This is a genomic window from Arthrobacter wenxiniae (genome assembly GCF_013376105.1).
In the GTDB taxonomy this organism is placed as follows: Bacteria; Actinomycetota; Actinomycetes; order Actinomycetales; family Micrococcaceae; genus Specibacter; species Specibacter wenxiniae.
This window is the reverse complement of sequence record NZ_JAAMFM010000004.1, coordinates 54,673-110,771: the sequence shown is the minus strand read 5'-3', so window position 1 is coordinate 110,771 and position 56,099 is coordinate 54,673. Positions and strand designations below refer to the sequence as shown.

At 66.4% G+C, this 56,099-nt stretch carries 55 protein-coding genes and 2 pseudogenes (2 of these 57 only partly in view); 32 read left to right on the top strand and 25 right to left on the bottom strand.

The window, feature by feature from the left end:
* From G6034_RS04795 to G6034_RS20405, 4 genes and pseudogenes are all read left to right on the top strand, one after another.
* On the top strand, window positions 1-89 hold the end of the coding sequence (locus tag G6034_RS04795; protein ID WP_176633960.1) for a hypothetical protein. 439 nt of this gene lie to the left of the window's left edge; only the last 89 of its 528 coding nucleotides appear in the window; its start codon lies beyond the left edge, outside the window; it ends in the stop codon at window positions 87-89.
* 8 nt (window positions 90-97) lie between these two features.
* Window positions 98-631, top strand: a complete 534-nt coding sequence (locus G6034_RS04790; RefSeq protein ID WP_176633959.1) for a flavodoxin family protein — start codon at window positions 98-100, stop codon at window positions 629-631.
* A 149-nt stretch (window positions 632-780) separates the two neighbouring features.
* Window positions 781-1,182 carry an NAD(P)-dependent oxidoreductase gene (locus G6034_RS04785; protein ID WP_246295310.1) on the top strand — a complete coding sequence of 134 codons (402 nt, stop codon included), beginning with the start codon at window positions 781-783 and terminating at the stop codon, window positions 1,180-1,182.
* Window positions 1,118-1,306, top strand: a pseudogene (locus tag G6034_RS20405) (hypothetical protein); the annotation flags it as partial. The gene G6034_RS04785 and the pseudogene G6034_RS20405, both read left to right, overlap by 65 nt.
* Before the next feature lie 286 nt (window positions 1,307-1,592).
* On the opposite strand, the gene G6034_RS04780 reads toward G6034_RS20405, so the two are convergent.
* Complete coding sequence (locus G6034_RS04780) at window positions 1,593-3,116, bottom strand: DUF4389 domain-containing protein (RefSeq protein WP_176633957.1); 1,524 nt, start codon at window positions 3,114-3,116, stop codon at window positions 1,593-1,595.
* Between the two features lie 102 nt (window positions 3,117-3,218).
* The gene (locus G6034_RS20400; RefSeq protein WP_176633956.1) at window positions 3,219-3,506 is read right to left on the bottom strand and encodes an SRPBCC family protein; all 288 of its coding nucleotides are present in this window, start codon (window positions 3,504-3,506) and stop codon (window positions 3,219-3,221) included.
* A gap of 933 nt (window positions 3,507-4,439) precedes the next feature.
* Here G6034_RS20400 and G6034_RS04770 point away from each other — a divergent pair.
* The 10 genes from G6034_RS04770 to G6034_RS04725 all read left to right on the top strand — a co-directional run bounded on the left by G6034_RS04770 (window position 4,440) and on the right by G6034_RS04725 (window position 12,830).
* On the top strand, window positions 4,440-4,943 hold the full coding sequence (locus G6034_RS04770; RefSeq protein WP_176633955.1) for a universal stress protein: 504 nt from the start codon (window positions 4,440-4,442) through the stop codon (window positions 4,941-4,943).
* A gap of 216 nt (window positions 4,944-5,159) precedes the next feature.
* A complete protein-coding gene (locus tag G6034_RS04765; protein ID WP_176633954.1) occupies window positions 5,160-5,525 on the top strand; it encodes a hypothetical protein in 366 nt (121 codons plus the stop codon).
* A gap of 11 nt (window positions 5,526-5,536) precedes the next feature.
* On the top strand, window positions 5,537-6,463 hold the full coding sequence (locus G6034_RS04760) for a hypothetical protein (protein ID WP_218063573.1): 927 nt from the start codon (window positions 5,537-5,539) through the stop codon (window positions 6,461-6,463).
* On the top strand, window positions 6,450-7,784 hold the full coding sequence (locus G6034_RS04755) for a V-type ATPase 116kDa subunit family protein (RefSeq protein ID WP_176633952.1): 1,335 nt from the start codon (window positions 6,450-6,452) through the stop codon (window positions 7,782-7,784). The genes G6034_RS04760 and G6034_RS04755 overlap by 14 nt, the downstream gene beginning before the upstream one ends.
* Window positions 7,781-8,209 carry an ATP synthase subunit C gene (locus tag G6034_RS04750; protein WP_176633951.1) on the top strand — a complete coding sequence of 143 codons (429 nt, stop codon included), beginning with the start codon at window positions 7,781-7,783 and terminating at the stop codon, window positions 8,207-8,209. The genes G6034_RS04755 and G6034_RS04750 overlap by 4 nt, the downstream gene beginning before the upstream one ends.
* Window positions 8,206-8,481: a V-type ATP synthase subunit F gene (locus G6034_RS04745; protein ID WP_218063572.1), complete on the top strand. Its 276-nt coding sequence runs from the start codon at window positions 8,206-8,208 to the stop codon at window positions 8,479-8,481. The genes G6034_RS04750 and G6034_RS04745 overlap by 4 nt, the downstream gene beginning before the upstream one ends.
* Window positions 8,478-8,999 carry a hypothetical protein gene (locus G6034_RS04740; RefSeq protein ID WP_176633872.1) on the top strand — a complete coding sequence of 174 codons (522 nt, stop codon included), beginning with the start codon at window positions 8,478-8,480 and terminating at the stop codon, window positions 8,997-8,999. Before G6034_RS04745 ends, G6034_RS04740 begins: the two co-directional genes overlap by 4 nt.
* Window positions 8,987-10,735: a V-type ATP synthase subunit A gene (locus G6034_RS04735; RefSeq protein ID WP_176633950.1), complete on the top strand. Its 1,749-nt coding sequence runs from the start codon at window positions 8,987-8,989 to the stop codon at window positions 10,733-10,735. The genes G6034_RS04740 and G6034_RS04735 overlap by 13 nt, the downstream gene beginning before the upstream one ends.
* A gap of 14 nt (window positions 10,736-10,749) precedes the next feature.
* Window positions 10,750-12,189, top strand: a complete 1,440-nt coding sequence (locus tag G6034_RS04730; protein ID WP_343037935.1) for a V-type ATP synthase subunit B — start codon at window positions 10,750-10,752, stop codon at window positions 12,187-12,189.
* The gene (locus G6034_RS04725; protein ID WP_176633949.1) at window positions 12,186-12,830 is read left to right on the top strand and encodes a V-type ATP synthase subunit D; all 645 of its coding nucleotides are present in this window, start codon (window positions 12,186-12,188) and stop codon (window positions 12,828-12,830) included. Before G6034_RS04730 ends, G6034_RS04725 begins: the two co-directional genes overlap by 4 nt.
* 51 nt (window positions 12,831-12,881) lie before the next feature.
* Here the strand turns inward: G6034_RS04725 and G6034_RS04720 are convergent, their stop codons facing one another.
* From G6034_RS04720 to G6034_RS04715, 3 genes are all read right to left on the bottom strand, one after another.
* A complete protein-coding gene (locus G6034_RS04720) occupies window positions 12,882-13,025 on the bottom strand; it encodes an ATP-binding protein (RefSeq protein ID WP_176633948.1) in 144 nt (47 codons plus the stop codon).
* A 56-nt stretch (window positions 13,026-13,081) separates the two neighbouring features.
* On the bottom strand, window positions 13,082-13,240 hold the full coding sequence (locus G6034_RS19475; protein ID WP_218063570.1) for a hypothetical protein: 159 nt from the start codon (window positions 13,238-13,240) through the stop codon (window positions 13,082-13,084).
* A 946-nt stretch (window positions 13,241-14,186) separates the two neighbouring features.
* Window positions 14,187-15,200, bottom strand: a complete 1,014-nt coding sequence (locus tag G6034_RS04715) for a zinc-dependent alcohol dehydrogenase family protein (RefSeq protein ID WP_176633947.1) — start codon at window positions 15,198-15,200, stop codon at window positions 14,187-14,189.
* Between the two features lie 240 nt (window positions 15,201-15,440).
* Between G6034_RS04715 and ppsA the strand changes: the two genes are divergently transcribed.
* On the top strand, window positions 15,441-17,882 hold the full coding sequence (gene ppsA, locus G6034_RS04710; RefSeq protein ID WP_176633946.1) for a phosphoenolpyruvate synthase: 2,442 nt from the start codon (window positions 15,441-15,443) through the stop codon (window positions 17,880-17,882).
* Window positions 17,883-18,066: 184 nt separating this feature from the next.
* Here the strand turns inward: ppsA and G6034_RS04705 are convergent, their stop codons facing one another.
* The 3 genes from G6034_RS04705 to G6034_RS04695 form a co-directional block, all read right to left on the bottom strand.
* Entirely contained in the window at window positions 18,067-18,537 is a 471-nt protein-coding gene (locus G6034_RS04705) for a pyridoxamine 5'-phosphate oxidase family protein (RefSeq protein ID WP_176633945.1), read from the bottom strand.
* Window positions 18,538-18,697: 160 nt separating this feature from the next.
* Window positions 18,698-19,363, bottom strand: a complete 666-nt coding sequence (locus tag G6034_RS04700; RefSeq protein ID WP_176633944.1) for a BON domain-containing protein — start codon at window positions 19,361-19,363, stop codon at window positions 18,698-18,700.
* A gap of 68 nt (window positions 19,364-19,431) precedes the next feature.
* Window positions 19,432-19,899, bottom strand: coding sequence for an Hsp20/alpha crystallin family protein (locus G6034_RS04695; protein WP_176633943.1), 468 nt, complete (start codon window positions 19,897-19,899; stop codon window positions 19,432-19,434).
* Window positions 19,900-20,067: 168 nt separating this feature from the next.
* On the opposite strand from G6034_RS04695, the gene G6034_RS04690 reads away from it, so the two are divergent.
* Both G6034_RS04690 and G6034_RS04685 read left to right on the top strand, forming a co-directional pair.
* Window positions 20,068-22,857, top strand: coding sequence for a cation-translocating P-type ATPase (locus G6034_RS04690; protein ID WP_176633942.1), 2,790 nt, complete (start codon window positions 20,068-20,070; stop codon window positions 22,855-22,857).
* A gap of 38 nt (window positions 22,858-22,895) precedes the next feature.
* Window positions 22,896-23,153 (top strand): SHOCT domain-containing protein, encoded by a 258-nt coding sequence (locus G6034_RS04685; protein ID WP_176633941.1) that lies wholly within the window; start codon window positions 22,896-22,898, stop codon window positions 23,151-23,153.
* Window positions 23,154-23,267: 114 nt separating this feature from the next.
* On the opposite strand, the pseudogene G6034_RS04680 reads toward G6034_RS04685, so the two are convergent.
* The 6 genes and pseudogenes from G6034_RS04680 to G6034_RS04655 all read right to left on the bottom strand — a co-directional run.
* Window positions 23,268-23,798, bottom strand: a pseudogene (locus G6034_RS04680) (VIT1/CCC1 transporter family protein); the annotation flags it as partial.
* A 37-nt stretch (window positions 23,799-23,835) separates the two neighbouring features.
* The gene (locus G6034_RS04675) at window positions 23,836-24,789 is read right to left on the bottom strand and encodes a hypothetical protein (RefSeq protein WP_246295301.1); all 954 of its coding nucleotides are present in this window, start codon (window positions 24,787-24,789) and stop codon (window positions 23,836-23,838) included.
* A complete protein-coding gene (locus G6034_RS04670; RefSeq protein WP_176633940.1) occupies window positions 24,786-25,493 on the bottom strand; it encodes a cytochrome b N-terminal domain-containing protein in 708 nt (235 codons plus the stop codon). The genes G6034_RS04675 and G6034_RS04670 overlap by 4 nt, the downstream gene beginning before the upstream one ends.
* On the bottom strand, window positions 25,490-25,657 hold the full coding sequence (locus tag G6034_RS04665) for a hypothetical protein (protein WP_176633939.1): 168 nt from the start codon (window positions 25,655-25,657) through the stop codon (window positions 25,490-25,492). Before G6034_RS04665 ends, G6034_RS04670 begins: the two co-directional genes overlap by 4 nt.
* Before the next feature lie 17 nt (window positions 25,658-25,674).
* Window positions 25,675-26,124, bottom strand: a complete 450-nt coding sequence (locus tag G6034_RS04660) for a universal stress protein (RefSeq protein WP_176633938.1) — start codon at window positions 26,122-26,124, stop codon at window positions 25,675-25,677.
* Window positions 26,117-28,585 (bottom strand): phosphoketolase family protein, encoded by a 2,469-nt coding sequence (locus G6034_RS04655; RefSeq protein WP_176634044.1) that lies wholly within the window; start codon window positions 28,583-28,585, stop codon window positions 26,117-26,119. Before G6034_RS04655 ends, G6034_RS04660 begins: the two co-directional genes overlap by 8 nt.
* Window positions 28,586-28,838: 253 nt before the next feature.
* On the opposite strand from G6034_RS04655, the gene G6034_RS04650 reads away from it, so the two are divergent.
* The 4 genes from G6034_RS04650 to G6034_RS04635 all read left to right on the top strand — a co-directional run bounded on the left by G6034_RS04650 (window position 28,839) and on the right by G6034_RS04635 (window position 34,653).
* Window positions 28,839-29,348 (top strand): universal stress protein, encoded by a 510-nt coding sequence (locus tag G6034_RS04650; RefSeq protein WP_176633937.1) that lies wholly within the window; start codon window positions 28,839-28,841, stop codon window positions 29,346-29,348.
* Window positions 29,326-31,977 carry a magnesium-translocating P-type ATPase gene (gene mgtA, locus G6034_RS04645; RefSeq protein ID WP_176633936.1) on the top strand — a complete coding sequence of 884 codons (2,652 nt, stop codon included), beginning with the start codon at window positions 29,326-29,328 and terminating at the stop codon, window positions 31,975-31,977. Before G6034_RS04650 ends, mgtA begins: the two co-directional genes overlap by 23 nt.
* A gap of 368 nt (window positions 31,978-32,345) precedes the next feature.
* Window positions 32,346-33,734, top strand: coding sequence for an MBL fold metallo-hydrolase RNA specificity domain-containing protein (locus G6034_RS04640; protein ID WP_176633935.1), 1,389 nt, complete (start codon window positions 32,346-32,348; stop codon window positions 33,732-33,734).
* Window positions 33,735-33,783: 49 nt separating this feature from the next.
* On the top strand, window positions 33,784-34,653 hold the full coding sequence (locus tag G6034_RS04635) for a universal stress protein (protein ID WP_176633934.1): 870 nt from the start codon (window positions 33,784-33,786) through the stop codon (window positions 34,651-34,653).
* Here G6034_RS04635 and G6034_RS19695 read toward each other — a convergent pair.
* From G6034_RS19695 to G6034_RS04610, 6 genes are all read right to left on the bottom strand, one after another.
* Complete coding sequence (locus G6034_RS19695; RefSeq protein WP_246295300.1) at window positions 34,650-34,823, bottom strand: hypothetical protein; 174 nt, start codon at window positions 34,821-34,823, stop codon at window positions 34,650-34,652. The genes G6034_RS04635 and G6034_RS19695 overlap by 4 nt on opposite strands.
* Before the next feature lie 5 nt (window positions 34,824-34,828).
* Entirely contained in the window at window positions 34,829-35,011 is a 183-nt protein-coding gene (locus tag G6034_RS19690) for a hypothetical protein (RefSeq protein WP_246295313.1), read from the bottom strand.
* A 687-nt stretch (window positions 35,012-35,698) separates the two neighbouring features.
* Window positions 35,699-36,154, bottom strand: a complete 456-nt coding sequence (locus tag G6034_RS04625; RefSeq protein ID WP_176633933.1) for a universal stress protein — start codon at window positions 36,152-36,154, stop codon at window positions 35,699-35,701.
* A gap of 7 nt (window positions 36,155-36,161) precedes the next feature.
* Window positions 36,162-36,803 carry an NADPH-dependent F420 reductase gene (locus G6034_RS04620; protein ID WP_176633932.1) on the bottom strand — a complete coding sequence of 214 codons (642 nt, stop codon included), beginning with the start codon at window positions 36,801-36,803 and terminating at the stop codon, window positions 36,162-36,164.
* Between the two features lie 11 nt (window positions 36,804-36,814).
* Window positions 36,815-37,885: a zinc-dependent alcohol dehydrogenase family protein gene (locus tag G6034_RS04615; protein ID WP_176633931.1), complete on the bottom strand. Its 1,071-nt coding sequence runs from the start codon at window positions 37,883-37,885 to the stop codon at window positions 36,815-36,817.
* Window positions 37,886-37,995: 110 nt separating this feature from the next.
* Window positions 37,996-38,466 (bottom strand): pyridoxamine 5'-phosphate oxidase family protein, encoded by a 471-nt coding sequence (locus tag G6034_RS04610; protein WP_176633930.1) that lies wholly within the window; start codon window positions 38,464-38,466, stop codon window positions 37,996-37,998.
* 261 nt (window positions 38,467-38,727) lie between these two features.
* On the opposite strand from G6034_RS04610, the gene G6034_RS04605 reads away from it, so the two are divergent.
* Window positions 38,728-40,341 (top strand): GAF domain-containing sensor histidine kinase, encoded by a 1,614-nt coding sequence (locus G6034_RS04605; protein WP_246295298.1) that lies wholly within the window; start codon window positions 38,728-38,730, stop codon window positions 40,339-40,341.
* A gap of 30 nt (window positions 40,342-40,371) precedes the next feature.
* Here the strand turns inward: G6034_RS04605 and G6034_RS04600 are convergent, their stop codons facing one another.
* The 3 genes from G6034_RS04600 to G6034_RS04590 form a co-directional block, all read right to left on the bottom strand.
* The gene (locus tag G6034_RS04600; protein ID WP_176633928.1) at window positions 40,372-41,025 is read right to left on the bottom strand and encodes a response regulator; all 654 of its coding nucleotides are present in this window, start codon (window positions 41,023-41,025) and stop codon (window positions 40,372-40,374) included.
* A gap of 144 nt (window positions 41,026-41,169) precedes the next feature.
* A complete protein-coding gene (locus G6034_RS04595; protein ID WP_176633927.1) occupies window positions 41,170-41,496 on the bottom strand; it encodes a DUF3040 domain-containing protein in 327 nt (108 codons plus the stop codon).
* Window positions 41,497-41,590: 94 nt separating this feature from the next.
* Window positions 41,591-41,947: an SPW repeat domain-containing protein gene (locus tag G6034_RS04590; protein ID WP_176633926.1), complete on the bottom strand. Its 357-nt coding sequence runs from the start codon at window positions 41,945-41,947 to the stop codon at window positions 41,591-41,593.
* A 198-nt stretch (window positions 41,948-42,145) separates the two neighbouring features.
* On the opposite strand from G6034_RS04590, the gene G6034_RS04585 reads away from it, so the two are divergent.
* Window positions 42,146-42,568 (top strand): pyridoxamine 5'-phosphate oxidase family protein, encoded by a 423-nt coding sequence (locus G6034_RS04585; protein ID WP_176633925.1) that lies wholly within the window; start codon window positions 42,146-42,148, stop codon window positions 42,566-42,568.
* Here G6034_RS04585 and G6034_RS04580 read toward each other — a convergent pair.
* Entirely contained in the window at window positions 42,565-44,223 is a 1,659-nt protein-coding gene (locus tag G6034_RS04580; RefSeq protein ID WP_176633924.1) for an ABC1 kinase family protein, read from the bottom strand. The two genes, G6034_RS04585 and G6034_RS04580, sit on opposite strands and share 4 nt — an antisense overlap.
* A gap of 244 nt (window positions 44,224-44,467) precedes the next feature.
* On the opposite strand from G6034_RS04580, the gene G6034_RS04575 reads away from it, so the two are divergent.
* The 8 genes from G6034_RS04575 (at window position 44,468) to G6034_RS04540 (ending at window position 55,372) form a co-directional block, all read left to right on the top strand.
* Window positions 44,468-44,938 (top strand): universal stress protein, encoded by a 471-nt coding sequence (locus tag G6034_RS04575; RefSeq protein ID WP_343037934.1) that lies wholly within the window; start codon window positions 44,468-44,470, stop codon window positions 44,936-44,938.
* Window positions 44,935-45,822: a non-homologous end-joining DNA ligase gene (gene ligD / locus G6034_RS04570; protein ID WP_176633922.1), complete on the top strand. Its 888-nt coding sequence runs from the start codon at window positions 44,935-44,937 to the stop codon at window positions 45,820-45,822. Before G6034_RS04575 ends, ligD begins: the two co-directional genes overlap by 4 nt.
* Before the next feature lie 93 nt (window positions 45,823-45,915).
* Window positions 45,916-49,629: a nitrate reductase subunit alpha gene (locus G6034_RS04565; RefSeq protein ID WP_218063567.1), complete on the top strand. Its 3,714-nt coding sequence runs from the start codon at window positions 45,916-45,918 to the stop codon at window positions 49,627-49,629.
* On the top strand, window positions 49,629-51,341 hold the full coding sequence (gene narH / locus G6034_RS04560; RefSeq protein ID WP_176633921.1) for a nitrate reductase subunit beta: 1,713 nt from the start codon (window positions 49,629-49,631) through the stop codon (window positions 51,339-51,341). Before G6034_RS04565 ends, narH begins: the two co-directional genes overlap by 1 nt.
* Window positions 51,338-51,958: a nitrate reductase molybdenum cofactor assembly chaperone gene (gene narJ, locus G6034_RS04555; protein WP_176633920.1), complete on the top strand. Its 621-nt coding sequence runs from the start codon at window positions 51,338-51,340 to the stop codon at window positions 51,956-51,958. Before narH ends, narJ begins: the two co-directional genes overlap by 4 nt.
* Window positions 51,959-51,960: 2 nt before the next feature.
* Complete coding sequence (narI, locus tag G6034_RS04550; protein ID WP_176633919.1) at window positions 51,961-52,707, top strand: respiratory nitrate reductase subunit gamma; 747 nt, start codon at window positions 51,961-51,963, stop codon at window positions 52,705-52,707.
* A 43-nt stretch (window positions 52,708-52,750) separates the two neighbouring features.
* The gene (locus G6034_RS04545; protein ID WP_281375397.1) at window positions 52,751-53,989 is read left to right on the top strand and encodes an MFS transporter; all 1,239 of its coding nucleotides are present in this window, start codon (window positions 52,751-52,753) and stop codon (window positions 53,987-53,989) included.
* Between the two features lie 387 nt (window positions 53,990-54,376).
* Window positions 54,377-55,372, top strand: coding sequence for a patatin-like phospholipase family protein (locus G6034_RS04540; RefSeq protein ID WP_246295297.1), 996 nt, complete (start codon window positions 54,377-54,379; stop codon window positions 55,370-55,372).
* Window positions 55,373-55,500: 128 nt separating this feature from the next.
* Here G6034_RS04540 and arfB read toward each other — a convergent pair whose 3' ends face one another.
* Window positions 55,501-55,926: an alternative ribosome rescue aminoacyl-tRNA hydrolase ArfB gene (gene arfB, locus G6034_RS04535; protein WP_176633918.1), complete on the bottom strand. Its 426-nt coding sequence runs from the start codon at window positions 55,924-55,926 to the stop codon at window positions 55,501-55,503.
* A gap of 132 nt (window positions 55,927-56,058) precedes the next feature.
* Here arfB and G6034_RS04530 point away from each other — a divergent pair, with 132 nt between their 5' ends.
* On the top strand, window positions 56,059-56,099 hold the 5' end (the start) of the coding sequence (locus tag G6034_RS04530; RefSeq protein ID WP_176633917.1) for an MFS transporter. It continues 628 nt past the right edge of the window; the window shows 41 of its 669 coding nt (coding positions 1-41); its start codon is at window positions 56,059-56,061; its stop codon lies off the right edge, out of view.

Below are 56,099 nucleotides of genomic sequence, written 5' to 3'. Positions count from 1 at the left end.
CCCGATTGGCCCTGGGCAGCCCACCGCGACGCCACCAGGGGCAGTCACCACACCGTGCCGGCCACTATCGCGGCAGTACACCCGAGTAGGAGCCCAAATGCGTGCAATCGTCGTTTATGAGTCCATGTACGGCAACACCCGTCACGTTGCGGAAGCGGTGGCCCGCGGCCTGGGCAATGGCGAGGAGGTCCAGGTCCTCCCGGTCCTGGACGCGGCAGCGGTTGATCCAGGGGACTACGACCTGGTGGTTGTCGGCGGGCCGACGCACATGCACGGCATGAGTCGCGAGTCCACGCGGCATGCGGCGGCAGAAGCCGCGGACTCGTCCGCGGGTCATTTGGTCATGGAGCCCGACGCCGCGAGCGAAGGCGTGCGTGAATGGATCAACGCGCTCGCCGGCATTCCGGGCCGGGCTGCGGCCTTTGATACCAGGATTGACGCGGCTGCCCTGCTGACCGGCCGCGCGTCCCGGGGCATCGACAGGCACCTGCGGAGCGCGGGGTTCACCATGCTGGCGCCACCGGAAAGCTTCCTGGTTGGCAGCAAGGACACACACTTGCTCCCAGGTGAAGAGACGCGTGCCCGGGCCTGGGGCGAGAGCCTTGCCGCAATGGTCCGGACGGCCACCTAAAGGGACCGGCCCGACGTGCCAGCCGGGGAGCGGCGGCCCGGACCCAGGGGTGCCGGGCGAAAGGGCGGCCGGTGCACTGCCCGCCCCTGGAACGCGGTGTCCCCTGCCGGGCGTCTGCAATTCCATCGAGATGAGGTGTCAGGGTGAAAATGGCCGTCTTCCGGGCGACAGGAAAAACCGGCAGGTTGCCTGTGGCGCAGGCGCTTCAAGCGGGCGAGACCGTCAGGGTCCTCGCCAGAAACCCCGCGAAGCTCGGAATGACTGATGAACGCCTGGCTGTGGTCACCGGTGAACTGTCGGATGTGGACGCGATCGAAAAAGTTGTTGCCGGCGCGGACGGGGTTGTCAGCCTGCCGGGTCAGGGGCTGCCTGTCAAAGGCCGGCCAATTGCCCACGGGACCCAAAACATCCTGGCGGCCATGCGGAAGTTCGGCGTCGGGCGGATCGTTGCCATCGCAACGGCGTGCCGCCGCGGACCCAAAGGACGTGCCGACCCTGCGGTCCAGGCTGGCCATTGCCTTTGCCCGGGTGTTCCCGCGCGCAGCCTATGAAGACGTAACTGCCACCGCGGAGGCCATCCGCGAAACCGACCGTGAGTGGCCCATTGTTCGCCCGCCCCTGCTCAATGATGGGCCCAAGACCGGCCGGGTCGTGGCCGGGTACCTGGGTAACGGGCTCGTTGGCGGCCGCCTTGCGCGGGCGAATGCAGCTGACTTCATGCTCCGGCAGCTCCAGGGCGCCTCCCTGGTGCGTCAGGCCCCCCTTGGTGAGCAACGCCTGAGGAACGCCCGGGCCAGGCGCCTGGGCACGTCTGCAGCGCGCGGGCACGCCCCGACGAGGGCCTTCCGGCCCGGGTTCCGTCCACAGCCGTGGCATCTGCCCTGGAACGCCGCGACTGCCTTCCTGCCGCCTTTCGTGCGCCGTCTCCTTGCGGCAGTGGGATGCGCCCTGCGGCTGCCGGCTATTGGGGTGGCAGGCCGGGGTTCGCGGTTGGCGGGCCGTCGGGCGCGCCGGATGACGGGGAAGCCGACGTGGCGCCGGGCGCGCCGGTCATGGCTGGTTCATCCGATCCCTGATCCAGGCGGAAGGGCGGGTATTCGTCGCGCAGGAGAAGAACGTAGACCGCAACGCGGTAGATCCACCGGTTGATGCCCATGATGAAGCTGAAAAGATGGCGCTGGTACCGGCCGGTGAAGAGCAGGATGACTGCGGCGGTGAGGACGAGGATGCCCAGCAGGGACAGACCCCCGGCGCTGTCCTGCTCCCAGGGCCAACGGCCGGGATAGCCGGCCGTGGTCCACACGGCGCTGGTGAAGGCACCAACAATGAGCAAGTGGGGTATGGCCAGCAGCCACCATTTGACCAGGACCAGCCCGTGGGAGAGGTGCCGCGGGTAGGCGACCTCGAAGTCGGCCGGGTAGTCGGTGGAGGCGAGGGTGAACGGCGGGTACCTGTCCGTTGCCAATGCCGAGTATGCGTAGAAGGTGACACGCCACGTCCACCGGAGGACACCGACGGCGAAATTGAACAGCGGACGCGGATAGCGACCGGTGAACAATATGGCGAATCCGGCAATGACAGTGGTGATGAAGGCCGCGCACCAGAGGAAGAAGAGGATGATCAGGTGGGGTACGGCGAGCAGCCACTTGACCAGCCACAAGCCGCGGGACAGCTGCGGGTCCAGGCGGCCGGTCAGCCGTGCCGGGTAGGGTCCTACTCCCGCGGGGGTAAGGGCCGCCGCGTCGCGTTCGCCCGACAGGGGATGCGGAGCCCCCCTCCCGAGGATGATGGCGCCCAAGACAATCAATGCGGTCCCCATGAGCAGCAGCAGGATTCCGCCGATCCACAGGGCCGGTGTCATGGACCCCAGCAGTTCCGAGTGGACGGCACCCTGCAGGTTCACCGTGACCCCGGCACCGGCGTCGGCGTTCATGATGACCAGGACCCAGTCACCGCCGCTGAGGTCCATGGTGAGCTGCTGTGTCCCCGGCCCGGCCGCGGACACAGTCCAGAAGTGCTGTCCGGCTGGCGCCGTGGGAACCGAATCCCCGGGCACGTCGCGGTAGTGGACCCGAAAAGGTGATGTTGCGACACCGGTGATCTCCGTTGTGTGCACGCCGCTGAGGTAGTTCTCCACCGCCGTCTTGGGCCCGATTCCGATGAAGACCTGGCCGCCGGGAGCCGTGGAGGCGGCACTGAGCCGAATGCGGCCCAGGTCAAAGGGGAGCCCTCCGCTTTCGATTCGCGCAGGGGGCGAGGTGAGCGCATGGGATGTCGTCGAGAATTCGCGCACCGGGGAACTGAGGTAGCCATCGGGGCCCTGCTGGGACATGACCACCGACGCTGCTGTCGCGCCGACCACCCCGCCGACGCCGAGCAGGGCTAGGACCACGCCCACAACAAGGGCGACAACGCCGCCAGCCACCCCACGGCCGGTACCGCCCGGGCCCGGCGTCCCCACATTGGCCACTGCCACATCACCCATATCCCCACTCCCCATCCGTTGCCTGCCACTCTTCACGGCCCGGCGGCACCCCAGTAGAGGCGAAGGTCACGAAGGACTTTCAGGCGGGCGGACCGCCAAGGGTCACCGGGTGTCAGGCCGCTCAAGGTGGTCCTTCAACCGTGCCCAGCTGCTGTGTTCCTGGCGGTCGCCGATGGCCCTGGCGACGGGGTTTATCAGTCGCAGGGGTCCATGTGTGTCAAGCTTCCAAGTCCAACTGAGGCGGGTCAGGCCTCCTTCGGCCGTGATGTCGAGGGTGCCCTCGATGTCCATCCCGGCCATCCGGCACACCGAGGTTATGGCGTGCGGCCGTGAGAATTCCGTATATTCGACGTGCACGGTGGAATGCCGTGCATCCCTCATTCTGGCCATGACGCGTGACCCCACCCCCGCCGACCAGGGGTGATCTTTTCCGCGGAGGCCATGCGTGGTTCGTTACGTTCATCGGCGACGAAGCCGAACACTGACTCAAGGGGGGCGTCGATCAGTGCGTGCCCTTGAAGCGGCTTCATGACACGCCCCCGAGAGCATTCGCAGTCCCCGGATCATCCTGACGACTTTCCGGGCGCCTCCAGGGGGGAAGGACCTACAGCTCAAGACACCGACGGGGAGCGGAACCTGGCAGCTCAACACAAGTGACAACACTTCAAATCGCACGTCCAAGGTGTTTCGGTAAACGGCCGCGAGGGCCACCAACAGCAGGAGGTTCAACGCGCCCCCCAGGATGCCGGCAGCGACGTCGGACAGGCACAGCGCGGAGTGGGCGGTGCGGAGCCGCCGCACTGGTGTCGAGGCGTGGATGCAGGCGGCGAGGAGGACGAAGGCCACGGGGGCCGGCAGGGCCGGGTACATCGACAGGCAGTCGCGGGGGACGTAGCTGGCCGCACCCGAATACGGGTAATGGATGCGGCCAGTCAAACAGTAGGGGCCTGAACGGCCGGCGTGGTGGGTGCCGCGACAAGGGCCGCAGCAGCCACAATGGCGGTGAGGGGCCGGTCCAGAACCCCATATACATTCCCGCGGGAGGCTCTCCGGCACGCCGCTGCTCCGGGCCCCGGCCACATCCGGCCCGGCCCTATCGGCTCAACCTTGCAGGGGATCGGCGGTGGGTAACTGGGCCGAACGAATCTAGTCGTCCGACCAAGCGTGGGCCCATGAGCGCCGGCACCTCCCGTTCCCGGTCCCGCGTGGGGCGCCCGGCGGAGGTGCATTGGTGCCGTTGGACCCTAGACGGGGCCAGCCGGGCGCATGAGCATTGATCATGGAGGGTCTGGAACATGACGGCGGGGCAACGAGGGATGGACGATGAACACTGAAGCGGTTACGGGACGTGTGGTTGTCGGCGTCGACGGGTCTGCCAGTTCCGTCATGGCGCTTCGGGAAGCACAACACATTGCGCAGGCCACCGGCGCAAGGCTGGATGTGGTTTCCTGCTGGAACATTCCGGCCACTGCGGCGCCGCCCGTCGAGTCGATCGCCGAAGGTATCAAGGAGGCTGCCTGGCAGCGCCTGCAGGAGGAGGTTGCCGTGGCCTTGGGGTCGCCGGCCCCGGACAACGTTTCAACACGACTGCTCCAGGGGCAACCACGGCAGGAGCTCATTGAGCTCAGCAAGGGCTCGGACCTGCTCGTTGTCGGTCGCCGGGGTTTTGGCGGCTTTGCCGGGCTCCTCATGGGATCGGTCAGCCGTGCTTGCGTTGCCCATGCACACTGTCCAGTAATGGTGGTCAATGCCGGCGAACGTGATGAAAGGTCCCGGGATGTTGCTTCCCCTGCGGGAAAGGCGAACGACGGTGCAGCCCACCCGTGACGGTGGCTCCAGACAGCCTGTTGGCCCGGGCCGCGCGGCCAGGCACTGGACAGCCCTCCCTCCACCCGTTTCGGCCGCACGGGAGGAGTGTTTTGAGCAGGCCGGAGGCCTGGACTGGGGTCCGAAGGACTTTTCACTGGAGGTGTCATGGCGCGATTGAGGGCCTTGGACCGCTTCAGACCTGTGGGGGCGCCCGGTCCGGCAGGTCCGTCTGGCGTGCCGGCCACCGATGAACAGGGCCCCGCCCTGGAATTGGCGCCGGTGTTCGCAGCCTTGTCCACAGACGTCAAGGCGTGTGAGAACGTCGTTGAGGATGCACGCCGCCAAGCCGCACAGGAGGTGGCCGCGGCCCAAAGGCAGGCAGCGGCGATTGTGTCCCAGGCCCGGCTCGGCGCCGGTGCCGTACGCGCCGAGGCAGCCGCCCGGGTTGAGCGGGAAGCCGGCGAGAGGGTTGCGCTGATGATGGAGCAGGCACGCCGCGACGCGGACGCCCTGGAGGAGTCCGGCCTGGCCCGCGTTCCCGCCATCGTCGGCACGGCCATCGACACCCTGCTCACCTCATGGCCGGACGGACGGCAATGAAGTCGGACTGGGTGGCGGCATCCGTACGGGCCCGGTCCATGGCGCGGCGCCGGGTGGGGGCGGGCACCAGCTTGGCCCTCGCCGCCGAAGGCACCTTGGGTGCAGCACTGTCCTCCCTGCAGGAGTCGAGGTCCTGCTACGCGGAGCGTCTCCGCGCAGTGTCGGGGCTCGCCGCCGCCGAGCGCGCCATCCACGAGACACTCCTGTGGCAGTTGCGGGTTTTGGCCGGCTGGCTGCCGGCGTCGGGCACCGCCCTCGCACGTGCCTTTGCAGGCACGTTCGAGATCGAAAACATCGTGGCCCTGGCCCACCAGCTTGACGGCGGTGCAGAAGCCCCGGAGCCCTACCGTCTCGGTGCGCTGGCAACGGCCTGGCACCGCCTGGGCTCGGCAGGCACCCGGGACGAACTGACCACGATGCTGCGCACCTCGCCTTGGCGCGATGTCGGCGATGCCGGCCCGGCCGGTCCGGGCACGCTCAGGGCCGGGCTGCAGGTGGCCTGGGCGCGGCGGCTGGCCGCCGTGGCCCCCGCGGCGGGGACGTGGTGCGGTGCCGTGTGCGTTCTCACGGCGGCCCGGAGCCTGAGCGTGGATGGCACGATCCCCCCGGCGCCGCTGCCCCGCCTGTTGCGCCCGGTCCTTGGCCGGGCCTGGGAGTCCTCCGGAAGCATCGGCGACTTCCGCGCAGCCCTGCCGCCGTCGCTGCAAAAGGTGGTCCGGGACATCGCCTCGCCCCGGGAGCTGTGGCGCGCGGAAGCCCGGGCGCACGCCCAGATGGAAAGGGATGGGTTCGTGTTCCTTCGCGCTTCCCTGCCCGGGCCCGATGTGGTGCTGGGTGCGATGGCCGTGCTGTCGGTTGATGCCTGGCGTGTGCGGGCGGCCCTGGCCGCCGCCGCCGCAGGTGCGGGATCGAGCGAGGTGCTTGATGAAGCTGCGTGACTCGCTCTCGCCCGCACGGATGGAACGGGTTGCCTTGGTGGTGCCCGAACAAGGCCGGCGGTCCATGCTCGTCGCCATTGCCCAGAGCGGCCTGGTGGAACTGGACCTCCCCTACGAACCGGGGGACGGCCCGGGTGAGGTCGAGAAGGCCGCGGCGGCCGCCGTCGTCGACGGGCCCATCGCGGCCCTGGTGGGATTTGCCCCGCAGCGCGGGATCACCGCGCTCGCCGCGGCACTCGCTCCGCTCGGGGCCGCCGTGGTCCCGCTCGCACGGCCGCCGTGGATCCAGGCCCCAACCCTGCTGGGCGGAAGCGGCCGCGAGGGGATGTCCAGGACACTCGTGGACACTTACGGGACAGTGCCGTACGCGGATCTTGACCCTTCCCGCCTTGCGGCCGCGGCCTACGTCCTGATGTTCGGCATGATGTTCGGCGACGTCGGGCACGGTGCGGTGCTCCTGGCCTGCGGCCTTGTCCTGCGCACCGGGCGCATCAGGAAGGCCGCCTCCCTGCGCAGGGCCTGGCTGTTCGTGAGCTCCGCCGGGCTGGCCGCCATGGTCTTTGGCGCGCTGTACGGGGAGGCCTTCGGCCCCACTGGGCTGGTGCCCGTGCTGTGGGTGGACCCGCTGGCCAGCCCGGTTCCACTGTTGGCGGCGGCCCTGGGGGTGGGGGCCTTCCTGCTCGCGGGAGCCTATGCCGTCGGCACCATCAACCGGGTGCGCGAGGGCGGATGGGGGCTGGCCTTCTATGCCCGCTCCGGCGCCGCAGGCTCACTGCTGTTCCTCGCCGTGGGGCTCCTTGTCTGGGGGCTCGCCGCGGGCGCCCCGATCATGACAGCTGCCGCCGCCGTCGTCGCCTTCGGGGCCCTGGTCTTCATCTACATCGGCCTCTACGTCGGGGCCGGGGGAGGGGGCCCCGGCGCCGTCCAGGCGTTCATTGAACTCGTGGACACCGTGATCCGGCTCGGTTCAAACATCCTCTCCTTTGCCCGCCTCGCCGCCTTCGGCCTCACCCACGCGGCCCTGCTCATGGTGGTCTGGAACGGGACGACGGCGTTGTGGGCGCCTGGGTGGCGCGCAGGCGCGGCCGTCCTGCTGTTCCTGGTGGGCAACGTCGTGACCTTCGCGTTGGAAGCCCTGGTTGCCGGAATCCAGGCCCTGCGGCTGGAGTACTACGAATTGTTCTCCCGCATCTTCCAAACCGAAGGGCGTCCGTTCAGGCCATGGACACCGGACATGGCCGATTCCCGGGACCCGTCAGGCCAGGCTGCCGCCCCGGCCACCGCACTTGCCGGCCCACCAGCTGAAAGGCCAATATCATGAATCCCTGGCTCTGGACCCTTCCGGTCATCCTCCCCGCCGCAACAGCAACGGTGTTCTGCGTCAAGCGTTGGCGGAAAACGGCGCACACGCTGCTCGCCGCCCTCAACATCGCGGTGATGGCGGGCGTCTTGGCCCTGGTCGCCGTGGCCCTGGGCGCAGGGTCCGCGGCCGCGGGGGAAAGTGCGGCCCCGGCTGCCGCCTCGTCGGCGGGGGTGGGCGGCGCGGCCCTCATAGCGGCCGCCATTGCTGTGGCGGGTTCCTCGCTCGGTGCCGCCTTTGCCGTTGCCTACACCGGATCCGCGGCGTTGGCGGCGATGAGTGAGCGCCCAGAGATTTTCGGCCGGGCGATGGTGGTGGTGGGCCTGGCCGAAGGGATAGCCATTTACGGTCTTATCGTCGCCATCATCCTGATTGGCCTGGCGTGAGCGCGGGAGCCGCGGTGATGGGTGCCGACTTCAAGCCCGGCTCCGCGGGACCCGGCCGCATCGCAGCGATCGGGGAAGACGCCCTAGTGGAAGGCTTCCGCCTGGTCGGGGTAAGCGTCCATGCGTGCACGAACGGACCTGAAGTCCTCCGGGCCTGGAGGTCACTGCCCAAGGACACGGCGGTGGTGGTCCTGACACCGCGCGCTGCACAGGCTCTGGGCCCCGCCCTCTCCGACTTCCGCTCGCCCATGACGGTGGTCTTGCCATCATGAGCAGCCTGCCGGCGGAATCCGCCGCGGCCCTCGCGCCGGTGCGCCAAGCCCTGCGGGCCGCGGCGGAGAAGCAGGCCGCCGAAATCGGCGGCGACGGCCGCCAGCAGGCGAAGACACTGCTGGCAGCGGCACGGGCAGAAGCGGAGCGGATCACCGCCGCCGCAGCACGTGAGGGCGGCGCGGCGGCCCGGTCAGAGGCCGCGTTGCGCTTCTCCCGGTGCCGCAGGGAGGCCCACGAGCTGGTCCTGGCGCGGCGCAGTGCCGTGCTGGCCGAACTCCGCCGCCAGCTCGCGACGCGCGCGTCCGAACTTCAAGCGGACGGCCGGTACCCGGCGCTTTTGGCGCGGCTGACGGAACACTGCCGGCACCTGCTCGGGCCCGGTGCCGGCATCACCGTCAGTCCTGGCGGCGGCGTCATCGCGGAGGCCGGCTCGCGCCGCCTGGATCTTTCCCTTCCCGTCCTGGCCGGGCTGGCCTTGGATGCACTGGCCGAGGCGGGCGAACCATGGACCGGGTAGCGGGCGCCGGGCAGGGGCGGGTCGTCCGGGTCAACGGCCCCCTCGTGGAGATCGAGGGGGCGGAGGGGCTGTCCATGCTGGAGTTGATGGCACTGGGCCCGAGCCGCATCGCGGCCGAAACGGTGGCCATCGCCGGTACCAGGGCGACGCTGCAGGCCTACGAATACACGGGCGGATTGAAAGCCGGCGACATCGCCTCCGCCTCCGGCGGCGAACTGTCCGGCTTCATGGGACCTGGCATGCTTGGCCAGGTGTTCGACGGCCTGATGCGGCCCTTGTCCTCGGCGCCGATGTGGCTGGGCACCGGGCATTCGGAAGCCGCCGCCGGTACCCCGGCCCTGGCCCGTTACTGGACTTTCGTGCCCACGGCCGCAGTCGGGACACAGGTGACGTCCGGCGATGTGCTGGGGAGCGTGCCGGAATCAGGGGCGGTGATTCACCGCGTCCTAGTGCCTGCCGGCGTTGCTGGGGAGCTCAGCTGGCTGGCACCGGAAGGCGCGCTTCGCGGCTCCGATTCGGTGGCCGTCGTTGCCGGCCGCCGGGTGGCACTGACCGAACCCACCCCCATCCGCAGGCCGCGGCCTTTCCGGAAGCGGCTCACCGACGCCGTACCCCTGCACACCGGACAGCGGGTCCTCGACCTGCTCTTCCCGCTGGCGCGCGGTTCTGCCGCCACCGTCCCGGGCGGTTTTGGCACGGGCAAGACCATGATGCTGCAGCAGATCGCCAAATGGAGCGATGCCGACGTCATTGTCTACATAGGGTGCGGGGAACGTGGCAATGAAATGGCGGACGTCCTGGACGGATTCTCGCAGCTCGAGGATTCACGAACAGGGCGCAAGCTCCTCGAACGGACCGTCATCATCGCCAACACCTCCAACATGCCCATGATGGCACGGGAGGCCAGCATCTTCAGCGGTATCGCAGTGGCGGAGTACTACCGCGACATGGGTTACGACGTGGTGGTCATCGCCGACTCGACCTCACGATGGGCCGAGGCCCTGCGCGAATTTGCCAACCGCAATGGCGACCTTCCCGCCGAGGAAGGATATCCTGCCAATCTCGCCTCCGCGCTGGCTGCCTTCTATGAGAGGGCTGGCCGGGTGACGACTCTGGGCGGGACCACCGCCTCGATCACCATCATCGGGGCTGTCTCGCCGCCTGGCGGCGACATGAGTGAACCCGTCACCACGGACTCCCAGCGCTTCGTCCGGGCGCTATGGATGCTGGATCGGGACCTGGCCTACTCCCGCCACTATCCTGCGGTCAGTTGGACGGGCTCCTTCGCCAGGGACGCCGTCGAACTGGGCGCCTGGCAGGCAGCAAACGGGCAGCCGGGCTGGGCCACCCGCCGGGCCCGCGCCCTGGCGCTGCTGACCGAATCAGACCGGCTGGCGGAACTGGCGGAAATCATCGGGCTGCCCTCACTGCCCGGGCCTGAACAAGTCCTGTTGCTGGGCGGCCGGCTTCTCCGGGACGGCGTGTTGATGCAGAATGCCCTGAGCCCCCACGACGGGTACTCTTCCGCCGAAAAGGGCGCGGCCCTGCTGGACCTGGTGTTCGACGTTGTCGACGCCTGCCAACGGCTCGTGGAACGTGGCGTGGCCGCCAGCACCATCGAGAGCGCCGACTTCGGTCCGGTGCTGCGGGCCCGCGAAGAATGCGGTCCCTCCGATGATGCGGCCGTGCGTGCCCGTGGCGCGGAAGTCCTGGCGGCACTGGAGGCCTTGCAGTGAGGGGGACAAACGGCGTGGGTCCGGAACCCCCCGGCGTCACCGATGGCGTCCTGCCGCTCCCTGCGCTCCTTGGCGCGCGCATCTCGCACAGCGACATCCGGGAACTGCGCGGCCCCCTGCTCGTGGTGGGCGGAGCCCACGGTGTCGGGTGGGACGAATTTGCCACCATTGACTTGCCCGGAGGCGCGCACCGCCATGGCCTGGTGCTGGAAATTGACCAAGACCTTGCCACCTTGCAGGTGCTGGAAGGAACCGACGGCATGTCACTCGGTGGGATCGGAATCCGCTTTGACGGCCGGCCCCTCCACGTCCGCGTCGGTGAACAGTGGCTTGGACGGGTCTGCAATGGGCGTGGCGAGCCGTTGGACGGTGGCCCCCCCATCATGGGCGCGGCAGCGCTGCCCATCAGCGGGTGGCCGCTGAACCCGGTCTTCCGGGAACCCCCGGCCAACCCCGTGCTGACGGGCATCTCGGTCATCGACGCCCTGATGACCCTGGTGCAAGGCCAAAAGCTGCCCATTTTCTCTGTGCCGGGCATGCCGCACCTGACGCTTGCCACCCAGATCGCGGCGCAGGCCGTGTCAGGCGGCGAGTCGTTTCGCGTGGTCTTCGCCGCCATGGGACTGACACATGCAGACATCGCCTATGTCCGGGACCGCCTTGAACAGCGGTCCGCGGGAGGCGAGCTGGCCCTTCTGCTCAATGCCGCCGACGATCCGGTCATTGAGCGGATCCTGACCCCGAGGATTGCCCTGACTGTCGCAGAGCACCTGGCCTACACGGAGGGCCACGATGTCCTGGTGGTCATGTCGGACATGACCAGCTATGCCGAGGCCGTCCGTGAGGTGTCCGCCGCCCGCCAGGAGATCCCTGCCCGGCGCGGCTACCCGGGGTACCTCTACAGCGACCTCGCCACCCTGTACGAGCGCTGCGGGCGGGTCAGGGGCCGCAAGGGCTCCGTGACGATCGTGCCGGTGCTGACGATGCCCGCCGGCGACATCACCCACCCGGTGCCGGACCTGACGGGTTACATCACGGAGGGCCAGATCGTCCTTGCACCGGATGTGGCCGCCCGCGGGATCTACCCGCCGGTGGACGTCCTTTCCTCGCTGTCCAGGTTGATGCGCAGCGGCGCCGGCAAGGGCCGGACACGGGAGGACCACCTGGAGGTGGCAGCCCAGGTGATGTCCGCACTGGCGCGCGCCCGCCAGGCAGCCGAACTTGCCGAGCTGGTGGGGGAGGCCGCGTTGAGTGACACCGACCGCAGCTACCTCAGCTACAGGACGTCGGTGGAGGCGGGACTCTTTGCGCAGGACCCGGACGAAGCCAGATCCCTGGACGACACGCTGGGCCGGGCATGGGCGGCGTTGGCCGTACTTCCGGACCAGGAGCTGGCCATGCTGCCGGCCGCTTTCCTGAAGCGCTACCTGCCCCAACGTAGCGATCGGACATGAGCGCCACGGGGCGGGCTGCCAAGGTCCAGGTGGCACGACGCCTGGAGACGGCCCGCCATGGTGCCCGGCTGTTGGACCGCAAGCAGCACATTTTGGCGGACCAGCTCGAACGCGTTGAATTCCATGCCGAACAAGCCAGCCGGGAGTGGCAGGTGCTGGCCCGCGAGGCAGCCCTGTGGCTGCAACGCGCAGCCGCTTTGGACGGAAGTCTCCAGATAGGGGCGGCGGCGCCGTTGGAGTCGGCCACTGTCACGTATCGGTGGGGCAACGCCATGGGCGTACTTTATCCGGACGACCCAGAGTGCTTCCTCCCCGCGATGGTACCGGCAGGGGGGAGTTCGGCCCTGTCATATGCGGCCGCTGCCCATCACGACGCGCTGCTTGCCGCGCTGCGTTACGCCGCGTTCCAGCGCTCTCACATGCTGCTGGCTGCCGAGCTCGCTGCAACGCGGACCCGGAAGCGCGCGGTTGAGAACCGGTGGATTCCCCGGCTGGAAGTTCAACTGCGCACCATCCGGCGGCAGCTTGATGCGCAGGAGCTGGAGGAAGGCCTGCGGCTCCGCTGGGCGGCGGACCGGAACCCACGGGCCACGGTCAACAAGCCGGCACCGGCACTCGGCAGTCCGTCGAGAGTCTCCTGAGCACGCTGGCCCCCCGGCCGCCTGGAGGCATGGCCCGGTGCTCCGTGTCACTCACCCACTGTGCTGGCTTGGACTGGCGAAACCGGCGCCGTCTTCGGAGACCAGGAAGGCGATGTGGACGGGGCCGACGTCGATCCTGATGCTCGGGTTGGTGGCCTCGGCGTGCGTGACAGCATTGCTGGGCGCTTCCGTCACGACGGCCAGGAAGTGCTCGGCCGCAGCCTCCGGAATGTTGTTGGCCGGGAGCCTCCTCAGATGGATGTGGGGCTCGAAGCCCGCGTCGGCGTCCAGGGCACGGCGCTGCGCATGATCCTTTGGTCCAGGGGTTCCCGGTCATCGTCCGGTAAGCGCAGGGAGCATGTCGTCCCCGGCAGCTCGCGGATGGAGGCATCCAGGTCGTCGGTGATCACGGTGATCCGTTCCGGGGAGGCTTCGTCGCTGATGACGTTGCGGAGGTTTTGCAGCCCTGCCCGGCAGCGAAATTCCGCTGGATGACCCGGTCCTGGAGGTTGCGGGCCATCCCGTCCCGGTCCTGGGAGAGCAGCAGGACTTCCTTGACGCCCTGTTCGTGGAGCAGCCCAACGGCACGGACAACCTGGGAGCTGCAGATGGTGCCGGAATTCGTGTCCTCTGGTGCATGCGGCGGGGATACAGCGGGGATTCCGGCACGGGGCGCCCGCTGATCTGCACCGACGGATGCGGTCGCGCGCCGGCCGGTGGACTGTCCGTGCTTCCGCGATGCCCAGCGCCGCACGTTGTGCGCCGGCAAGCTCGCACGCCACGGCGGTGACCCGCTGAAGGCTCACCTCCAGCCCCACATGAACCTGTCAGGTGGAGGCGAAAGTGACGTTCGGGCCGAGCGCGCTGACGCAGGCAGTCTCGGCCGGGAAAGACTCGTGGCGGTCAACCGTGGAGGTGCCCGAATGGGTGGCACAACGCGCCGCCCGCGCGCGACCACTGGATCCGTCCCGGCATGCGTCCCTGAAACGCGGGCCGAAAGGCTCTGTCTCGGCGCAGTGCCTGCCTGCCACGATTGAGGGAGAAACCATGGGCAGCCGGCTGGGGCGTGCACGGGCCATGACACCGCAACCATGAGGAAGGTGTGATGAATGTGACGGTCCAGCAACGGAACCCGGGGCTTGCCTGCGGAACGGTGGCGAGGCCGTGGTGCCAGCAGTGCGCCACGGACAAGTTTCTCCTGATTGAATCCGTCGGACCGTGCTCATGCCGGCTGTCAGGGGTGACAGGCTTGGGATACTCGTGCCTGGAGTGTGGGAGCTTCTCGGCCCATTGTGTGCGGATCAGCGAGGTGGGGGACGCGTTGGCACGCATGGTTGAGGCGATGAAGAGATAGCCTCAACCGCGGCTTGCGTCCATGACCAGCACTGCAGCCCCGCGCACGCGGTCGGCGGCCAAGTCCCGCAAGGCCTCGTTGGCGGCTGAGAACGGATAGGCGGTGGTGGTGGGCAGGATCGGAATCTGCGCAGCCAGCTCGAGGAACGCCTGCCCGTCCGATCGGGTGTTGGCCGTGACGCTGCGCAGCTGCCGCTCCTGGAACAGGTCCGTTTCATAGTGCAGCGGCGGGATGTCGGTGAGGTGGATTCCGGCCACGGCAAGGGTCCCGCCACGGTCCAGGGCACGCATTGCGACCGGGACCAAATCGCCCACGGGGGCAAAGAGGATGGCTGAGTCCAGCGGTTCCGGAGGGACATCATGGGGGCCACCGACAAAGATGGCGCCTAGACGGCGTGCCAGCGCCCGGGCCTCGGCCGAACGCGTCATGACATAAACGTCGGCACCTTGGTGCATGGCGAGCTGTGCCGTGATGTGGGCGGATCCACCGAAACCATAGATGCCCAGGCGCCCGTTGGCAGGCAGTTCAGCCCGTTTGAGGGCCCGGTGGCCGATGATGCCGGAACACAACAAAGGTGCAGCCTGCTCGTCAGTGAAGGTGGCGGGAATCCTGTAGACGAAGGATTCGGCGGCCGTGATCATTTCCGCATAGCCTCCGTCGCGGTCCCAACCCGTGAACGTCGGGGCCAGGCACAGATTCTCGCTTCCCCTCCGGCAGAACCTACAGGTGCCGCAGCTTGCCCCCAGCCATGGCACCCCCACCCTGTCGCCCACCTTGAACAGGTGGCAATCCGGGCCCGCTTCGTGCACAATCCCCACCACTTCATGCCCGGGGACAACATTGTGTTGATGCGGGGCAAGGTCGCCCTCGGCCACGTGGAGGTCCGTGCGGCAGACGCCGCAACTTTGAACCCGCACCAGCACTTCGCCCGGTCCCGGTCTCGGGTCGGCACGGTCTCCCAAAACCAGGGGATGCGAGGCAATGGGCCCCGGTTCCCCCACCCACCATGCGCGCATTGCCTGCTCCTTCACTGCTGGGGTCTGGCGCCTTTCCTGAGTCTCGCCGGAAACATTGTTCGACGGTAGGGCATAAGGTCCTCCACGGTGTCGGCATGCGTGGCGGGTGGGCATGTCCCACAGTGGTGACTAAGGCCCCTAGCTACGCTGCGGACATTGTTATTGACTCGAGAAGTGGGCACCGGCCTCAGGATGCACCGCGGACAAGGCAAGTTACAGCGAACATGCGAAGGAAACCTGATGACCGTGGACCAGGACAGCGTTGCCATGAAACCCAATATCGTCTGGCTTGAGGACGTCGGCATCATGGATGTTGCCGACGTCGGCGGAAAGAATGCTTCGCTGGGGGAGCTGATTGGCTCGTTGGCTTCCGAAGGCGTCAAGGTGCCAGGAGGATTCGCCCTGACCGCGTCCGCGTACTGGCAGTTCATCGAAGCGAACCACTTGGCCCCCAGGCTGGCCGGCATTCTTACCACCAAGAACGACGGCGGCACGGACTGGCGGTCGATCGGAGCCGCTGTGCGCGAACTGATACTCTCCGGCGAGTTCCCGGCCGGGATGGACGGGGAAATCCGTTCCTTCTACCGCAAGCTGGCCGAGCGCACGGGGGAGGCGAGTCCCGCCGTCGCGGTTCGCAGCAGCGCCACCGCCGAGGACCTGCCTGATGCGAGCTTCGCCGGCCAGCAGGAGACGTATTTGAACGTCAGGGGCGAGCAGGAGTTGTTGGACGCCTGCCGGCGATGCTACGCCTCCCTCTTCACTGACCGGGCCATCAGCTACCGCGAGATCGTGAAGTACGGGCAACTGGATGTGGCACTTTCCGTGGGCGTCCAGCTTATGGTCCGCTCCGACGTTGGTGCCTCCGGTGTCATGTTTTCGATCGACACGGAAACCGGCTTTCCGCGAGCAGCCGTCATCAGCGCGAACTGGGGGCTGGGCGAGACCGTGGTCCAGGGCATGGTCAACCCGGACAAATACCTTGTCTTCAAGCCTCTCCTGGACGCTGCGGATTTCTCGCCCGTGATCGAAAAGACCCTTGGATCAAAGACCCGCAAGCTTGTCTACCCGGAGGGTGGTGGCGGGGGCACCGTCATGGTCGACACTGGTGGGGCGGAGCGAACGTCGTTCTGCCTCAACGACACCGAGATCGTGCAGTTGGGAAGGTGGGCGGTGCGGATCGAGAGCCATTACGGACGGCCGATGGACATGGAATGGGCCAAGGACGGGGTGAGTGGCGAACTGTTCATTGTCCAGGCGAGGCCGGAAACGGTTCAGGCACGCAAGGAAGGCACCATGCTGACCGAGTACCGTCTAACGGAGGAAGGGCAGCTGCTGGCTGAAGGCGCCGCGGTCGGCGATTCCATCGCCTCCGGCACCGCCTGCGTCATCAGGCGAGCGGCGGACATTGACAGCTTTGTGGACGGCTCCGTCCTGGTCGCCGAACAAACCGATCCCGACTGGGTCCCGATCATGAAGCGTGCCAGGGGCATCGTCACCGACAAGGGAGGGGCAACCAGCCATGCGGCCATCGTCAGCCGCGAACTGGGCATTACCGCCGTCGTGGGCACATCGAACGCCACCAGCGTGATTGCAAACGGGCAGGACATCACGGTTTCCTGTGCCGAAGGGGACACCGGCCACGTCTATGAGGGGCTGCTGGCGAGCAGCCGGGAGGACGTGGATCTTGGCGACCTGCCGGCGACACGGACGGCGGTCATGCTGAACATGGCCAGCCCGTCCAAGGCATTCAAGTGGTGGCGCCTGCCTGCTCACGGCATCGGCTTGGCACGCATGGAATTTGTCATCAACGACATGGTCCAGGTGCACCCCATGGCCTTGGTGCATCCGGAGCGGGTCACGGATCCGGCGGACAGGGACAGAATCAGCGAACTGACGCGCGGCTTTGCCGACCCGGCTGACTACTTTGTGCAAACGTTGGCGCGCGGGCTTGCCATGCTGGCTGCACCGTTCCATCCGGCGCCGGTCGTCGTTCGGTTTAGTGACTTCAAGTCCAACGAATATGCGCACCTGATCGGTGGCTCGGCCTTTGAGGACGACGAGGCGAACCCGATGATTGGATTCCGCGGGGCGTCGCGCTACTATGATCCACGCTATCGGGCAGGGTTTGACCTCGAATGCCGGGCCATCATCGCGCTTCGCAACACTCTTGGCTTCGCAAACGTGATCGTCATGGTGCCGTTTTGCCGGACGCTTGCCGAGGCGGATCGCGTCCTGGCAGTCATGGCGGACAACGGACTTGTGCGGGGCCGCAACGGGTTGAAGGTCTACATGATGTGCGAGATTCCTTCCAACGTCATTCTTGCCCAGAAGTTTGCGGCCAAATTTGACGGTTTCTCCATCGGTTCCAATGACCTGACCCAGCTTGTCCTTGGCGTGGACAGGGACTCTGCGGCCCTTGCGCCACTCTTTGACGAACAGGATGAAGCGGTCAAGGCAATGATTCGCCTGGCGATCGGCGGGGCACATGCGGCAGGGATCAGGATTGGCATCTGCGGGCAGGCACCCAGCAACCACCGCGAATTTGCAGAATTCCTGGTTGCGGAGGGGATCGATTCCATCTCGCTAAACCCTGACAGCTTCTTGCGAACGGTGCCCACCATCGCAGCGGCCGAGGCGGCTGCCGGGCGCGGTGTGCCTGTGCGGGCTTTGCCCGGACGGTGAGGGGCCTGCTGCGCAACGCAAGGCACGAGGCGGTTACAGCCGTGGAAAGCCGGGAAGAGGAGCTGCCATGAAACTCCACAACGTTTCGCCGGCTCGCGGCAGGACGGCGGCAGCCGGGGGCTACGGGGCCGTCATTTTCGACATGGACGGGGTGGTCAGGGACACGGCCGGGTTGCAAGCGGCCCTATTCGAGTCCTGCCCGGATGGCTTCGTCCAAGGGGACATGCCAGGTCATGGACGCGTCGAGGGCGAAGCGCCTGCCAGTCACAGTTTCAGGAACGATCCGCACCAGGCGGTCCCTTCCGACGCCCTGCCACGGGAAGAGCCCTTGGGAGGTGCTGTTGAGGGCAGGCCCTGAGTCCTCCGAAACTTCTGCCCGGCCCTTGACCACCACGCTCCACGCCAGGCCAAACTCCGCGCTCACGGCGTCCGCCTCGACCGCAACGCGGGCGTCCGCCCCGATGGCGTCCAGCTTGGTGCCGCCGCCGGTTCGGAAAAGGAGGGTCTGTTCATCGATCCGGTAATTGATGGGGAAGACGTCGGGGCGGCCCCCAACCGTCACGGCGAGTCGTCCAACGGAGGTTTCGGAAAGGAGCTTCCAGCATTGCTCGGTGGTGAGGATACCTGCTTCGGGTGCCACGGCGTTGTCTCTCATGGGGTAAATCCTACTGTGCCGCCGGGAGCGGGAACAGGGACCAAAGGCCTGAACACCCTGGAACCAAGCCTGCCGGGTCGTCCCGCCGCGGCAGCGCCGGGCGGCCCCAACCGTGAGGTTGGGGCCGCCCATGCCGCGGATTCCCATGGCACGCTGGGCGTCATTCGGTTCCGACAGTGATGTTGTTGCGGACGGCCCGGACGCCTGGGGAGGACCAGGCGACGAGGCCGGCCTGCTTCTTTTCGAGCCAGGTTGGCAGATGCCCGCTGAGCGTCACTTGATCGTCATCGATGTCGATGTGCACCTCCTGGGCGGCCAGGGCCGCGTTGCGTGCCAAGGCGTCCTTGATCTTCTCTGCCAAGGCCTCACGGGAGGGGCGGACGGGCAGGGTGATGTGGTTCTCAACATAGCCCACGCCCGCGATCGCCCCGACCGCACGGACAGCCGCGTCCCGCTGAAAATTCCACGGCACGGAACCGGTGAGGGTGACGGTGTGGTTGCGCACGCTGGCCTTGACGGAGCCGCCTGGTATGACGGCGCTGGCCTCCAACACGTGCGAGATCGATTGGGCGATGTCGCTGTCCGTCAGTGCCGCACCTGCATAGTGGACGGTGAGTTCATCGGCTACGGCACTGACGCCCTTGACCCGCTGTGCCGCCCGTCGGGCAGCCATCCTTTCGGGAAAGCTGCTGACTGTTCCGGTGAGGGTGACAGCGTGGTTCTCGACGCTGACGCCAATGCGGGCCGCTTCCACGTCCGGTGTCCACTGGAGTTCCGATTCAACTTCGCGCTGGATCTTGCGATCTGTTGCCGTGTCTTGTTTCATGGGTCGCTCATTTCAGTGTGGTGGGACAGTGCCGACGGCGGTGGTGCCTGTCGTGTACCGGGCGGTGGCTAGTCGCGGGTGATGGCCACTTTTGCCGGGGCAGCCGGGACTGCCTTGGCGGGAAGCGGTGCGCGGACCTCCAGGATGCCGTCCTTGTAGGAGGCTTTGATGTCGGTCTCGCTGACGCCGTCCGGGAGGGCGATCCTCCGCTGCAGGGATCCGTAGTGGAACTCCGTGCGGTAGCTGCCGTCCGTGTGCTTCTCGGTCTTCTGCTCACGCGTGGCGCTGATGTTCAAGACTCCGTCGGCGATGGACACGTCGACGTCCTTGTCGGGATCAACCCCGGGAAGTTCGGCGCGGACCACCAGCATGTTGTCTTCGATGGCTTCCTCGACGCGCATGGCGGTGTTCTCGGTGCCGCCGTCGAAAAGGCGCTGGAACGAATCCAAGACGCTAAACGGCGAACTGGTGAACAGATCGAACGGGGCGGCCCATCGGGCGGCGTCGAAGGGGGTCCAGCTCAGCATTTCAGTCATGGTGCTTCCTCCTATTGGGTGAAAGGTGGCGGCCGCGCAAGGGCAAGCCGTACTTCCAGTAGACGCCCACCAGGGGGACATGAATAGGGCCCAAAGCCCCTTTGCCCGCCCTGCCGCCGCTGACACGATGAAGTGGACATCAGGCACTACCCACCATGGATGGAGCCAATGGCTACTGACAGATCGGACGGGGTCCCTGCCGTGTCCCGTACGGATGCAGGTGCTCCTGTTCTGGATCCACAAGAACCCCTCGAACGGCTGCTGCGTGACCTTCGGGGACGCCGCGAAGGGCTCTCCGCGCGCGAAAGCGAGCGGCGCCTGCTGGTTCATGGACGGAACGAACTGGTCAGGCGGGGAACCATGCATTGGTCCCGGGAGCTCGGGAAGCAGTTTGTTCATCCACTTGCCCTCTTGCTGTGGGTCGCGGCCGGACTTGCGTTTGTGACCGGAACGGTCCCCCTGTCGATTGCCATCGTTGCGGTAATTGTCCTCAATGCCTTGTTTGCGTTCTTTCAGGAACGCCATGCCGAGCGCGCTGTGGAGGCTTTGAGCGCCTACCTGCCGGCCCAGGCCAGGGTGCTGCGGGAAGGTGAAGAGGTCCTGGTCGACGCGGCACTCCTTGTACCGGGGGATGTGATGATTGTCCGCGAGGGTGACCGCGTCTCCGCCGACGGACGGCTTCTCGACGGCTCCCTGGAAATGGATGTCTCAACGCTCACCGGTGAGTCGCTCCCGGTGTTCCGCACTGCCGACGTCGCCAGTGCCAGGGGAGGACCGCTGCTGCAGGCGCCCGACATCGTATTCAGCGGCAGCTCGTGCACCGGAGGAGAGGCCGCCGCAGTGGTCTTCGCCACCGGGATGCAGACGGAGATGGGCCGGATTGCGGCCCTCACCCAACGGGCCGGGCACGACCTGAGCCCCCTGGAGAAGCAGGTGGGACGCGTGGCCCGCCTGATCGCCGTTGTCGCCGTCACCACGGGTGTGGCCTTCATCCCCGTTGGAATGATCCTGGGTGGACTGTCGCTGGGGGACACCCTGAACTTTGCCATCGGCCTGCTGGTTGCCAATGTACCGGAAGGGTTGCTGCCGACCATTACTCTTGCCCTTGCCGTCGGCGTCAGGGTCCTCGCGCGGCGCGGGACCCTTGTCAAGCGGATATCGGCCGTGGAGACGCTTGGTTCAACGAGCGTGATCTGCACGGACAAGACAGGCACGCTGACCATGAACCGCATGAGGGTCCTCAACTACTGGATGCCGTCCGGGTCCGGCAAGCATAGGGCCGATGAGCCGCCGCCTCCCCGCGACGCGTGGTTGCGGCGATTCACCGCCGCCTGCGTGGCTTGCAACAATGCCCGTCTTGGCCGCACGCCGGAGGCCGCTGAGACCGGGGACCCGACGGAACTGGCCCTCCTTCACTTGGCTGCCGGCATGGGCACCACCGCTGAAAGCCTCCACGCAGAACGGCTGGCACAATTCCACTTTGATCCGGGGCTGAGGCGCATGTCCACCCTGGACAGGATTGGTTTCGCAACCGCAGTCCATGCCAAGGGCGCCCCGGAGGACCTCCTACCGCTGTGCACGCGCATTGCCGCCGGGGATGGCGATCGGGACCTTACGGAAGGGGACAAGGCGTCGATCCTAACCGCCGTCGACCGGTGGGCGGCCCAGGGCCTGAGGGTCCTGGCCCTGGCGGACAGGCCGATGTCTGGCCCGCTCTCGGGACTTTCACGCGGGGCTGTGGAACGCGAACTGACCTTCCTGGGGCTTGCCGCCATGTTCGACCCTCCGCGCCCTCAGGTCCGCGAGGCCGTTGCACGGTGCCATTCGGCCGGCGTCCGTTTGATCATCATCACGGGGGACAACGGGCTGACGGCGGCAGGCATCGCCAGGCGGGTGGGCATTGGCGGGGACGGGCTGCAAACTGTCAACGGCGCCGAGCTGGACAGGATGAGTGAGGCTGCCTTGGACGAGCTGTTGGAAACTGGTGGAGAACTCATTTTTGCGCGCAGTTCCCCGGAAGCCAAGCTGCGCATCACCGACGCCCTGCAGGGCCTGGGCCACGTCGTGGCCATGACCGGTGACGGCGTCAATGACGCGCCGGCGCTGCGCCGGGCAGACATTGGTGTGGCGATGGGCAAGTCCGGGACTGACGTGGCCCGCGAGGCGGCGACCATGGTCCTCACGGACGACAACTTCGCCTCAATTGTCGCCGCAGTGGAGGCGGGGCGTCGCGTGTATGACAACGTGCGCAAGTTCATCATCTACATATTTGCCCATGCCACGCCGGAAGTCGTTCCCTTCCTCATCTACGCGGCATCCGGTGGTCAGGTGCCCCTGCCCCTGACCGTGATGCAGATCCTGGCCATAGACCTCTTCACCGAAACCCTGCCGGCGCTGGCGCTCGGGCGGGAGGCTGCCGAACCGGGCCTGATGCAGCGCCGGCCCCGTCCCCGGACGGAGAACGTCATCAACGGCTTGATGTTGGCGCGCGCCTGGGGCGTGCTCGGAGGTATGTCCGCACTCCTGGTTTCCGCTGCATTCCTGCTCACCCTGTGGGCCGGCGGCTGGGTTCCGGGCCGGGACGTTTCCACTGGCCAGATGCACGTACTCTGGCAGCAGGCCACCACCATGACTTTCCTGGGGATCGTGGCCTGCCAGGTGGGCACGGCCATGGCGGCCCGCACCCAGACAGTCTCCCTGCGCAGGATCGGGGTGGCCACCAACCGCCTCCTGCTCGGGGGCATCGCGTTTGAACTAGTGTTCAGCGCCGCGGTGGTGGGCATCGCGCCTTTGCAGCGGGTATTTGGCACTGCGGTTCCGGAGCCCTGGCAGCTGCTGTTGCTCCTGCCGTTTCCGTTCCTCGTGTGGGGCGCCGATGAAGTGTTCAAGTCCTTCCGCCGCAGGCGGGCACGCGTTTCCACGCCGGCTTCGCCAGGGACCTGGTCCCCTCTCACGTGAAGGCGGGCGGTCGTAGCCTCATTGAAGGAGGAATGATCATGATGTATCGATGGGCCGGGACCGGCTGGGGGATCGGCGCATGGTTGGCCATGGCGGCGGTGATGCTCCTTGTCTGGGGTGCGGTGGCGGTTGCCGTGGTGCTGCTTGTCAGGGGTTCATGCCCGGGTCGGGGCGGGCTGGCGCCCCGCCCGCCGCACCACGAGGCCGAGCGCATCCTCACGGAACGTTTTGCCCACGGGGAAATTGGCGAGCAGGAGTTCCTTGCCCGGCGCGCGGCGCTGAGGCGCTCGGACTGAGTTGCCCGGACTGGACTACCGGGACTGGGGTCATGGATGCCCGGCATCCATCTCCGGACTGTTGGCCAGCCCCGCCTGGTCCCCATCCTTTGTTGGCGATGCTAGAACTCGCCGGGCCACCAGGACGGCGAGGAATGTCACCGGGATCCGGAAGACGCCGGGCGGAAGCAGGATGGCCGGCAGTGGCAGGATGGCACCAGCGGTGAAGGCGGCCGCCGAGGCGTGGGCGGCTTGCCAGGGGTTGGCCGGCTCGTCCTGGTCTATGTTCAATTTGGTGGACAGATGCGCGGCCAGGGCATCATGTTCGGTGAGTTCCTCGGCCACCCGCTGAGCCGTTTCAAGGCTGAGACCCTTGGCCATGTAGAGTCCCGCGAGTTCGGCCAGTTCTGCTTCCGGGGAATCGGCCAACTCGCGCCGCTCAATTTCCACGAGGGCCCGCTGGCTGTCGCGTTGGCTGCTGACCGATACGTATTCGCCCAAAGCCATGGAGATTGCACCACCCACGACGGCGGCGATGCCGGCCACCAGAATGGGGGTGGGCGAATTGGTCACGCCCGCAACACCCACGGCGGTGGCGGCGACCGAGACAATGCCGTCGTCGGCGCCCAGGACTCCGGCCCGCAGCCAGTTCAGGCGTCCGGCGATGCTGTAGGCATGGGGTTCGTCGCTGGGCGCCCCCGGACTACCGTTTGCCGTAGTAGTCCTTCCAGATGAGGCGGTGGACGGGGATCTTGCGGGGAATCGAGCGAAGTCCGGGAATGAAGGGGAGCAGCGTTAGCAGGAGCGAGAGCACCAGCATCGTGGCGACCACAAGGATGTCCGCATTCGGGGAGGACTTGTAGGCTTCGATCTGGTACAGCAGCGAGAAGAGCCACAGCCACGACTGGCCTGGCGTGTTGCCGGTCTCGTTCATGACACCCCATTGGTCCCCTGTGAGGTGGGCCGTGGTGGCGAGATCGGGAAAGTAGTTGCCGTCTCCCAGAAACAGGATGGTCGGGGTGTAGTCGAGGTTGTAGGGCTGCCCGCTGTTCTGGAGAACGCCGTCCAGGTTGCCGCTGGCAGCCATGCCCAGCAGTGCACTTGTCAAGGCGGGAACGGGCCCGTAGTTGCCGTTGGCTACGCGTGCAGGGTCGCCATTGGGCGCCGCGGAGAGCGCAGTGGTGTAATCGGCTGTCCACTTCGTCTGCTGATCAGCGGTGGCGGCGGACCATGTTGCCAGGGCCGCCGGCGGGGTGGGCAGGGTTTTGAGTGGGTTGATGACGAAGTCGTTGGCCGTGTCGACCGGGAGCCGTACACCGGAGAGCTCCTGGGGGTTGAAGAACCCCAGGTGTTGTGAGGCGTCGGGAGTGGAGTTGTAGGGCGGGCCGTAGCCTGCCGTGCCGCTCGTGCCGCCAAGTTCGGCGGTTGCTGTCGCGACAAAGTCCGACGGCGCCGCTGCTGCCCAGGATTTTAGTGTCACCCCGGGGTCGTCCGGCGAACTGAAAATGGCGGAAAGGCCGAGTACAAGCAGGCCGACGACGACGACGCCGATCGTGAGTTCCTTGAACAGGTCGTAGTCCCGGATGCGTCCACGCCACGGCCTGCTGGCAATGTCATCGCCTTTCCGCCACGACATCGGTGATGGGATCCTGCTCATGGCTGATTCGCCTCCGGTTCGGGTGAGGTGCCGTTGGAATCGCAGAGCTGGGCGTCGGTCTCGGCGGCATCGAGCGGTGGGACGACGCCGTGGGCGCGCACCATCACGACGTGCAGGGCGACGACGGCACCGACCGCCAGGGGCAGCAGCATGATGTGCCACATGAAGATCTGGCCCAGGTTGGCCACGTTGAACCATGCCCCGATGCCGACGGCATTCAGGGCGTCTTTCGCTTCAAAGGCAATCCACTGGGAGTCGAAGTTCGTCTGCAGCAGGTAGCCGGTAAACGCTGTCACGATGGAGACAAGGAATGCCACCATGCCGGTGATCCAGGTCAGCAAGCGCCCTCCACGCCAAGCCGCCATCCAGAACTTGATCCACAGGTGGACCACCATGAACATGAAGAACAGTTCCACGCTCCACAAATGAACACTGTTGGTGAAGTGGCCCAACGAGGAGACGTGGTACCACTGGGGGCCGTTAAGGCTAAGCACCACCCCGGAACCGATGATGAAAACCAGGCCGGCGACGGCGCCCATCCCGAAGACGTAGGCCCACGTCGCGACGTAGCTTGGCTGGTCTTCGGGCAGCAGCTTGTCCGGCGGGAGGTGCCTCAAAAACCATTGCCGTGACTTGCCTGTCCATGTGTAGGCGCCAGTCCCAGCCACTTCCGGGTCGGGTGAGGACTCCTTGACCGTGCTCATTTCCGGCTCCGTCCGCCGGGAAACGGCAGTACCAGGGCGAGGACGAAGAGGACGAGCATGGCGATGATGACAACAAGGTTGCCCGATTGGATCATCACGTCCCCCCAGCCAAAATAGGTTCCCGGCGTGATCGGGGAAGGGGCTTGCGACATCAGCTCAAGCATGGTGGCCTCCATTGTCTTTATTGTTTCCGTTGTTGCAGGGCGTGCACGACCAACACGGGGCAGTGCGCGTGAGCGGTGCATGCAGAACTGACGGATCCCATGAGCAGCCCCCGGAACCCGCCGAAGCCGCGCCGCCCCAGGACTATCATCATCGCCTGCCGGCTTTCCTCGATCAGGGTCTCCCGCGCCGGGCCCTGGATGAGGCGGGTCGTCAAATTCTCCGGCCAGTCGACGCCGAAAGCATCCTCCACTGCCTGGTCGAGCACCTTTTGGGCGCTCTTTTCATAGTCGACGCCGCCCAGACCGTAGGGGGATTCGTAGATGGTGGGGATGCTCCAGCACGTCAACGCCGTGACCTGTGCGCCGAGACGGATTGCAAGCTTTTCCGCCTGGCGGAGCGCCTCGACTGACGGCGGCGATCCGTCGACGCCGACGACTATCATTTGCGGATCGTTGTGGTCATTCATTTCCTTGGTCTCCTTCGACAGCCGGCCGTGCGACAGCGGGTCCTGGCGCGGAATGCCCAGGGCTGCCGGGACCAGGAACGGGCGGGGTCCAGACCCAGTCGCGGATGACGGGGAGGTCCTCGAGGTGTTCGTGGATATGGACTTCGTGCCTGGCCAGCATTTCAACGCAGTGTTCCCGCAGTGCATCCATCCCCTCAACGGTGCGGGCCGTGCGGCCAAGGGCCGCCAACGCGAGGTGGTACCGGCTCATCCGGTTGAGCACCACCATGTCGAACGGGGTGGTGGTGGTTCCCTGTTCGTTGTAGCCGCGGACGTGGAAGCGGCCCGGATTCTTCCGCCCGTGCAGGAGCTGGTGGAACGCACGGGCGTAACCGTGCCATGCCACGACTACATCGCAGTCGGCCGTGAAGAGCGCTTCAAATTCGGCATCAGGGAGGCCGTGGGGGTGGACATCCCGCGGCGGAAGCACCAGCAGGTCCATGACGTTGACCACCCGGACGCGCAGCTTCGGCACATGGCGTTGGAGCAGCCAGGCGGCGGCCAGCGTTTCCTCTGTGGGGACGTCGCCGGCGCAGGCAAGCACAATGTCCGGGTGCGCCTCCCCGGCGTTTCCGGCCCAGGCCCAGATGGAGGCCCCCGCGGCCGCATGTGCCCGTGCGTCGGCGAGGGTCAAGTATTGCGGGTGCTCCTGCTTGTCCACCACCAGCAGGTTCACGTAGTCCTTGCTGGAGAGGACGTGCGCAGCAGCGGCGAGCAGTGTGTTTGCATCCGGGGGCAGATATACGCGCACGACCGTTCCCGACAGGGACAGCACGGTGTCGATCAGGCCCGGTCCCTGGTGGCTGAAGCCGTTGTGGTCATTGCGCCAGCAGGTGGATGTGAGAAGGATGTTCAAGCTCGGGACGGGCTTGCGCCACGGCAGTTTCCGGGCATGTTGGAGCCATTTGGCGTGCTGGACCGTCATGGAGGCGCTCACCATCGCAAACGCTTCGTAGCTGGCAAAGAAGCCGTGGCGCCCGGTCAGCAGGTAGCCCTCCAACCAGCCCTGGCAGAGGTGCTCGGACAGGACTTCCATGACCCGCCCGCCGGCCGAGATGTGTTCATCCGATTCCCGGGCCGGCTCCATGAGGCACCTGTCGGTGGCCTCAAAAACGGCACCCAGGCGGTTGCTGGTGGTTTCATCGGGACAGAACAGCCTGAACCGTGGATTGCCGGACGTATCCGTGTAGATGTCCCTGAGCATTTCGCCGAGCGGCTTGGTGGTCTCGTGCTTTGTGGCTCCCGGGACACCAATCCGGAGCGCGTATCCTTCCAGCGGACGCAGGGGCAGGGGAACCTGGACGGCGCCGCCATTGGACCATGGATTGGCCCCCATGCGCAACTGCCCCTGCGGCGCGAGCGCGGCCAGCTCGGGCGCGAGGCATCCGGCGTCGTCGAAGAGTGTTTCCGGATGGTAGGAACGCAGCCAGGCCTCAAGCTGGGCAAGGTGCGCGGGATTCTCCCGCACGCCCGCCAAGGGAACTTGATGGGCGCGGAACGTACCTTCCACCTGAACGCCGTCCACTTCTGCCGGGCCGGTCCAGCCCTTGGGCGTGCGCAGGATGATCGCCGGCCACCGAGCGGGCCCGGTGGTTCCATGGAGCCTGGCCCCGCTCTGAATCTCAAGAATGCCTGCATGGGCGTGCTCGAGCGCCCGCGCAAGCTGGGGGTGTACCAGGGCCGGGTCGGTGCCGGACACAACGACGGGGTCCCAGCCGTGTGCCCTGAGCAGCGCCAGGACCTGTTCGTCGGCTTGGCGGCCCAGCACTGTGGGGCCTGAAATCTTCCAGCCGTTGAGGTGCAGGATCGGCAGCACGGCGCCGTCCCGGGCCGGGTTCAGAAAGGCCGGCGCCTTCCATGAGCCCTCCAGGGGGCCGGTTTCCGCTTCTCCGTCGCCTACGACGCAGGCGACGATGAGCCCGGGATTGTCCAGCGCCGCGCCGGTGGCGTGCATGAGCGAGTACCCGAGTTCCCCACCCTCATGGATGGAACCGGGAGTGGGCGGGCCCACGTGGCTGGGGATACCCCCAGGGGTGGAGAACTGCCGGATAAGGTGGCGGAGCCCGTCGTTGTCCCGGCCGATCCGTGGATAGGTATCGGTGTACGTCCCCTCGAGGTAGAGGTTGGCCACGACGGCCGGCCCCCCGTGCCCGGGGCCCGCCACAAACAGCACCTGGGCACCCGTCCTGTTGATGAGCCGGTTCAGGTGGGCGTAGATCAGGGACAACCCCGGGCTGGTTCCCCAATGTCCCAGCAGCCGCGGCTTGATGTCGTCCACGCCCAGCGGCCGGCGAAGCAGCGCATTCTCCTTCAGATAAATCTGCGCGACGGTCAGGTAGTTGGCCGCGTCCCAGTATCTGCCAAGCAAGTCCCATTCGCCCGGGCGGGCCGCTGTCGCGATTCCGTGCTGTACCGGCTGCACGGCGGCCCCGAGGCTGCTGTTCAAGGGTGACTCCCAGTGGTCATGGTTGGGGAACGATTCCAGTGTCTCCAGCGTCCCACCATGACGGCCCGGGCGTTAGGGACTTTGTGCCCTGTGCAGCAGTGCCTGCCCGCGGCCACCATGGGAGTTGCGGGGATGTGCCGTCCCATGGGTTTTCCGGGACGGCGCGGACTTGGCCCGTGCCCAGCTGGCGACCGGCCAGTTGTGGAGGACTCTTAAGGACGGTAGTTGCATGGACGGTTCGACACCCGGTGAGGGCTTGCCCATTGTGGTGGGAGTGGACGGCTCACCGCAGTCAATCCTGGCTTTGAGGTGGGCGAATAAGCTGGCAGGTCCGCTGCACGCCACCATCAAGGCAGTCACGGCCTGGAACATGGAAGTGATGTATGGGCCGTACCTCGCTTCCGACGGCCGGTCCGAGGCCCAGGAGGTGCTGTCCCAGGCCCTGGTCGACGCTTTCGGTGACGATAAGCCGGAAGGCCTGATCGCCGAGTGCCTCCGCGGCCAATCGGCAAGGATGTTGATCGAGGAGGCGAAGTCCGCGCAAATGCTCATCCTTGGTTCGCGGGGCCACGGCGGCTTCGCGGGCATGCTGCTGGGTTCAGTCAGCTCCGCCTGTGCCGCCCATGCCAGCTGCCCGGTCCTGGTGGTCCACGCGGAGGAGGACGCCGATGCGGGCCCCCGACTGGAAACGAAGGTATCGGAGCGGCAGGGCGCCGATGAGCCGGCTGGCAACATCTGAGGCGTCCGGCGCTGGGGTCCAGGTGCTCACCATCCTGGACACTGCACGGCAGGGGCCGGAGCAGGCCCTCCTCGCATTGGGATCCACCAGCCATGGGCTCTCCACCGCAGAGGCGCAACGGCGGCTGGCGGACGCCGGCCCCAATGCCCTGCGCACGCACAAGGCCAGCCCCTGGCCGGTGCTGTGGCGCCAGCTCAGAAGCCCCATCCTGATTCTCCTGATTGTCACTGCCGGCGTGTCCCTGTTTCTGGGCGATGCGACGAATTCGATCGTCATCGGCGTTATATTGGTGGCCAGCGTCGGTCTGGGATTCAGCAATGAATTCCGGGCTGAACGGGCCGCCGAGGCACTTCACTCCCGCGTCACCCATACCGTTGTGGTCCTGCGGGACGGCAGGGAAAGCCAAATCGGCGTGGTGGACCTGGTGCCCGGCGACGTTGTTCGGCTGGCCCTGGGGGCTGTCATCCCGGCCGACATCCGGCTGCTCGCCAGTGAGGGCCTGTTGTGCGATGAAAGCATCCTCACGGGGGAGTCGCTTCCGGTGGACAAGACACCAGCCCCCGTCATGGGGGAGGCGGCCTTGGGCGACCTGGCGTGCTGTATCTTCATGGGGACCGTTGTCCAGGCAGGCAGCTGTACTGGCGTGGTGGTTGCCACGGGCGGCCGGGCGGAGTTTGGCCGGATAGCCCTGGGGCTGGGGGAGCGCCAGCCCCAAACTGAATTCCAGCTGGGCCTGAAGCGGTTCTCGTATCTGCTGTTACAGGTGGCCGTGGTCCTGACCACATTGATCTTCATCGCCAACTTGCTGCTCGGACGGCCTCTGTTCGATTCGCTGTTGTTTTCCCTGGCCATCGCCGTAGGCATCACGCCGCAGCTGCTCCCCGCCGTGGTCAGCACCTGCCTCGCCGCCGGAACCCGCGTACTGGCCAAGCGACAGGTCCTCGTCAAGCGCCTGGTCTGCATTGAGGACCTGGGCGACATGGATGTGCTGGTCACGGACAAGACCGGCACCCTGACCGAGGGGCGCATCAGCTTCACGGCTGCCCTGCCCGTCCGCCCGGACATCACGGAGACCGGGCTTTTTGTCCTCGGGCTGGTGTCCACCGAGGCCGATTACTCCCGCGGCGACGCCTCCACTGCTGGCCAGAATCCCCTGGACACGGCCCTGTGGCAGGCACCGGCGGCCCGCGGATTTGAGCCGGCCGGCCACCGCCGGCTGGGCATCATCCCGTTCGACCACGTCCGCCGCCGGACCAGCACCCTCATGTCCGATGGGGCCGGCAACCAGACAATAGTCACCAAGGGCTCTCCGGAGGACGTCCTGCCCCTGTGCGGGAATGTCCCTCAAGAGGCGCAGGCCCTGCTGGACCGCCAGTACGACGCCGGATCCCGGGTCGTGGCCGTCGCCTCGCGGTCCGCTGTGGGTTTGGCGTCGATCGAACCGGCGGATGAATGTGGTTTGTCCCTGGCCGGGTTCCTGGTGTTTCTGGACAAGCCCAAGTCCAATGCCAGGGACTCCCTGAAGGAGCTGTCCAGGCTGGGCATCACCGTCAAGATTGCCACCGGAGACAACGCGAAGGTTGCCGAAAAGGTGTGCAGGGACCTGGGGTTGGCATCCGGGGGAACCTTGACGGGCGCCCAGATTGACGCCCTCCCGGACGCGGAACTCACGAAGGCGCTGGGGGATGCGGGCATCTTCGCCCGCGTGTCTCCGGAACAGAAGGCCCGCATCATCGGCCTCTTGCGCCGACAGGGCCGCGCAGTCGCCTTTCTGGGCGACGGTGTCAATGACGCCCTGGCGCTGCACCACGCCGACGTCGGCATCTCCGTGGACAGCGCCGCCGACGTCGCCAAGGATGCTGCGGACATTGTCCTGATGGACAAGGACCTGGGCGTCCTGGCCGAGGGGGTGCGCGAGGGCAGGCGGATCTTTGCCAACACCATCAAGTATGTCCTCATGGGCACTTCCAGCAACTTTGGCAACATGTTCAGTGCGGCCGCAGCCTCCGTGGTGCTGAGCTTTCTGCCCATGCTTCCTGGCCAAATCCTGCTCAACAACCTGCTCTACGACACCGGACAGCTGGCCATCCCCGGAGACAGGGTGGACCAGGAACAGCTGCACGCGCCGTCCCATTGGAACATTGCGTTCATTCGGCGCTTCATGCTCGTGTTCGGCCCCATAAGCTCATTGTTCGACTTTGCCACCTTCGCCCTGATGCTCCTTGCCTTTCATGCCGCTCCCGGCGAGTTCCGTGCCGGCTGGTTCATTGAGTCCATCGCCACCCAGACGCTGATTATCTTTGCGATCCGGACCCGGAGGGTGCCGTTCCTGCGCAGCCGCCCCTCCGCGGGGCTGCTGCTGGCCTCCCTGGGGGTGGTTGCCGCGGGTGTCCTGCTCCCCTTGTCGCCACTCGGAGGGGTGCTGGGCTTCGACCCGCTGCCCGTGCTCTTCTTCATTGCGCTGCTCGCCATGGTTGTGGTGTATCTGGTCCTGGTGGAGGCGACAAAGAAGTGGTTCTTCTCCCGTCCGCCGCCTGGACCTGCCGGGGACCGCAGGCGCGGCCAGACTCACCGCGTCCACCGCCGGGCGGCCCGGTTCAGCGTCCCGCAGCCACTGGCGCCGCGCTGATCGCAAATTTGCGGACTGGTCCCCCCGCGACGTCATGCACAACCCAAGGGGTTGGCGCGCACCGTCGAAAGCGTGGGCAAGAGTCCCGGTGCGAACAGGCCGGGCACCACGGGATTGGAAACCGTCCTGTCGATGGTGGCGGCGGCCAGAGCCCTTCCGGGCGCCGTCCCCTCACGTGCCAGGAGCCGGAAGCTCAGTGCCGAAGGCCGGGGCGGTGCGGCATATGGGGCGGGACGGGACGTTGGCCTCTGTTGGCGCAAGCATGTGGCGGTTGTACTTGACATGAGGCATTTCCACCGGGCCTTGCTTTTTGACCGGTGGAAATGCAGGGACGCCGTGTGCGCCCACGACAAGCGGGAAGGAACACCATGTCAGCAGACCACCACTTTCCAAGCCTTCGGTTTCTCGGTGGGGCTGGAACCGTGACAGGCTCAAAATACCTTGTGGACACCGGCCGGCGCCGAATCCTGGTGGACTGCGGACTGTTCCAGGGCTACAAGATGTTGCGTGAGCGCAACCGCGCGCCACTGGCGGTGCGCGCAGACTCAATCGACGCCGTCGTTATCACCCATGCGCACCTGGACCACACCGGGTATCTGCCCGCCCTTGTCCGGGATGGCTACGACGGTCCCATCCACGCCACCAGCGGCACGGCTGAGCTGAGCGGGCTGGTGTTGCCGGACAGCGGCCACCTGCTTGAGGAGGAAGCCTTATTTGCCGCGCGGCAGGGATCGTCCATTCACCATCCACCCACGCCGCTCTATACGGCTGCCGATGCGGTGAAGTCGCTCAAGAGCTTTAAGGTGCAGGAATTTGATGCCCCCTTTGAGGTGGCGGAGGGCATTGAAGCCACCATGGTTCCGGCGGGCCACATTCTGGGGGCAGCCCAGGTCCATCTGCGGATGGGCGGCCTAAGCCTCCATTTCACCGGGGACCTGGGACGCGCCGATGACCCCCTGATGAAACCGCCACGTGCGCTGGGGTCGGTGGATGTGTTGGTGACCGAGTCAACATACGGCAATAGGACGCACCCGGCCGGGGATCCCGCAGAGGAGCTGGGGCAACTGGTCACGAGGGTCGCCAAGCGGGGCGGTGTGGTACTGATCGCCGCCTTTGCCGTGGGCCGTGCCGAGACCATCCTTTTGGCGCTCTCACGTCTTCTGGCCCGCGGCGGAATCCCCTCCCTGCCGGTCTTCCTCAACAGCCCCATGGCCATCGACGCCTCCCGGATCTATCAACAGCACCGGGACGAACACCGCCTGAGCCAGAAGGACTTTAAGGCCATGTACCAGCTGGCAACCATGACCCGGACTGCGGATGAATCCAAGCTTCTCAACCTTCGAGGCGGCCCCATGATCGTCATCTCCGCCAGCGGCATGCTGACCGGGGGGCGGATCCTGCACCACGTCTCCGCCTATGGCAGCGATCCGAAGAACGCGATTGTCCTGGCCGGTTACCAGGCGCCCGGTACGCGCGGGGCCGCTTTGGCCCGCGGGCAGCGGACGCTGAGGATTTACGGGAAGGACGTGCCGATCAGGGCGGAGGTGGCCGCTTTGGACGGCTTCTCCGCCCATGCGGACTCGGATGCGCTGGTGCAATGGTTGAAGTCAGCCCCCAAGCCGCCTCGGATGACCTACATAACGCACGGTGAGCCGGAATCGGCCGATGCACTCCGGCTGCGCGTCAAGCATGAACTGGGGTGGCATGCCCGCGTCCCGGAGCATTTGGAGACGGTCAACCTTCGGAACCCGCGGTAGACTCCCGCCAAGGAGCAGGGGACCTGATCCAGGCAAAAGAGGAGGGCACATGCCCGGCACCATCATCGTCGGCTTTGACGGCTCGCCGGCATCCAGGGCCGCAGCGGACTGGGCCGCCCGGCGCGCGCAACGGTGCGGCTGCGAACTGCGGCTTGTCCTTAGCGTGCCGGATGACTGGGATCCCCCTGAGGCGCAACTGTCCACGGACGGCATCGAACCGGCGGCCCGTGCCCTCGATGAGGGGCGCGCCCGGATCGCAGCGCTGTTCCCCGGCATCACCATCCATACAGCCATCAGGCGTGGCGACCCCGCCCTGGTGCTCGGGGAATTGTCCCGCGATGCCGTTTTGGTGGTGGTGGGGACCGACAAACCGGCAGACCCGCATGGTGAAGGGTTCGGCGCCGTCGGCCTGCAGGTAGTGACCCGCAGCGCCTGCACCGTGGCGATCATTCCCAGCACCCCAACACCTCCAACACGCGGCACGGGTGTGGTGGTGGGCGTTGACGGCTCCGCGGACGCGGACCGGGCACTGCGGGTTGCCGCGGGTGAGGCAGAGATGTGCGGGCAGGCGCTCACCATAGTTCACGCCATGGCGGCCGCCGGACAGGGGAGGCCGACGAAGCCCCGGAATGCGCCGGGAGAGCCGGGCGCGGACGAGGCCGGGGAACGGGTCCTCGACGCGGCCGTCGCGGCCGTCAGGGACCTCAACCCGCGACTGCAGGTCCATCGCGTGCTTGACACGCGGCACAGCCCAGCCGAAGCCCTGGCCTCCGCAGCCGGGGGAGCGCGACTCCTGGTGGTGGGCAGCCGCGGCCGCGAAAGCGTGAAACACATGTGGCCCGGCGCCATTGGGTCAGTTGTGCTCTCCCGCATTGCCTGCCCGATGTTGGTGACCACGCCCTCCGCGGCTGATTCCTAGCGCGGATGTGGGTCGGGCGGTGCTTCGGCCCGGAGCGTGGTGGCCCAGACGGTTCCGGTGGGCCGTTCCTTGAGCTTGAGCGAGCGCAGCGCATTGAGAATCGTGGCGAGGTGCACGAGTTCCTGGCTGAGGGCTCCGGCCACGGCCGGAATCAATCCAACAGCGGCCATGAGCATCATCCAACGCTGAGCGTGATCCCGATCCAGATGCCTTGCACGGCGACGTCGATGGTGTCCCGGCCGAGGCGCGCGACGCGGGCCGATTCGCTGGCAGCTGTTGAACCCTTGGCACCCCTGGCCACGCCGGCGTCGGCGGACGCCAGCACGGGTGCGTCGTTGACGCCGTCCCCGACCATCACGTCAGGAGGCGGGGGGAGTGAAGCTCCGCCGATGCCGCCAGGGCAAGCAGCTCCATGCCTGAAGGGCGGCGCCGCATGCGTGCGAAGGCCTGGCTTCCTCCGGCGTTGGACGACAGTGCGTCAGTGTGCCGGCCTTGTCCAAGACGGCTGTCTTGATCCGGACCAGCAGTTCAAGGGTCGGGCCACTTTTCACGACGGTTCCGTTCCTTGCCGCCCTGCTCATGCCACCGAGGAACGCCACAGGCGCCGCCATCAGCAAGGGACACGGGGTGGCAGCCACCAACACTTCGGCAAACCTCAGTGCCTCGCCGCTGAGGAGCCAGGAGAGGCCCGCGAGGAGCAGGGACAGCGTGATGAAAGGTATTGCGTACCGGACCGCAAGGCGGACCAGAGGTGCGCGGCTCGCAGCGGCGTCACGGATCAGGGCGACGATGCGGCCGCAGTGGGAATTTGCCGCGCACGCCGTGGCGGCCAGCCTCACAGCGGCGGCTCCATTGACCGATCCGCCAAGGACCGCGGCGCCCGGCACCACCTCGGCCGGTCGCAAGACCGGAACACCCCCTGGCACGACGTCCGTGGCGGCCAAATCTTGCAGCCGACCGCCGGGAGTCTCCCGGTGGGCGGATTGCGGAACGCGATCCAATAATGCACCAAGTTCCGCCTTCGCCCGGCCGGGCTGGTGGCTCCCTACTCCGGGTTGTTGACCACGACCACCGGACAACGTGCGTGGGCCACGCAGGCGGAGGAGACGGACCCTATCCGCAGCCCTAGGAAGCCGCCGCGCCCGCGACGGCCCACCACCAGCATGCGGGCGTTTGCACTGGCCTCAACCAATATTTGGGCCGGGTGGCCGTACCTGATGCCGACGCTCAGTCCGGTGGGTCGTTCCGGGCCAAAGGCCCGTTCGAGGGCCTCGTCCACCAGTCGGGTGGCCTCGCTTTCGAGCAGGTCTGCCTCCGGAAACCCTCCAACGGGGATTTGGGCGGCAAAGTAGATGTCCGACCGGCTCCAGCAGCTGATGACGTCGAGTCGCAACTTCAGGGCCGAGGCAAAGGTGGCGGCCGTTTGCAGGGCGTGTGTTGAGTAGTCCGAGCCGTCGATCCCAACGACAATTCGGTCCATTGGATCCGTTGAGGAGTTCATGACAGTCCTAAGGCAGGAGTTTCAAGGAAGTGTCCCAATTGAAGTTGTCCTGGTTGGGACTTGCCTGCAGGCCCATGACGAGGAGCATCATGGCTTCCAGTTCCCGTGCCCTGCGCAGCGGCCCAACATCGATTGGCCGCAGTCCCGAGGCTGCCACGACGGCACTGACCTTGACTTTGGCTTGTTCGGAGTCGCCGGCAATGAAGACGTCCAGGGGCAGGCCTGCCACGGAGCCGGCCTCCAGAGGTTTGGCGAAACAGGTGTTGAAGGCCTTGACCACGTGGGCGTCCGGGCTCGCGTGTCGGGCGATTTCTTCGACCGCGGAAGTCCCGGCCGGTACCAGCAGCCGGTCGAAGCCGGCAAGGTCGACCGGGTTGCTGATGTCGACGATGACTTTCCCTGCCAAGGCTTCGCCGTAGACAAGCACCGTGTTCCTACCTTCGCCGTACGGGACGGCGAGGAAGACAATGCCGCCCTCGACGGCTGCCCCTTCGCCTCCGCCCTGCGCTCCCGCTCCCAGCGACTCCACGAGTTCCCGGGTCTTTTCCCCGTTGCGTCCCAATATCTGCACGGAGTGCCGGGCCGCGAGCATTCGGACGGCGATGGCCCGGGCCATGTGCCCGCTGCCGATGATGGTGACTTGTTCCATGGTGGCGCCTTTCAGACGAGTTGGGGCATACGGGCGATGATGACCTTCAGGGCCTTGGTCTCGGATGCACGGGCAAAGGTGTCGTAGGCATCCATCACCTGGTCGAAGGAGAAAGTGTGGGTGGCGAACTTGCCGGCAGGGATCTTGTGCCTGGCCACGAGCTTGAGGAGCATCGGGGTGGTGTTGGTGTTGACCAGGCCCATGGTGATGCTGATGTTCCGGATCCACAGCTCCTGCAGGGGAAGGTCGACGCTGGTGCCGTGAACACCGACATTGGCGACGCGGCCACCCGGGCGGGCGAGGCCGACCGCCATGGTGAAGGTGTCCGGCAGGCCGACAGCCTCGATGGCCACATCCACCCCGGCTCCGTCGGTCAGCGACATCACCTTTTCATGCCAGCCGGGCTCGCTGGAATCGACAGTGTCCGTCGCGCCAAATCCAAGCGCCTGTTGGAGCCTGTTGGCGTCGCGGTCGATCGCCACGATGGTTCCTGCGCCACACAGCCCGGCGGTCGCGATGGCCGCCAGGCCGACGGGCCCGGCGCCGATGACGGCCACGACGTCCCCGGGTTTGACCCCGCCCGCGAGGACGCCGATCTCAAATCCGGTGGGCAGGATGTCCGAGAGCATGACGGCCTCGACGTCGCTGACGCCATCGGGCAGTTTGTAAAGAGAGTTGTCGGCATAGGGTACCCGGACGTACTCAGCCTGGGTGCCGTCGATGAGGTGGCCAAACACCCAGCCGATCCCGGATTGCCCCTCATCGCCCAGGCAGTGGGAATACAGGCCGGAACGGCAGTTGGGACAGTGTCCGCAGGACTTGATGCAGGAGATCAGCACGCGTTCACCCACGACAAGGTCGTGCACCCCCGGCCCGATTTCGATGACCGTGCCCACGCCCTCGTGTCCCAGGATCCTCCCCGGCTGGACGGCCGGGACGTCGCCCTTGAGAATATGCAGGTCCGTGCCGCAGATGGTGGTCGTGTCCACTCGGACGATCGCATCACCGGAATGGAGGATCTTCGGATCGGGGGCATCCGTCCAGGATTTTTGGCCAGGGCCGTGGTAGATCAGGGCTTTCATGTTGCGTCCATTCGTTAGTGGTCCGGCAGCCATGCCGTGGGTACCGGCGTATTTGACGCTACGCGGGGAACCCGGTCCGGGTTAGGGCCATTGGACCCCATGCCTCGGTGCTATTCGGGTGAGGCGTGGGGGGCATTGGCCTGGGCGGTCCACCACTCGGCAGGAGGCGTGACGCGGAACCGTCGTCCGGTGACCGAAGTTGGCACGATGCGGACAAAATTCTCCTTGCGTCCGCTTTGCCAGGGAAAGAGCCGGAGGGAAAAGCTCTCCAAGACGTCCGTCGTTGACGAGAGCAGCTCACTCTTGCCCTTGACCACCACGCTCCAGGCGATGCCCGTGTCGGGGTCCACGCCGTCTGCCTCCAGCGCGACGGGGTGGCCTGCGAGCACTGCCGCCAGCTTGGTGCCATCGCCGGTACGAAAGACCAGCGTGCCGTGGTCCACCGTGTAGTTGAGGGGGAAGATGTCGGGATGGTCAATGTCCCAAACAGCGAGTCTGCCGACCGATACATCACGAAGGAGGGCCCAGCATTCGTGGACCGGCAGGTCTTCCGTTCGTGCGGCTGCTGATTTCTGCGTCATGGACCCACGCTAAGCCTGTTCACGCTGTACCGGTAGGGTCCAAGGGCCCGTCCGGATCCTGGCACGATCACCAGGGTCTGCACCGTCATGGTGGCATGGTTCATTGCGGCGTAGTCTGGGCACATGAGGCACAGTCAGTCATGGCCGCCGTCTCAAGTATGGGCATGTATTAGGAGATACTGAATGAACCAGCCGTGCCCGAATGATGGTGGCACAACACCGTCCGACGCATATCCGCATTCCCAACCGAATGACGGAAGATTGCAGGGGCTGCTCTCGGCTGTCATATCGATTGCCGAGGAACTCACCTTGGAAGCAGTTCTCAGGCGAATCGTACAGTCCGCATGCCAGCTGCTGGACGCCCAATATGGTGCCTTGGGCGTCATCGGGGAAGACGGGGGCCTGAGCCACTTCATCACTGAGGGCATCGAACCGGACCTTGCGAAGCTGATCGGCCCGCTGCCCACCGGTCACGGCGTTCTGGGGCTGTTAATCCGCGAGCCGCGCCCCATCCGCCTTCCGAATCTCCATGACCACCCTGCATCGTTTGGGTTCCCAAGGCATCATCCGCCGATGAGGACATTCCTGGGGGCGCCCATCCGGATCCGCGATGTGGTTTTTGGGAACCTGTACCTCACGGAGAAGAAAGGCGGACAATTGTTCACGGCCGAGGATGAGGAACTGGCAGTGGCACTGGCTGGCGCCGCCGGATTTGCGATCGAGAACGCAAAACTGTTTGACGACGCGCAATTGCGAACAAAGTGGCTGGAGGCCGGCCGGAGCATCGCGGTGCTGATGATGGCGGCTGCCCGGGAGGATGCCGCGCCCGGCCCGGAAGCTGTGGCCCAAACAGCGCTCAAAACCTCTGGTTCCATCTTGGCCCTCATTGCGAGTCCGCCGAATGAGGCGGGACAGGTGGAAGTCCTCGCAGCCGCCGGCGACGGGTCAATGGAATGGCGCGGACGGCTGCTGGACCTGGACAGCGCCAGCGTGCGAAGCGTTAGATCCTCGGGCAAGCCGGTGACCTCGGAGAGGGCGGCAGAATTGCTTGGACCCGCGTTTGGGGGACTGGCGGGCCCCTCACTTCTGGCACGACTGGGGACGGATAGCGCTGAACACGGGCTCCTGATGCTGGCGCGGTCGAAGGGCAGCCTTCCCTATACTTCCCTGACCAAAGAGATGGTTGCCGTTTATTGTGCCCAGTCTTCCTTGGCGCTGGAACTGGCCAATGCCCACAAAATCCGTGAACGGCTGATATTGTACGCGGACCGGGACCGCATCGCCCAGGACCTGCACGACGTCGTTATCCAGCGCCTGTTCGCCGCGGGCCTCAATGTCCAAAGCCTGGGCCGGTTCATTGACGATCCCAGCGGAAGTTTGCGCATCCGAGCCATTACGGACGAGCTGGATGCAACCATCAAGGAATTGCGGGACACCATCTATTCACTCCGCGCCACGGTGGGCGAAGGAGAACTGCTGAGCAGCCGAATCCTCAATACCGTGCGCAGAGTGTCCAAATCCCTCTCCTTTGCGCCGCGAATTTCATTGTCCGGGCCCATTGACTCCCATGTGCCGGCGGCCTTGGCCCAGCAACTGCTCGCAGTGGTCTCTGAGGGAGTCAGCAATGCGGTACGGCACGCACAGGCTGCGGAAATCGACGTCGCGGTCTCCGCTGGCGGCGGGTCACTGAGCGTCAAGGTGAGCGATGATGGCCGTGGAATTGGCAATCCTGATGGCAGGAGCGGCTTGGCCAACATGGAGGATCGGGCGCTGAACCTGAATGGGACTTTTCGGGTGGAAAGCGCGGCAGGTCGTGGAACAAGGATCTACTGGTCCGTGCCGCTGAACCGTGCAGGTGCGGCCCGCGTCCCATAGGCAATCACGCCGCATCGATTTGCCAGGTGTCTATTTCCTCGTGATGTACACCGCTGCCTGCGTCCGCCGCTCGAAGCCGAGCTTGGCCAGCAGGGAGGAAACATAGTTCTTTACGGTCTTTTCGGCGAGGAAGAGTTCCTGGCCGATCTGCCGGTTGGTCATGCCCTGGCCGATCAACGCCAGTACCCGGCGTTCCTGCGCCGTGAGCGAGGCGACGCGAGGGTCCACAGGGACCGGTTCACTGAGCCCTTCGACAATCTTTCGCTTGAGGTGGGCATCGAACAGCGACTCACCTCGGGCAGCAAGCTTTATGGCGGTGAGCAGGTCCGTGCCGCCAATTTCCTTCAGGACGTATCCGGCAGCGCCCGCCAATACGGCACTGCGAAGGGCATGCTCGTCGTCGTAGCTGGTCAGGATCAGGCACCTGAGCGTGGGGTCAATGGAGCGGACATCGCGGCACACTTCAATCCCGGTACCGTCGGGGAGCCGTGCATCAAGCACGGAAACATCGGGATGGAGAGCCGGGATCAGGCGGGTGGCTTCCCCCGCGGAACCTGAGGAGCCAACGACGCTGAAGCCGTGGCCCTCCAGGAGTTCCTGCAATCCGAGCCTGACCAGTTCGTGATCGTCCAGAATGAATACGCGGAGCGCAGGAGGTGCTGCCGTGTCGAGAATCTGATCCATCGCTTCCATCGTTTCCATCACATTCCTCATAGAAGCAGCTCCGGCAGCCTGTGAAGGCCATTTCGGACAATCAAAGCCTGTCACGTCTATCCGGCAAGGCCATTGTCCAACATCGCCCGGCCGCCGGGCAAACAGCTTGGCGGGTCACTGGTCCGTCGCCTGACGCATCTTGGCCGCACCCCGGCGGTGCATGCGCCATGCCCGGAACGGCTTGGCGGGCGGCGCGGCGACATAGGCGCCTGCCGTCATGGCGGTGAATGCCAGGACGCCGACCGGGAATGACCTTGACGCAAGGGCAAAAATCATCAGGCCAATGCCAAGACCCATGGCTGCCGTGCCCAGCACGATGCGGAGGACTGTGTTGGCCGGATGTCCACTGGCCCCAAACGCCAGTGCCAGTCGCGGGTCGCCTGCGGTTAAGTCTTCTTCGATTTCCTTCAGGATGCGTGATTCGTGCTCAGAGAGTTCCATGACAATTCCTTCGATTGCGTTCCCATGGTGGAAAGGGCGGCGGCGCCAATGGCCGGCCCCCACAGCTGGGTCCGGCCTGCGCCTCATGCAGCCACTAGTGCGACGGCACCGCGTGGTGGTGGGCTTGAGTACTTGGGCTGATGGCGAAGCCTGAGGCAACTACCACAACAGCCCCGGCAATCCAGGACGTCCATGCTGCGCCCGAGTGCCCGGTGTAGGAAGCCATCCAAGGCGAAAGCACCAAGACGGCGCCCAGGATGACCTGGACCCACTCAATCCATGGCATGCCCGGCGCGGCCAAGTTGATGACACCACTGACGGCGATGAGCACGCCGCCGGCCACCATCATCCACGTCGATGCTGTGCTCTGGGTTGTCCAGAGGGTGGAAAGAGCGGCCACTGCCCCGGCCGCTACGGCAGCCCAATCCTGCCAACGAGTCCATTTCTTCACGGGAACCTACCTCCTTGTGTCTGGTCCTGCCCGATTGCGGGACATTTCCATGGTTGCCCCGGAAAGGGGCCGGGGGCCACGGCCGAAAGTCCCCAATCTGGAGGGAATGGTCCCGGGCCGTGGCCGGCACAGGCATTGGGGCGCATGTGTGGACCTTGGACCCTAGGCAGCAGAACGGAACAGGGTGATGATCGGAGCATGAACACTGATGAGGAACCGGGCGTCGTTTTGTCCCGGGAAGAGGCATGGGAACTGCTGCAGGGCAGCCGCTTTGGCCGCCTCGCAGTCAGCGTCGCCAACCAGCCGGACGTCTATCCCCTGAATTATCTCGCGACGCAGGAGAAAATCTGGATCCGGACCAACCCCGGCAGCAAGCTTGCGGAACTGACAGTGAACTCCCTCGTCGCGTTTGAAGCCGACGGACTCAGCGACGGCACAGCCTGGAGCGTGGTGGTCAAGGGTGTCGCGAGGATCCTGGAGTCGCAGACCGAGATTGATGCCGCAGACCTCCTCCCGGTTGAACCGTGGATCAAGACACGGATGTGGACGCACGTCGAGGTCACCCCGGCATCCGTGAGCGGCCGCCGGTTCGTCCTGGGTGCGGAGCCGGAGCGCTGCTAACGGCGCGCCCGCGCCCCTGGACGGCCCGTCCAGGCCAGGTACCCGCCAACGACGCCCATCGCCCCCACCCCGCCGGCCAGCAGCCTGTCTTGCCAGCTCCGCAAGTGTTCACGGTCGGCGGCCGTCAAGTCGCCGATGCCCCGAATGAAGGCCGCAAGAATCAGCGCGGCCACCACCCGGTTGCCGATGCGTTCGGCCCGGGCAATGAGCGGCACGATTTCCTCGGCGCGCAGGTGGACCTCGACGCCGTCGTCGAGCTGCCGCAAGATCCGTTCCAGCCTGTCCGGGAGACCGGTGCCAAGGTCGGCCGCGTCAAGGCCCAGCTTCTTGAGCATGGCGGGCAGCTTGTGCGGGCTGAACCGTTCCAATGCCAGTCGACTGGCATAGGGCTTGAGGACCTCACCGAGATTGAACTCCGGGTTGAGGCGCGCCCCCATTCCCTCGGTCATGACGACCATCTTTGCAACCATCGCAATTTCGCTGGGCAGTTGCAGGTGGTGGTGGCGCAGGACGGCCAACAATTCGGCAATCAGGGGCGCAAGGTGAATCTCGCCCAGGCGCCGGCCCTGATATTGCTCCATGAAGTGGGCCATGTCCCGGCTGAGCAGCCCGCGGTCGGGGGCGGGGGCGTTGACCGACATATCCAGAAGGGCGCGGGCTATCCGGTCCGGGTCGTTCCGGCTGAAGGCAAGCAACAGCCTGCCCAGCCGGCCCCGGAGCTGTTCACCCACTTCGCCCACCATGCCAAAGTCGATCAGGCCAATGCGTCCGGTGGATTCAACAAAAAGGTTTCCCGGGTGCGGGTCGGCGTGGAAGAAGCCGTCCTCAAAAATCATTTTGGCGGCGGCCCGGGCCGCCCGGTTGGCGAGCCTGTCCCGGGCGGCGGCCGGAAGTGCGGCGATTTGGGCGTCATCGATCTTGAGCCCGTGAATCCTTTCGATCGTCAGCACGCGAGACGTGGTGGTCTCCCAGTGGATTCGCGGAATGTGGATGCCGGCATCGCCTGCAAAGTTGGCGGCAAACCTTTCCGCGTTCCGCCCTTCCCGCAAATAGTCGAGTTCCGCACGCAGCGTTGCGGCGAAGGCAGCCGCCACGGCCTCGACGTTGTAGTCCGCCACGGCCGCCCAATTGCGGCTGGCCTGGTGGGCCAAATTTTGGAGGATCTCCAGATCCTCCTGGACCTGGGCCACGACGCCGGGCCTGCGCACCTTCACGACGACGGAGGTGCCGTCGCGCATCGTTGCCGCGTGGGCCTGGCCGATCGAGGCGCTGGCCAGCGGCGTTTCGGTGAATGTGCCGAACACTTCATCCGGTGGCGCGCCCAGTTCCTGCTCGATCAGGGAACGGATGGCGTCCGGCGGCACGGGCGGTGCCCCGTCCTGGAGCCTTGACAGTGCCAGCAGATAGTCCCTGGGAATGATGTCGGGGCGGGTGGAAAGCACCTGCCCCAACTTGATGAAGGTGGGGCCCAGCTCCTCCAGGGCAAGGACCAGGCGGTCCGCATTGGCCAGCCTGCCTGCCGTGTGCGGCTTGGGCTCCAGGTGCAGCCGTCCCAGGCCCAGCGCGCCGGCCAGCGATCCGAACCCGTGGCGCACCAGGATTTCCGCAACTTCTGCGTAGCGTTCAAGGTGGTAGCGTTCAAAGTGGTTGGGCATGAGGGCAGCGTAGCCTGCAGGACCGGTTGGCCCTAGGGGACAAGGTCCCCACTTCCGGACCGGGTTCGCCGGCAAATTCGGCCAGGTGTGGGCGCCAGTCCCACCTGTCACACCTGTCCCAGCCGTCACAACTGTTTCACCTGTCACAACTAGGGTCCTTTGGCCCTAGCCGCCGCCGCGGGGACTGCGCCAGCATGGACCCGGGACAGATAGAAAAAGGGATGGGACTTGCTGGATGAACGCCATGCAGTCATGGGGACGCATAGTAGTTGGCATCGATGGGTCCGCGGTATCCGTTGCGGCCCTGGTGGCGGCCGCCCGCATTGCCCGGGCAACCGGCGCACGCGTGGACGCGGTGGCCTGCTGGAGCGTGCCTGCCGCACTGGCCCTCCCGTACGCCCTGGGCACCGTGGACTTTGAAGGTGGGGCGCGCAAGGTGCTCGAGAACGCCGTCGTTGCCGCATTTGGCGGCGACACCCCTGATCATGTGACGGCCCGGCTCGTCCAGGGTCTTCCCCGGCAAGTCCTGCTTGAGGCGAGCGACGGTGCCGACATGCTGGTCCTGGGGCGGCGGGGACATGGGGGCTTCCCCGGTCTCGTGGTGGGCTCGGTCAGCCAGGCGTGCATCGCCCACGCACGGTGCCCCGTGCTGGTCATGAACCCTGAAGACTTCCCGGAAGGTGCAGCCCGGAACGGGTTGCCGGATCCCTTGTGACCCACCTGGACATTGCTGTTGACGGCACAACTGTCACGCTGGGCAATCCCGCAAAGGTGCTTTACCCGTCCACCGGCACCACGAAGCAGGACGTGGCCCTGTACTACCTGCAGGTTGCGCCCGTCCTGATTCCGTGGGCAAGGGACAGGCCGGCCACCCGCAAGCGCTGGGTGGACGGGGTGGGAACGGACGCGGACCCCGGCAAGAGTTTCTTCCAGAAGAACCTCGACGCCGGGACTCCGGGGTGGGTCCTGCGGCGCACCATGCACCACAAGGACCACGACAACAGCTACCCCCTCGTCAACGACGCACGCACCCTGGTGTGGCTGGCCCAGATTTCCGCCCTGGAAATCCATGTCCCGCAGTGGACGTTTGGAGCCGGCGGCACCCCCCAACGTCCTGACCGCCTGGTGCTTGACCTGGACCCGGGGGAGGGGGTCGGACTGGCCGGGTGCGCCGCCGTCGCCCTTCTGGCCCGGGACTGCCTGGACCGGCACGGCCTCGATTCCCTGCCGGTGACCAGCGGCAGCAAGGGCGTCCACCTTTACGCCCCGCTGGACGGCCAGGCTACTTCCGAGGAGGTTGCTGCCCTCGCACACGAAGTGGCCCTGTCCCTGGAACACGACCACCCGGAGCTGGTGGTCAGCCGCATGGGCAGGGACCTGCGCCGGGGAAAGGTCTTCATCGACTGGAGCCAGAATTGGCCGGCGAAGACGACGGTGGTGCCCTACTCGCTGCGGGGCCGGTGCCGCCCGACCGTGGCAGCGCCGCGGACATGGGACGAGATTGTTCCAGGCGAGTTGGCCCAATTGGACTACCGGCAGGTGCTGGCGCGGGTCACAAACGGAATTATCCCAGTCATCCCGATAGGCGGACACCAGTGAAAGTTGCAATCTTGGCGCAAGAATTGAATCATCCATTTGTTGACTATTTCCGGCACCCTAGCAATGTGTCCGGCCCCATCCTAGGGTGGGCACATGACTGCTGAACCATTTATCGCCGGGCTCGACGGGCCCGCCTCGGACGCGATGTTGAAACTGGGGCGCTTTTTCACCAGGTGGGATCAGACGGACGATTCCCGCGCCGTCTTCCGCGAGGGCGGCCGCAAGGGGGACATTTTCTACCGCGACCGGTGGAGCCACGACAAGGTGGTGCGGTCCACCCACGGCGTCAACTGCACTGGGTCGTGCTCGTGGAAGGTCTATGTCAAGGACGGGATCATCACCTGGGAGTCCCAGCAGACGGACTACCCGTCGGTGGGGCCGGACAGCCCCGAATACGAGCCCCGCGGCTGTCCCCGCGGCGCGGCCTTTTCCTGGTACACCTATTCGCCCACCCGGGTGCGCTTTCCGTACGCCCGCGGCGTGCTCGTGGACATGTACCGCGAGGCCAAGGCGCGGCTGAAGGACCCGGTGCTGGCCTTCGCGGAAGTGGCCGGCGACCCGGAGAAGCGACGCCGCTACCAAAATGCCCGAGGCAAGGGCGGCCTGGTGCGCACCACCTGGGCCGAGGCGCTGGAAATTGCGGCCGCCGCCCACGTCAACACCATCAAGACGTACGGTCCGGACAGGGTCTCAGGATTCTCGCCCATCCCGGCCATGTCCATGGTCAGCCACGCCATCGGCACCCGCTTTGTCCAGCTCATCGGCGGCGTCATGACCTCCTTTTACGACTGGTACGCGGACCTTCCCGTCGCCAGCCCGCAGGTGTTCGGCGACCAGACCGACGTCCCCGAATCCGGCGACTGGTGGGACGCCACCTACCTGATGATGTGGGGCTCCAACGTCCCCGTCACCCGCACCCCCGACGCCCATTGGATGACGGAGGTCCGCTACCGGGGCACGAAGGTCATCGCCATCAGCCCCGACTACGCGGACAACACGAAGTTCGCGGACGAATGGCTCCCCGCCCAGGCCGGCACCGACGCCGCCCTTGCCATGGGCATGGGCCACGTGACGCTCAAGGAATTCTTCGTGGACCGGCAGGTGCCGTTCTTCCAGGACTATGTGCGCCGCTTCACCGACCTGCCGTTCCTGGTCCGCCTCGAAGGGCGCGACGACGGGACGTACAGTGCCGGAAAATTCCTCACCGCCGCTGACATCCCCGCCCTTGCCGGAACCGAGGACCCCGCCTTCCGGACCATGATGTTCGACAAGGCCGCAGGACGGGCCGTGGTGCCAAACGGCACCCTGGGCGACCGCTATTCGAAGTCTGGGGAGGGCAAATGGAACCTGGACCTGGCAGGCATCGAGCCGGCGCTGAGCCTTCAGGAAGTCTCCACCGATTCGGCGGAAATCCTGATGCCGTGCTTTGAGGACCCGCAGGGCGCCGGCACGGTGCTCCGGCGCGGCGTGCCCACGGCCATGGTGGAGGGCCACCTGGTCACCACCGTCTTTGACTTGATGCTGGCCCAATACGGCGTAGGCCGCGACGGCCTGCCCGGCGAGTGGGCGGCGGACTACAACGACGCTTCCACCCCCTACACGCCCGCCTGGCAGGAGGAGATCACCTCCGTCCCCGCCGACGCGTGCATCCGGGTGGCCCGCGAGTTCGCCCGCAACGCCGAGCAGTCCAAGGGCCGGTCCATGATCATCATGGGCGCCGGCATCTGCCAGTGGTTCCACGGCGACACCACCTACCGGGCCGTGCTGGCCATGGTCATGCTGACCGGCTGCATGGGCCGCAACGGCGGCGGCTGGGCGCACTACGTGGGACAGGAGAAGACCCGCCCGCTCACCGGCTGGGTATCCCTGGCCAACGCGCTGGACTGGTCGCGGCCGCCGCGGACCATGATCGGCACCGGCTACTGGTACATGCACACCGACCAGTGGCGCCAGGACGGCTACTCCGCCGACGCCCTCAAGTCCCCGCTGTCCACGGGCAGCCTCGACGGGCTGCACACGGCCGACGCGCTGGCGCAGTCTGCACGCCTGGGCTGGATGCCGTTCTACCCCTTCTTTGACCGCAACCCCCTGGACATCGCCGACGACGCGGCGGCCGCCGTCGCCGCCGGGGAGGCTCCGGACGAGAAGACCTGGGTGGCCCGGTCCCTGAAGAACCGGACCCTGAACCCGGCCATCGAGGACATCGACGCCCCGGAAAACTGGCCCCGCACGCTCATCCTGTGGCGTTCCAACCTGTTCGGCTCCTCCGCCAAGGGCAACGAATATTTCCTGCGCAACCTGCTCGGCACCCACAACAACGTCATGGGCCAGGACAGTGAGGCGTCCCTGAAGCCCGTTGACGTGAAGTGGCATGAAAAGGGTCCCGAAGGGAAGCTGGACTTCCTGATGTCCGCGGACTTCCGCATGACCAGCACCACGCTGCTCTCCGACGTCGTCTTTCCGGCCGCCACCTGGTACGAGAAGCACGATCTCTCCTCCACGGACATGCACCCCTTTGTCCATGCCTTCACCCCCGCCATCGACCCGCCCTGGGAAACCAAGACCGATTTTGAACTGTTCACGTTGCTTGCCGAGGAATTCTCGCGTCAGGCCGCCATCCACCTGGGCACCCGCAGGGACCTGGTCACGGTGCCGATGATCCATGACACCGTGGGCCAGATTGCCCAGCCCGGCGGCGTGGTCCGGGACTGGCGCAAGGACGGGATCGACGGCGTCCCGGGGCAGAACATGCCCAACTTCACCGTCGTCGAGCGGGACTTCACCGCCATCGCCCACAAGCTGGCCGCCGTCGGTCCCCTCGCCGACACGCTCGGCTTCACGGTCAAGGACGTCAACTACAAGCTGGATGCTGCCCTGGAGTCCCTGGCCAAGGCGAACGGTGTCATGATGGGCGGCTTTGCCCACGGGCGTCCCGCCATCGACACCGACGCGAAAATGGCCGAGGCCATCCTGACCTTTTCCGGCACCTGCAACGGCCAGCTGGCCGTGGCCGGCTTCAAGGAACTCGAGAAGCGCACGGGCGTGAAGCTGGTGGACCTGGCGGAAGGCTCGGAGGAAAAGCACATCACCTTCGCCATGACACAGGCCGGCCCGGTGCCCGTCATCACCTCCACGGAATGGTCCGGCTCGGAAACCGGCGGCCGGCGGTACTCGCCGTTCACCCAGAACATCGAGCGGCTCAAGCCGTTCCACACGCTGACCGGGCGCATGCACTTCTTCCTGGACCACGACTGGATGATCGACATTGGCGAGGCGTTGCCGATTTACCGCCCACCCCTGGACATGCACCGGCTGTTTGGGGAGCCCAAGATCGGGCCCAACGGCGACAAGGAGGTGGTGGTCCGCTACCTGACACCGCACTCGAAATGGTCCATCCACTCCGAATACCAGGACAACCTGCTCATGCTCTCCCTCTCCCGCGGAGGGCCCACCGTCTGGATGAGCCCGCAGGACGCCGGCTCCATCAAGGTCGCCGACAACGACTGGGTGGAATGCGTGAACATGAACGGTGTGTTTGTGGCCCGCGCCGTGGTCAGCCACCGCATGCCGGAGGGCGTGGTGTACGTCTACCACGCCCAGGAGCGCACCATCGACGTGCCAAAGTCGGAGGCCACGGGCCGCCGCGGCGGCATCCACAACTCGCTCACGCGCCTGCTCGTCAAGCCGTCGCACCTGATCGGCGCCTACGGGCAGCTGACGTACGCGTTCAATTACTTTGGCCCCACGGGCAACCAGCGGGACAACATATCCACCATCCGACGCCGTTCCCAGGAGGTGCAGTACTAATGAGAGTTATGGCCCAGATGGGCATGGTCATGAACCTGGACAAATGCATCGGCTGCCACACGTGCTCGGTCACGTGCAAGCAGGCGTGGACCAACCGGGCGGGGGTGGAGTATGTCTGGTTCAACAACGTTGAAACACGCCCCGGGCAGGGCTACCCGCGGCGCTACGAGGACCAGGAAAAGTGGAAGGGCGGCTGGGAGCTGAACAAGCGCGGCCGCTTGAAGCTCAAGGCCGGCGGGCGCGTGAAAAAGCTGTTCGGCCTCTTCGCCAGCCCCCTCCAGCCGGAGCTGAAGGACTACTACGAACCCTGGACCTACGACTACAAGACCCTGGTGGACGCGCCCTTGGGCGACGACTTCCCCGTGGCGCGGCCCAAGAGCCTGATCACGGGCAAGGACACGAAGATCACCTGGAGCGCCAACTGGGACGACGACCTCGGCGGCACCACGGAGATGGGTCACCTGGACCCGATTGTGGAAAAGGTCCGCCGCGAGTCCGAGGACAAGATCAAGCTCGAGTTTGAGCAGACCTTCATGTTCTACCTGCCGCGCATCTGCGAGCACTGCCTGAACCCGTCCTGCATGGCCTCCTGCCCGTCCGGCGCAATCTACAAGCGGGTGGAAGACGGCATCGTGCTGGTGGACCAGGACAAGTGCCGCGGCTGGCGCCAGTGCATGACGGGCTGCCCGTACAAGAAGATCTACTTCAACCACAAGACCGGTAAGGCCGAGAAGTGCACCTTCTGCTATCCGCGGATCGAGGTGGGCCTGCCCACCGTGTGTTCGGAAACGTGCGTGGGCCGGCTGCGCTACCTGGGTCTTTTCCTGTACGACGCCGACGCCGTCACCGCCGCGGCCTCCGTCACCGACCCGCAGGACCTGTACCAGGCGCAGATGGACGTCCTTTTGGACCCCCACGACCCGGCCGTGATCGCCGCCGCCCGCGAACAGGGCATCCAGGAGGACTGGATTGACGCTGCACAAAAGTCGCCCGTCTATGCCCTGACCAAGGTGTACAACGTGGCCCTGCCGCTGCACCCGGAATACCGCACGATGCCCATGGTCTGGTACATCCCGCCGCTCTCGCCGGTGGTGGACCTGCTGCGCGACCAGGGGCACGACGCCGAAGACCCGGACGTCCTGTTCGGCGCCATCGACGCCCTGCGCATTCCGGTGGAGTACCTGGCCGAGCTGTTCACGGCCGGGGACGTTGACCGGGTGACCCTGGTGCTGCGGAAGCTGGCGGCCATGCGGGCCTACATGCGGGGCATTTCGCTGGGCAACGAGCCCGACGAGTCCATCCCCGCGTCAGTGGGCATGGACGGGGCGACGATGTACGAGATGTACCGGCTTATGGCCATCGCCAAGTACAGCGAACGCTACGTGATTCCCAAGGCCCACGCCGAGCAGGCCCACGACCTCGAGGAAATGGGCTGTTCCCTGGACTTCGACGGCGGGCCCGGCATGGGCGCCATGGGCAGTTCCCCGTTCGGCGAGGCCAGCGGCCGCCCCACCCCGGTGGCCGTGGAAACCTTCCACGCCCTGCAGGACCGGCAGACCTCCGACTCGGTGGCCGGCGCCGACACCTTGAGCGGCCGGGTGAACCTGCTCAACTGGGACGGCAACGGAGCGCCCCCGGGGTTGTTCCCGCAACGCCATCCCACCGAGCCGCCAGCCGACGTAGCGGCCCTGGAAGGTGGTGGCGGGGCATGAGCCGCAAGGACCGCATCACCTACCTGGCCGCGGCCTGGTGCCTTTCCTACCCCGACGCCGAACTGGTCGCCCGGGTACCGATGATCCGCTCCGCGCTGGGCGAGTTCACCGGCGCCCTGGCCCCGTTTGAGGAGGTGCTGCGCCGGCTCGAATCCACGGAGCTGATGGCCGTGCAGGCGCAGTACGTGCAGGAATTTGACTTGGGCAAGCGCCACGCCCTGCACCTGTCCTACTGGACGGACGGGGACACGCGCCGCCGCGGCGAGGTGCTGGGCGCTTTCAAGAAGGTGTACCGCGGGGCTGACATTCTCGTGGACACCCACGGCGAGCTGCCCGACTACCTGCCCATGGTGCTCGAGTTTTCCGCGACAGTGGACCTGGCCGCCGGACAGGATCTGCTTCAGGCGTACCGGCCCAGCCTGGAACTGATCAAGTTCGGTCTGCTGCGCGACAATCTGCCGCACACACACATCGTGGCCGCCGTGTGCGACACGTTGCCCGGCGCGTCACCTGTGGACGAGCAGGCCGTCATGCGCATGGCCGGCCATGGCCCGCCCACCGAATCCGTCGGGCTGGATCCCTACGACCCGCGACTGTTGCCGATGAAAGGGGCCTGAAAGTGAACATCCTCCTGTGGGGCGTCCTGCCGTATGTCATGTTCGTAGTGCTGGTTGGGGGGCTCATCTGGCGTTACAGGTACGACCAGTTTGGCTGGACCACGCGGTCATCGCAGCTCTATGAATCCAGGCTCCTGCGCATCGGCTCCCCGATTTTCCACTTTGGCCTGCTGGCGGTGATTGCCGGGCACTTCTTCGGCCTGGTCATCCCGAAGTCCTGGACCGAAGCGGTGGGCATGAGCGAGGGGCTTTACCATTTCAACGCCCTGCTGGTCGGCAGCATTGCCGGCGTGGGCACCCTGGGCGGCATCATCATCCTCATTTACCGCCGCCGCAAGACCGGGCCTGTGTTCATGGCCACCACCAACAATGACAAGCTCATGTACGTGGTGCTGGTGGCGGCCATCATCTTTGGGCTCTGGACCACGGTGGCCAGCGTGTTCTCCAACACCCACGGCATCACCTACCGGGATACCGTCTCGCCCTGGTTCCGCTCCCTGTTCATCCTCCAGCCCGACATCGCCGCGATGGCGGCCGCGCCGCTGGCCTTCCACATGCACACGCTGGTGGGGATGGCGTTGTTCACCATCTGGCCTTTCACGCGCCTGGTCCATGCCTTCACGGCACCCCTGCACTATTTGTTCCGCCCCTACATCGTCTACCGCTCGCGGGACAAGGGCGCCAGCGTCCCTGCGCGCAGCGGCTGGTCCGAGGTAGGCACGCGTGACCGGGACACCAGGAAACGATAGATGGGTGCACCAAAGCCCAGGCACACACATTGAGGGAGTGATCATGCCGCAAACCAAGGCAACAACGCACGTTGTCCAGCCGCCACTGAAGGGTCAGGCCCTTAACCTGGCCCTGGCCACTGCCGCCTCCGTGGTGGGATTTTGGGCCTGGAACGTGATTGCCACGCTGAGCACCCACTATGCCAGGACCATGGACCTTTCGCCCGGAACCATGGGCGTCCTGGTTGCGATGCCCATCTTTGTGGGCTCGCTCGGCCGTATCCTGGTCGGGATCCTCACTGACCGGTACGGCGGGCGCGCACTCTTTACCTTCGTGCTCCTCGCCACCATTCCCACGGTGCTGCTGGTGGCATGGGGAGGGGCGCTCAATTCCTTTGCGTTCGTGCTGGTGGCCGGCTTCCTCCTGGGCATCGCGGGAACCGTGTTTGCCGTGGGGATCCCCTTCGTCAGTGCCTGGTACCCGCCCGCCCGCCGCGGCTTTGCCACCGGCGTGTTTGGTGCCGGCATGGGAGGCACGGCGCTGGCCGCCTTTCTCAACCCGCGCCTGGTTGCCTGGATCGGGTATGTGCCCACCCATTTTGTGATTGCCGGCGTCCTGGCGGCCATGGCCGTGTTGGTCTGGTTCTTCATGAAGAACGCTCCCGACTGGACGCCGAACAAGGCCCCCGTGGTGCCCAAGCTGCTGGACGCCGCCAAACTGGCCGTGACCTGGAAGCTGTGCTTTCTGTACGCAGTCCTCTTCGGCGGATTCGTCTCCTTTGCCACCTACCTGCCCACGTACCTGCGCGACGTGTACTCCTTTTCGCCGACTGACGCCGGCGCCCGCACAGCCGGTTTTGCGCTGGCAGCCGTCATTGCCCGCCCCATAGGCGGCGTGCTGGCAGACCGGATCGGCTCCAAGCCTGTGGTCCTGGCGGCCACGGCCGGCGTTGCCGTGCTCGGCTGGCTGGTGGCACTGCAGCCAGTCGCGGACGTGCAGGCAGGGCCGGTGTTTCTGGCCATGGCCGCGGCACTGGGCTTGGGCGCCGGCGGCGTCTTTGCCTGGGTAGGCGTGCTGGCCCCGACCGACAAGATGGGCGCCATCACCGGCATTGTCAGCGCGGCGGGGGGACTGGGCGGCTATTTCCCGCCGCTCATCATGGGCTGGACATACAACCCGGATGCCACCAGCTACAAGTATGCGATCGGGCTGTCGCTGCTGGTGGCCACGGCCCTCGCGGCCCTCGTCTTCACCGTCCTGTTCGTCAAGTCCCCGTCCCGGCAGGCGGCCCCGCGCACGTGAGCTGCGGTGCGTTTGCCGTTTTTCGGTTCTCCCTTGGTTTTTGGCGTGGGGACGGGCGCCGGACGGCGGCTCGTGCCGCTGCTCAAGGAAAGTCGCCCATGAGCCGCGCCGCCGCGTGGCGTGCAGCTGGGATGCGTGCAGCTGGGATATCGGTCCGCAATGGCAGCTCGAATCCAGCCCGGAGAATGCCAGCGGCAACCGGCACCATGCGGCCTGTTGCCTCAGCGGCGCCGCCGTGGTAATTTTCCGGTGATCATGAGCAATCTGCAGGAGGTGATACCCATGAACGCAGTATCCGCAATGGGTGCTCCCCGCAGTCCACGACCGCGACTGAGATAGTCGCCCCTGGGAGTGCCCGACAACGCAAAATCGCGAGAGGCCACTCCCATGAACGAAACACCATTTTCAACCCTGCACGTCCCATCGGCGCCTGCCCCCGGCCGGCCGGGGCCCGGGCAGGAGCTGCGGCAGCTCGACGCCACCAAGCGGCTGCGGGCCGCGGGCGATCGGGCGCTGGTCCTCGGCGGCGGCGGATCCACAGGCAATGCGTGGCTGATCGGCGTCATCGCCGGCCTGTCGGATGCCGGGGTGGACGTGACCTGCGCCGGGCTGACCATCGGGACGTCGGCAGGATCGACCGCCGCGGCCCAGATAGCTGGCGCGACCCCGACTGAGCTCTACGCCGCCATCCTTGACGCTTCCCCGCGACAACGCCCCGGTCCGGTCGGCGCCCGGCCGGGACGCGCCCCGGCCCGGCCCGCGGTGAACCAGCTGGAGCGGATGACCAAGATCATCGCCGTGGCTGAGGATGTGGCTGACATGTGCCGGCGACTGGGTGCGGCGGCGCTCGAGATGGATGCGGCCTCGGACGGCTCCTGGTCGGCACAGTGGCGCTCCACCGTCGCCGCCCGGCTGCCCAACCAGCGCTGGCCGGAGCGGGCGGTCCTCATCCCGGCGGTCGATGCCCGTACCGGCGAGCCGGTCGTGTTCGACCGCGACAGCGGAGTCGAACTGGTGGACGCCATCGCCGCCAGCTGTTCCAGCGGTCTTCCCCACAGGATCGGGGACGGCCGGTACATCGACGGCGGCTTCCGATCCAACGCCGAGAATGCCGATCTTGCGGCCGGATGGGAGCGGGTGCTGGTGCTCTCGCCCTTCGGGGGTCGGTCACTGCAGCCGCAGGGGTGGGGCATGCATCTGGCAACACAGCTCGACGAACTTCGCGCCCGTGGCAGCAGGGTCGAGACGATCTTCCCGGACAGCAGCTCCGAGCACCTGTTCGGCGCGAATGCGATGGACCTGTCGCTGCGTGCGCCCGCCTCCCGGGCCGGTTACGAGCGGGGAGGGGCCCTTGCCGGGCAGCTCGCCGCATTCTGGCGCTGATGCCGCGCACCCAGCGGCACGGCACGCACAGGCCGACGCGGCGCCGACTGCGGCGATCACGGGTCGGCTTGGGGCCCACGCCCTGGATCACGGTGGAGCTGCTGGGCGGGTAGCCCGCGTGGAGCGGCCTAGTCTCCGCCGGACGGCCGCCTGCGCAGCTGCTTTGTCGCCGAGCGCTGGACCTTGGCGGCCTGGTGGCGCCGCTTCGAGCCCCGGGTGGGCTTGGTGGGGCGGCGGCCGGGGGAGTCCGGGGCCAGCCCCGCCGCGACTAGTTCGCCGAGCTTGGCCAAGGCGATCTCGCGGTTGCGCAGCTGGGAACGCTCCTCGGAGGCGGACACCGTGATCACCCCGGCAATGAGCCGCCGCCCGAGCCTGGCCGCCAGGAGGCCGCGCTGTTCCTCAGACAGGACCGTGGACGCGGCCACGTTCCAGAACAGTTCGACGCGGCTGTCCGAGGTGTTCACGTGCTGCCCGCCAGGCCCGGACGATCGCGAAAACCTCCAGCCCAGCTCCGACGCCGGAACGGTCAGTTCGCGCGACACCTCCAGATCCATGCACCCAGTCTTGCACGGCGGCACCGCGTTTGGTTCGGGCAGGTCCCGGACCGCCCGCGGCGGGGTCGGCTGCGGGCGGGACAGTGCGGACAGGCTGGCGCATTCCGTTCCGGATCAGCACCATGGTGGTGGTTGCGTTCTTCCTCCGCGGATCATTGGCCGAGCCCCCTCTG

Excerpts from the sequence above, each read along its gene's own strand:
- G6034_RS04790 (WP_176633959.1), top strand. The coding sequence starts at position 98 with ATGCGTGCAATCGTCGTTTATGAGTCCATGTACGGCAACACCCGTCAC.
- G6034_RS04785 (WP_246295310.1), top strand. The coding sequence starts at position 781 with ATGGCCGTCTTCCGGGCGACAGGAAAAACCGGCAGGTTGCCTGTGGCG.
- G6034_RS04780 (WP_176633957.1), bottom strand. The coding sequence starts at position 3,116 with ATGGGTGATGTGGCAGTGGCCAATGTGGGGACGCCGGGCCCGGGCGGT.
- G6034_RS20400 (WP_176633956.1), bottom strand. The coding sequence starts at position 3,506 with ATGGCCAGAATGAGGGATGCACGGCATTCCACCGTGCACGTCGAATAT.
- G6034_RS04770 (WP_176633955.1), top strand. The coding sequence starts at position 4,440 with ATGAACACTGAAGCGGTTACGGGACGTGTGGTTGTCGGCGTCGACGGG.
- G6034_RS04755 (WP_176633952.1), top strand. The coding sequence starts at position 6,450 with ATGAAGCTGCGTGACTCGCTCTCGCCCGCACGGATGGAACGGGTTGCC.
- G6034_RS04750 (WP_176633951.1), top strand. The coding sequence starts at position 7,781 with ATGAATCCCTGGCTCTGGACCCTTCCGGTCATCCTCCCCGCCGCAACA.
- G6034_RS04740 (WP_176633872.1), top strand. The coding sequence starts at position 8,478 with ATGAGCAGCCTGCCGGCGGAATCCGCCGCGGCCCTCGCGCCGGTGCGC.
- G6034_RS04735 (WP_176633950.1), top strand. The coding sequence starts at position 8,987 with ATGGACCGGGTAGCGGGCGCCGGGCAGGGGCGGGTCGTCCGGGTCAAC.
- G6034_RS04725 (WP_176633949.1), top strand. The coding sequence starts at position 12,186 with ATGAGCGCCACGGGGCGGGCTGCCAAGGTCCAGGTGGCACGACGCCTG.
- G6034_RS04715 (WP_176633947.1), bottom strand. The coding sequence starts at position 15,200 with ATGCGCGCATGGTGGGTGGGGGAACCGGGGCCCATTGCCTCGCATCCC.
- ppsA (WP_176633946.1), top strand. The coding sequence starts at position 15,441 with ATGACCGTGGACCAGGACAGCGTTGCCATGAAACCCAATATCGTCTGG.
- G6034_RS04705 (WP_176633945.1), bottom strand. The coding sequence starts at position 18,537 with ATGAGAGACAACGCCGTGGCACCCGAAGCAGGTATCCTCACCACCGAG.
- G6034_RS04700 (WP_176633944.1), bottom strand. The coding sequence starts at position 19,363 with ATGAAACAAGACACGGCAACAGATCGCAAGATCCAGCGCGAAGTTGAA.
- G6034_RS04695 (WP_176633943.1), bottom strand. The coding sequence starts at position 19,899 with ATGACTGAAATGCTGAGCTGGACCCCCTTCGACGCCGCCCGATGGGCC.
- G6034_RS04690 (WP_176633942.1), top strand. The coding sequence starts at position 20,068 with ATGGCTACTGACAGATCGGACGGGGTCCCTGCCGTGTCCCGTACGGAT.
- G6034_RS04685 (WP_176633941.1), top strand. The coding sequence starts at position 22,896 with ATGATGTATCGATGGGCCGGGACCGGCTGGGGGATCGGCGCATGGTTG.
- G6034_RS04675 (WP_246295301.1), bottom strand. The coding sequence starts at position 24,789 with ATGAGCAGGATCCCATCACCGATGTCGTGGCGGAAAGGCGATGACATT.
- G6034_RS04670 (WP_176633940.1), bottom strand. The coding sequence starts at position 25,493 with ATGAGCACGGTCAAGGAGTCCTCACCCGACCCGGAAGTGGCTGGGACT.
- G6034_RS04665 (WP_176633939.1), bottom strand. The coding sequence starts at position 25,657 with ATGCTTGAGCTGATGTCGCAAGCCCCTTCCCCGATCACGCCGGGAACC.
- G6034_RS04660 (WP_176633938.1), bottom strand. The coding sequence starts at position 26,124 with ATGAATGACCACAACGATCCGCAAATGATAGTCGTCGGCGTCGACGGA.
- G6034_RS04650 (WP_176633937.1), top strand. The coding sequence starts at position 28,839 with ATGGACGGTTCGACACCCGGTGAGGGCTTGCCCATTGTGGTGGGAGTG.
- mgtA (WP_176633936.1), top strand. The coding sequence starts at position 29,326 with ATGAGCCGGCTGGCAACATCTGAGGCGTCCGGCGCTGGGGTCCAGGTG.
- G6034_RS04640 (WP_176633935.1), top strand. The coding sequence starts at position 32,346 with ATGTCAGCAGACCACCACTTTCCAAGCCTTCGGTTTCTCGGTGGGGCT.
- G6034_RS04635 (WP_176633934.1), top strand. The coding sequence starts at position 33,784 with ATGCCCGGCACCATCATCGTCGGCTTTGACGGCTCGCCGGCATCCAGG.
- G6034_RS19695 (WP_246295300.1), bottom strand. The coding sequence starts at position 34,823 with ATGGCCGCTGTTGGATTGATTCCGGCCGTGGCCGGAGCCCTCAGCCAG.
- G6034_RS04625 (WP_176633933.1), bottom strand. The coding sequence starts at position 36,154 with ATGAACTCCTCAACGGATCCAATGGACCGAATTGTCGTTGGGATCGAC.
- G6034_RS04620 (WP_176633932.1), bottom strand. The coding sequence starts at position 36,803 with ATGGAACAAGTCACCATCATCGGCAGCGGGCACATGGCCCGGGCCATC.
- G6034_RS04615 (WP_176633931.1), bottom strand. The coding sequence starts at position 37,885 with ATGAAAGCCCTGATCTACCACGGCCCTGGCCAAAAATCCTGGACGGAT.
- G6034_RS04610 (WP_176633930.1), bottom strand. The coding sequence starts at position 38,466 with ATGACGCAGAAATCAGCAGCCGCACGAACGGAAGACCTGCCGGTCCAC.
- G6034_RS04600 (WP_176633928.1), bottom strand. The coding sequence starts at position 41,025 with ATGGATCAGATTCTCGACACGGCAGCACCTCCTGCGCTCCGCGTATTC.
- G6034_RS04595 (WP_176633927.1), bottom strand. The coding sequence starts at position 41,496 with ATGGAACTCTCTGAGCACGAATCACGCATCCTGAAGGAAATCGAAGAA.
- G6034_RS04585 (WP_176633925.1), top strand. The coding sequence starts at position 42,146 with ATGAACACTGATGAGGAACCGGGCGTCGTTTTGTCCCGGGAAGAGGCA.
- G6034_RS04580 (WP_176633924.1), bottom strand. The coding sequence starts at position 44,223 with ATGCCCAACCACTTTGAACGCTACCACCTTGAACGCTACGCAGAAGTT.
- G6034_RS04575 (WP_343037934.1), top strand. The coding sequence starts at position 44,468 with ATGCAGTCATGGGGACGCATAGTAGTTGGCATCGATGGGTCCGCGGTA.
- G6034_RS04565 (WP_218063567.1), top strand. The coding sequence starts at position 45,916 with ATGACTGCTGAACCATTTATCGCCGGGCTCGACGGGCCCGCCTCGGAC.
- narH (WP_176633921.1), top strand. The coding sequence starts at position 49,629 with ATGAGAGTTATGGCCCAGATGGGCATGGTCATGAACCTGGACAAATGC.
- narJ (WP_176633920.1), top strand. The coding sequence starts at position 51,338 with ATGAGCCGCAAGGACCGCATCACCTACCTGGCCGCGGCCTGGTGCCTT.
- G6034_RS04545 (WP_281375397.1), top strand. The coding sequence starts at position 52,751 with ATGCCGCAAACCAAGGCAACAACGCACGTTGTCCAGCCGCCACTGAAG.
- G6034_RS04540 (WP_246295297.1), top strand. The coding sequence starts at position 54,377 with ATGAACGAAACACCATTTTCAACCCTGCACGTCCCATCGGCGCCTGCC.
- arfB (WP_176633918.1), bottom strand. The coding sequence starts at position 55,926 with ATGGATCTGGAGGTGTCGCGCGAACTGACCGTTCCGGCGTCGGAGCTG.